The 57671-nt window shown below is 40.7% G+C and carries 49 protein-coding genes (1 of these 49 cut by a window edge); 14 read left to right on the top strand and 35 right to left on the bottom strand.

Annotated features, from left to right (window positions below):
• Window positions 1-97 precede the first annotated feature (97 nt).
• From AC4CU2_RS00755 to AC4CU2_RS00745, 3 genes are all read right to left on the bottom strand, one after another.
• Window positions 98-2041, bottom strand: coding sequence for a 2-oxo acid dehydrogenase subunit E2 (locus AC4CU2_RS00755; protein ID WP_395475005.1), 1944 nt, complete (start codon window positions 2039-2041; stop codon window positions 98-100).
• Between the two features lie 2 nt (window positions 2042-2043).
• Window positions 2044-4746 (bottom strand): pyruvate dehydrogenase (acetyl-transferring), homodimeric type, encoded by a 2703-nt coding sequence (aceE, locus tag AC4CU2_RS00750; RefSeq protein ID WP_176536761.1) that lies wholly within the window; start codon window positions 4744-4746, stop codon window positions 2044-2046.
• A gap of 277 nt (window positions 4747-5023) precedes the next feature.
• Window positions 5024-5707 carry a M23 family metallopeptidase gene (locus AC4CU2_RS00745; RefSeq protein ID WP_201701884.1) on the bottom strand — a complete coding sequence of 228 codons (684 nt, stop codon included), beginning with the start codon at window positions 5705-5707 and terminating at the stop codon, window positions 5024-5026.
• 108 nt (window positions 5708-5815) lie between these two features.
• On the opposite strand from AC4CU2_RS00745, the gene AC4CU2_RS00740 reads away from it, so the two are divergent.
• Window positions 5816-6256 carry a hypothetical protein gene (locus AC4CU2_RS00740; protein WP_058870506.1) on the top strand — a complete coding sequence of 147 codons (441 nt, stop codon included), beginning with the start codon at window positions 5816-5818 and terminating at the stop codon, window positions 6254-6256.
• Between the two features lie 97 nt (window positions 6257-6353).
• Here AC4CU2_RS00740 and lpxC read toward each other — a convergent pair whose 3' ends face one another.
• The 9 genes from lpxC to AC4CU2_RS00695 all read right to left on the bottom strand — a co-directional run bounded on the left by lpxC (window position 6354) and on the right by AC4CU2_RS00695 (window position 16591).
• Complete coding sequence (lpxC, locus tag AC4CU2_RS00735) at window positions 6354-7256, bottom strand: UDP-3-O-acyl-N-acetylglucosamine deacetylase (protein ID WP_317455168.1); 903 nt, start codon at window positions 7254-7256, stop codon at window positions 6354-6356.
• A gap of 123 nt (window positions 7257-7379) precedes the next feature.
• Window positions 7380-8576 carry a cell division protein FtsZ gene (ftsZ, locus tag AC4CU2_RS00730; RefSeq protein WP_062031955.1) on the bottom strand — a complete coding sequence of 399 codons (1197 nt, stop codon included), beginning with the start codon at window positions 8574-8576 and terminating at the stop codon, window positions 7380-7382.
• Window positions 8577-8739: 163 nt separating this feature from the next.
• Complete coding sequence (gene ftsA / locus AC4CU2_RS00725) at window positions 8740-10002, bottom strand: cell division protein FtsA (RefSeq protein WP_004691727.1); 1263 nt, start codon at window positions 10000-10002, stop codon at window positions 8740-8742.
• A gap of 66 nt (window positions 10003-10068) precedes the next feature.
• A complete protein-coding gene (locus AC4CU2_RS00720) occupies window positions 10069-10923 on the bottom strand; it encodes a cell division protein FtsQ/DivIB (RefSeq protein ID WP_333654240.1) in 855 nt (284 codons plus the stop codon).
• On the bottom strand, window positions 10924-11853 hold the full coding sequence (locus AC4CU2_RS00715; protein WP_333654243.1) for a D-alanine--D-alanine ligase: 930 nt from the start codon (window positions 11851-11853) through the stop codon (window positions 10924-10926).
• 56 nt (window positions 11854-11909) lie between these two features.
• Window positions 11910-13358 carry a UDP-N-acetylmuramate--L-alanine ligase gene (murC, locus tag AC4CU2_RS00710; protein ID WP_490768150.1) on the bottom strand — a complete coding sequence of 483 codons (1449 nt, stop codon included), beginning with the start codon at window positions 13356-13358 and terminating at the stop codon, window positions 11910-11912.
• Between the two features lie 12 nt (window positions 13359-13370).
• Complete coding sequence (gene murG / locus AC4CU2_RS00705; protein WP_234954634.1) at window positions 13371-14468, bottom strand: undecaprenyldiphospho-muramoylpentapeptide beta-N-acetylglucosaminyltransferase; 1098 nt, start codon at window positions 14466-14468, stop codon at window positions 13371-13373.
• Window positions 14469-14948: 480 nt separating this feature from the next.
• Entirely contained in the window at window positions 14949-15893 is a 945-nt protein-coding gene (gene gshB, locus AC4CU2_RS00700; RefSeq protein WP_291389356.1) for a glutathione synthase, read from the bottom strand.
• Between the two features lie 215 nt (window positions 15894-16108).
• Window positions 16109-16591 carry a glutathione peroxidase gene (locus tag AC4CU2_RS00695; protein WP_333656816.1) on the bottom strand — a complete coding sequence of 161 codons (483 nt, stop codon included), beginning with the start codon at window positions 16589-16591 and terminating at the stop codon, window positions 16109-16111.
• A gap of 181 nt (window positions 16592-16772) precedes the next feature.
• On the opposite strand from AC4CU2_RS00695, the gene AC4CU2_RS00690 reads away from it, so the two are divergent.
• From AC4CU2_RS00690 to AC4CU2_RS00675, 4 genes are all read left to right on the top strand, one after another.
• On the top strand, window positions 16773-17225 hold the full coding sequence (locus tag AC4CU2_RS00690) for a MarR family winged helix-turn-helix transcriptional regulator (RefSeq protein WP_094148488.1): 453 nt from the start codon (window positions 16773-16775) through the stop codon (window positions 17223-17225).
• On the top strand, window positions 17226-17423 hold the full coding sequence (locus tag AC4CU2_RS00685; protein WP_159152743.1) for a DUF3565 domain-containing protein: 198 nt from the start codon (window positions 17226-17228) through the stop codon (window positions 17421-17423).
• A 199-nt stretch (window positions 17424-17622) separates the two neighbouring features.
• Entirely contained in the window at window positions 17623-19857 is a 2235-nt protein-coding gene (locus tag AC4CU2_RS00680) for a TonB-dependent receptor (RefSeq protein ID WP_395475261.1), read from the top strand.
• A 188-nt stretch (window positions 19858-20045) separates the two neighbouring features.
• The gene (locus AC4CU2_RS00675; RefSeq protein WP_395475003.1) at window positions 20046-20894 is read left to right on the top strand and encodes a methylated-DNA--[protein]-cysteine S-methyltransferase; all 849 of its coding nucleotides are present in this window, start codon (window positions 20046-20048) and stop codon (window positions 20892-20894) included.
• Window positions 20895-20943: 49 nt separating this feature from the next.
• Here AC4CU2_RS00675 and pyrE read toward each other — a convergent pair whose 3' ends face one another.
• Window positions 20944-21594: an orotate phosphoribosyltransferase gene (gene pyrE, locus AC4CU2_RS00670; protein ID WP_183173466.1), complete on the bottom strand. Its 651-nt coding sequence runs from the start codon at window positions 21592-21594 to the stop codon at window positions 20944-20946.
• Between the two features lie 39 nt (window positions 21595-21633).
• On the opposite strand from pyrE, the gene AC4CU2_RS00665 reads away from it, so the two are divergent.
• A complete protein-coding gene (locus AC4CU2_RS00665) occupies window positions 21634-22452 on the top strand; it encodes an exodeoxyribonuclease III (protein ID WP_333654258.1) in 819 nt (272 codons plus the stop codon).
• Between the two features lie 452 nt (window positions 22453-22904).
• Window positions 22905-23276, top strand: coding sequence for a Spx/MgsR family RNA polymerase-binding regulatory protein (locus AC4CU2_RS00660; RefSeq protein WP_395475002.1), 372 nt, complete (start codon window positions 22905-22907; stop codon window positions 23274-23276).
• 22 nt (window positions 23277-23298) lie between these two features.
• On the opposite strand, the gene AC4CU2_RS00655 is transcribed toward AC4CU2_RS00660, so the two are convergent.
• Together AC4CU2_RS00655 and AC4CU2_RS00650 are read right to left on the bottom strand one after the other, a co-directional pair.
• Window positions 23299-24521 (bottom strand): IS3 family transposase gene (locus AC4CU2_RS00655; protein WP_395475001.1). Its coding sequence is split into 2 segments (ribosomal slippage): window positions 23299-24185 and window positions 24185-24521, totalling 1224 coding nucleotides; the frame shifts between segments, so codons are not numbered across the junction.
• A 97-nt stretch (window positions 24522-24618) separates the two neighbouring features.
• Window positions 24619-25056 carry a DUF2147 domain-containing protein gene (locus AC4CU2_RS00650; RefSeq protein WP_004691748.1) on the bottom strand — a complete coding sequence of 146 codons (438 nt, stop codon included), beginning with the start codon at window positions 25054-25056 and terminating at the stop codon, window positions 24619-24621.
• Window positions 25057-25211: 155 nt separating this feature from the next.
• On the opposite strand from AC4CU2_RS00650, the gene AC4CU2_RS00645 reads away from it, so the two are divergent.
• On the top strand, window positions 25212-26123 hold the full coding sequence (locus tag AC4CU2_RS00645; RefSeq protein ID WP_058870520.1) for an alpha/beta hydrolase: 912 nt from the start codon (window positions 25212-25214) through the stop codon (window positions 26121-26123).
• A gap of 70 nt (window positions 26124-26193) precedes the next feature.
• Here AC4CU2_RS00645 and AC4CU2_RS00640 read toward each other — a convergent pair whose 3' ends face one another.
• Window positions 26194-26760: an FMN-dependent NADH-azoreductase gene (locus AC4CU2_RS00640; protein WP_039890677.1), complete on the bottom strand. Its 567-nt coding sequence runs from the start codon at window positions 26758-26760 to the stop codon at window positions 26194-26196.
• Between the two features lie 246 nt (window positions 26761-27006).
• On the opposite strand from AC4CU2_RS00640, the gene AC4CU2_RS00635 reads away from it, so the two are divergent.
• Window positions 27007-28242 (top strand): GGDEF domain-containing protein, encoded by a 1236-nt coding sequence (locus AC4CU2_RS00635; RefSeq protein WP_395475000.1) that lies wholly within the window; start codon window positions 27007-27009, stop codon window positions 28240-28242.
• On the opposite strand, the gene AC4CU2_RS00630 is transcribed toward AC4CU2_RS00635, so the two are convergent.
• From AC4CU2_RS00630 to AC4CU2_RS00610, 5 genes are all read right to left on the bottom strand, one after another.
• A complete protein-coding gene (locus tag AC4CU2_RS00630) occupies window positions 28239-28877 on the bottom strand; it encodes a glutathione S-transferase family protein (protein ID WP_395474999.1) in 639 nt (212 codons plus the stop codon). The genes AC4CU2_RS00635 and AC4CU2_RS00630 overlap by 4 nt on opposite strands.
• Window positions 28878-28895: 18 nt before the next feature.
• Window positions 28896-30722 carry a protein-disulfide reductase DsbD gene (dsbD, locus tag AC4CU2_RS00625; RefSeq protein WP_395474998.1) on the bottom strand — a complete coding sequence of 609 codons (1827 nt, stop codon included), beginning with the start codon at window positions 30720-30722 and terminating at the stop codon, window positions 28896-28898.
• Between the two features lie 19 nt (window positions 30723-30741).
• The gene (locus tag AC4CU2_RS00620) at window positions 30742-31512 is read right to left on the bottom strand and encodes a transporter (protein ID WP_490768149.1); all 771 of its coding nucleotides are present in this window, start codon (window positions 31510-31512) and stop codon (window positions 30742-30744) included.
• Between the two features lie 14 nt (window positions 31513-31526).
• A complete protein-coding gene (locus tag AC4CU2_RS00615; RefSeq protein WP_004978318.1) occupies window positions 31527-32069 on the bottom strand; it encodes a hypothetical protein in 543 nt (180 codons plus the stop codon).
• Window positions 32070-32208: 139 nt separating this feature from the next.
• Entirely contained in the window at window positions 32209-32583 is a 375-nt protein-coding gene (locus AC4CU2_RS00610) for an HPF/RaiA family ribosome-associated protein (protein WP_094148409.1), read from the bottom strand.
• 691 nt (window positions 32584-33274) lie between these two features.
• Between AC4CU2_RS00610 and AC4CU2_RS00605 the strand changes: the two genes are divergently transcribed.
• Both AC4CU2_RS00605 and AC4CU2_RS00600 read left to right on the top strand, forming a co-directional pair.
• On the top strand, window positions 33275-34006 hold the full coding sequence (locus AC4CU2_RS00605) for an outer membrane protein OmpK (protein WP_395474997.1): 732 nt from the start codon (window positions 33275-33277) through the stop codon (window positions 34004-34006).
• Window positions 34007-34102: 96 nt separating this feature from the next.
• On the top strand, window positions 34103-34609 hold the full coding sequence (locus AC4CU2_RS00600; RefSeq protein WP_035326298.1) for a GNAT family N-acetyltransferase: 507 nt from the start codon (window positions 34103-34105) through the stop codon (window positions 34607-34609).
• On the opposite strand, the gene AC4CU2_RS00595 is transcribed toward AC4CU2_RS00600, so the two are convergent.
• On the bottom strand, window positions 34598-35104 hold the full coding sequence (locus AC4CU2_RS00595) for a DUF1877 family protein (RefSeq protein ID WP_395474995.1): 507 nt from the start codon (window positions 35102-35104) through the stop codon (window positions 34598-34600). The genes AC4CU2_RS00600 and AC4CU2_RS00595 overlap by 12 nt on opposite strands.
• Window positions 35105-35300: 196 nt before the next feature.
• On the opposite strand from AC4CU2_RS00595, the gene AC4CU2_RS00590 reads away from it, so the two are divergent.
• A complete protein-coding gene (locus tag AC4CU2_RS00590; protein ID WP_395474994.1) occupies window positions 35301-36023 on the top strand; it encodes a hypothetical protein in 723 nt (240 codons plus the stop codon).
• A gap of 95 nt (window positions 36024-36118) precedes the next feature.
• Here the strand turns inward: AC4CU2_RS00590 and urtE are convergent, their stop codons facing one another.
• The 6 genes from urtE to AC4CU2_RS00560 all read right to left on the bottom strand — a co-directional run bounded on the left by urtE (window position 36119) and on the right by AC4CU2_RS00560 (window position 42715).
• Window positions 36119-36817, bottom strand: a complete 699-nt coding sequence (gene urtE / locus AC4CU2_RS00585) for an urea ABC transporter ATP-binding subunit UrtE (RefSeq protein WP_395474992.1) — start codon at window positions 36815-36817, stop codon at window positions 36119-36121.
• 10 nt (window positions 36818-36827) lie between these two features.
• Complete coding sequence (urtD, locus tag AC4CU2_RS00580; RefSeq protein ID WP_004691767.1) at window positions 36828-37646, bottom strand: urea ABC transporter ATP-binding protein UrtD; 819 nt, start codon at window positions 37644-37646, stop codon at window positions 36828-36830.
• Window positions 37643-38716 (bottom strand): urea ABC transporter permease subunit UrtC, encoded by a 1074-nt coding sequence (urtC, locus tag AC4CU2_RS00575; protein WP_005401483.1) that lies wholly within the window; start codon window positions 38714-38716, stop codon window positions 37643-37645. Before urtC ends, urtD begins: the two co-directional genes overlap by 4 nt.
• 4 nt (window positions 38717-38720) lie before the next feature.
• The gene (gene urtB / locus AC4CU2_RS00570; RefSeq protein ID WP_201701902.1) at window positions 38721-40352 is read right to left on the bottom strand and encodes an urea ABC transporter permease subunit UrtB; all 1632 of its coding nucleotides are present in this window, start codon (window positions 40350-40352) and stop codon (window positions 38721-38723) included.
• A gap of 96 nt (window positions 40353-40448) precedes the next feature.
• On the bottom strand, window positions 40449-41732 hold the full coding sequence (gene urtA / locus AC4CU2_RS00565) for an urea ABC transporter substrate-binding protein (protein WP_395474991.1): 1284 nt from the start codon (window positions 41730-41732) through the stop codon (window positions 40449-40451).
• A gap of 518 nt (window positions 41733-42250) precedes the next feature.
• Window positions 42251-42715, bottom strand: a complete 465-nt coding sequence (locus AC4CU2_RS00560) for a 3'-5' exoribonuclease (RefSeq protein ID WP_255031896.1) — start codon at window positions 42713-42715, stop codon at window positions 42251-42253.
• 193 nt (window positions 42716-42908) lie between these two features.
• On the opposite strand from AC4CU2_RS00560, the gene AC4CU2_RS00555 reads away from it, so the two are divergent.
• Complete coding sequence (locus AC4CU2_RS00555; protein ID WP_255031897.1) at window positions 42909-44105, top strand: Cro/CI family transcriptional regulator; 1197 nt, start codon at window positions 42909-42911, stop codon at window positions 44103-44105.
• A gap of 4 nt (window positions 44106-44109) precedes the next feature.
• The gene (locus tag AC4CU2_RS00550; protein WP_439036099.1) at window positions 44110-46518 is read left to right on the top strand and encodes a S8 family peptidase; all 2409 of its coding nucleotides are present in this window, start codon (window positions 44110-44112) and stop codon (window positions 46516-46518) included.
• 496 nt (window positions 46519-47014) lie between these two features.
• Here the strand turns inward: AC4CU2_RS00550 and AC4CU2_RS00545 are convergent, their stop codons facing one another.
• The 7 genes from AC4CU2_RS00545 to parE all read right to left on the bottom strand — a co-directional run.
• Window positions 47015-49996 (bottom strand): NACHT domain-containing protein, encoded by a 2982-nt coding sequence (locus AC4CU2_RS00545; protein ID WP_419283677.1) that lies wholly within the window; start codon window positions 49994-49996, stop codon window positions 47015-47017.
• Window positions 49997-50474: 478 nt separating this feature from the next.
• Window positions 50475-51932, bottom strand: a complete 1458-nt coding sequence (locus tag AC4CU2_RS00540) for a TniQ family protein (protein WP_419283680.1) — start codon at window positions 51930-51932, stop codon at window positions 50475-50477.
• A 38-nt stretch (window positions 51933-51970) separates the two neighbouring features.
• Window positions 51971-52528 carry a hypothetical protein gene (locus AC4CU2_RS00535; RefSeq protein ID WP_419283683.1) on the bottom strand — a complete coding sequence of 186 codons (558 nt, stop codon included), beginning with the start codon at window positions 52526-52528 and terminating at the stop codon, window positions 51971-51973.
• A 28-nt stretch (window positions 52529-52556) separates the two neighbouring features.
• On the bottom strand, window positions 52557-53552 hold the full coding sequence (locus AC4CU2_RS00530; RefSeq protein ID WP_255031929.1) for a TniB family NTP-binding protein: 996 nt from the start codon (window positions 53550-53552) through the stop codon (window positions 52557-52559).
• The gene (locus AC4CU2_RS00525; protein ID WP_395474988.1) at window positions 53552-55468 is read right to left on the bottom strand and encodes a TnsB C-terminal domain-containing protein; all 1917 of its coding nucleotides are present in this window, start codon (window positions 55466-55468) and stop codon (window positions 53552-53554) included. The genes AC4CU2_RS00530 and AC4CU2_RS00525 overlap by 1 nt, the downstream gene beginning before the upstream one ends.
• Complete coding sequence (locus tag AC4CU2_RS00520) at window positions 55458-56093, bottom strand: TnsA endonuclease N-terminal domain-containing protein (RefSeq protein WP_061524353.1); 636 nt, start codon at window positions 56091-56093, stop codon at window positions 55458-55460. The genes AC4CU2_RS00525 and AC4CU2_RS00520 overlap by 11 nt, the downstream gene beginning before the upstream one ends.
• Window positions 56094-56206: 113 nt before the next feature.
• Window positions 56207-57671: the 3' portion of a DNA topoisomerase IV subunit B gene (gene parE / locus AC4CU2_RS00515; protein ID WP_004978337.1), read on the bottom strand. Its footprint extends 416 nt past the window's final position; 1465 of the gene's 1881 nt are visible here — the last part of the coding sequence; its start codon lies off the right edge, out of view; it ends in the stop codon at window positions 56207-56209.

The following is a 57671-nucleotide window of genomic DNA, read 5'->3' as shown; positions in this document are numbered from 1 at the left end:
GCCGAAGCAGAGTCTTTATTGAGGTATTTTTGCAGTGCTTCCAGCCGCTATTTTTCTCTTTTGAGAAGAGAAACCAACAGGACAAAAAACCAGATCATCAGATCAGCAAAGTACGGATGTCTTTCAGCAACTTGGTCAGCTTATTGGTAAAGCGCGCTGCATCAGCCCCATTGATCACGCGGTGATCATAAGACAGTGACAACGGTAACATCAGTTTCGGATCAAAACCTTGACCATTCCATACTGGTTGCATCGTCGCTGGAGAAATCCCCAAAATTGCGACTTGTGGCCAGTTCACCAATGGTGTAAATGCCGTACCACCAATTGCACCTAAGCTTGAAATCGTGAAGTTTGCACCTTGTAGGTCTTTCGGCGAAAGCTTCTTATCACGTGCTTTCTGACCCAATACACCGAGCTCCACCGCAATGTCTTTAATTGATTTCTGGTCTGGATTACGTAGTACCGGAACGGTTAAACCATCTGGTGTTGCTACAGCAATGCCCATATGAATTTCGTTACGCAAGAGTACAGACTTGCCATCATCAGCCAAGTGACCGGCAAAATCACGCTCTTCTTTCAGCAAATGCGCAACAGCTTTAATAATGAAAGCCATAATGGTCAAGCTAATGCCATCTTTCTTAAAGTTACCTTTAAGGTCATTACGCCAAGCTTCAAGCTCAGTAATATCCGCCAAGTCAAACTGAGTCACTTGTGGAATATAGTTGTTTAAAGACAACTGCGGAATAGAGACTTGTTGCAGACGTGTCAGCACTTTCTCTTCGACACCGCCAAACGCTGTGAAATCAGGAAGCTTTGGCAAGCCAGAAACTTGAGCAGCAGCCTGAGCGGCTGGAGCAGCCTGAGGCGCAGTTAAACGCGCTTTGACAAATGCTTTCAGGTCTTCCTTCATGACACGCGCATGCGGGCCAGATGCGCTTACTTCAGACAATACGACGCCTAATTCACGCGCCAGCTTGCGTACAGCTGGGCCTGCATAGACTTTCGCATTGGCGTCATTCTGCGCTTTCGTCAGCTTGTCTGCACCCTGTTCTGACACAGGAGCCGCAACTGACTGTGCTGCTGGCGCAGGCTGCGCTTTAACTTCAGCTTTAGGCGCTGGAGCAGAAGCCGCCGCAGGTGCAGCAGCGGGTGCTGATGAAGATTCACCTTCAATGGTCACCAAAGCCACACCTTCCGATACATTTTGTCCCAATGCAACATGAATGGCTTTAATCACACCCGCTGTTGTACTTGGTACTTCAACCGTTGCTTTGTCTGATTCAACCACGATGATACTTTGGTCTTTTTCAACCGTATCACCTACTGACACCAAAATTTCAGCAACAGCCGCTTTGTCTACACCCAAGTCAGGCACTGCAATTTCAACCGCACCTGCAGGCGCAGCAGCAACTTGTGGCGCCGCTTCAGCAGGCTGAGTTTCAGTGGCTTGAGGTGCTGCAACTTGCGTAGGCTCAGCAGTCACTGGTGCAACTGAAGCTGCTGTTTTTACAGTCAGAATCACCACACCTTCTTTAACACTGTCACCAACTTGAATACTAATCGATTCCACTGTGCCTGAAATCGTACTCGGGACTTCCACAGTCGCTTTGTCTGACTCAACCACGAGGATGCTTTGATCGACGTCAATTTGATCGCCAACCGACACCAAAATTTCACCAACGGTTGCTTTTTCCACACCAATATCTGGCACTTGCACATCAATCACTTGTGATGCTGTAGTCGCAGCGGGTGCAGTCTTTTCTTCAGCTTGTACAACGTCAGCCTGTGCTTGTACTGCTGGCGCTTCAGTTTGTCCCTCGGCTTCCAGCTCAATCAGCGCTGCACCTTCAGCAACAGAGTCACCTAAGTTTACTAAAATGCTTTTAACAACGCCTGCTGAAGTGCTAGGCACTTCAACAGATGCTTTGTCTGATTCTAATAGAACAACACTGTCATCAACCGCAATGGTATCGCCAACTTTGATCAAAATTTCAGCAACAACGGCTTTATCTACACCAATATCAGGAGTTGTAATTTGCATACTTATTTCTCCTCTTTGTAGTCAGCTACAGCGTGTACAGATGGCGTTGCTTGAGGAGCCCAAGCTACTGGACGATCTGTATCTAATTCAAATGTAGAGATGGCATCTTTCACTAAGCGTGCATCCACTTCACCTTCATCAGCCAATTTCTTCAGTGTGGCAACAACAATGTGCGCTGCATCTACACCAAAGTAGCTACGTAATTTAGCGCGTGAATCTGAACGACCATAACCATCTGTACCCAATGCTACGAATGGACGGTTGTCTGGAAGATATGCACGAATTTGTTCGCTATAAGCACGCATATGATCTGTTGCAGAAACTACGATCCCTTCTGTGCCGCGCAGTTGCTCAGTCACCCAAGCTTCTTTCACATTCTCGCTCATTGGATGCAAGCGGTTGTATTCTTCACATGCCATACCATCACGTGCAAGTTCATTGAAACTTGTTACGCTAAATACATTTGAATGGATTTGGTATTCATCACGTAAGATTTGAGCAGCTTTAATGACTTCACGCAGAATTACACCTGAACCCATCAACTGAACAGTGGCTTTTTCATCTTTTTGAAGTAAGTACATACCACGTTTAATGCCTTCTTCAGCACCTTGTGGCATTTCAGGATGCTCGTAGTTTTCGTTCATTACCGTTAAGTAATAGAAAATACGCTCTTGGTTCACATACATGCGTTGTAAACCATCATGCACAATAACTGCTAATTCATAACCAAAACATGGGTCATACGACACACAGTTCGGAATCGTGTTCGCAAGAATATGTGAGTGACCATCTTGGTGTTGTAAGCCTTCGCCATTGAGCGTTGTACGGCCTGCTGTTGCACCCAATAAGAAACCTTGTGCTTGTGCATCACCTGCAGCCCATGCAATGTCGCCAATACGTTGAAAACCAAACATAGAGTAGTACATGTACATTGGAATCATGGGTAAGTTATTGGTTGAATAACTGGTTGCCAACGCTGCCCAAGCGCTCATTGCACCTGCTTCGTTAATACCTTCTTGAAGCATATGACCATCTTTTGCTTCACGGTAATGCATCAACTGTTCTTGGTCTTCAGGCGTGTAATGCTGACCATTGGCTGCATAAATACCCAATTGACGGAACATACCTTCTAAACCAAAAGTACGTGCTTCATCTGGAACAATAGGAACAACACGGTCTTTAATTGCTTTTTCTTTTAACAATGCAGCGATTAAACGAACCATCACCATGGTGGTTGATTGTTCTTTGCCTTGTGAGCCTTTTAAGACTGCATCAAAGATAGAAAGTTCTGGAATAGCCAACTGTTCACTTTCTTTACGACGTGCAGGTAAGTAACCACCTAGTGCTTCACGACGTGCCTTCATATATTTCAATTCAGGTGAGTTTTCGCTTGGACGATAGAAAGGCACTTCTTCTAATTGCTCATCGTTAAATGGCAAATTGAAGCGATCACGTACATATTTTAAAGATTCGATTTGCATCTTTTTGATTTGATGCGTTTTGTTTACTGCTTCAATTTCATCAGACAAGCCATAACCTTTAACAGTTTTCGCTAAGATTACAGTTGGTTGACCTTTGGCTGTACATGCTTCTGCATAGGCTGCAAAAACTTTGTACGGGTCATGACCACCACGATTTAGATTATCAATATCTTCATCGCTTAAGTCTTTAATCAACTCAGCCGCTTCTGGGTATTTACCAAAGAACTTTTCGCGTGCATATGCACCGCCCTTCACTTGTAAGCGTTGGTATTCGCCATCCAGTGTTTCTTCCATAACCGACTTTAAAGCACCAGTTTTGTCTTTAGCCAGTAGTGGGTCCCAATGACGGCCCCAAACCACTTTAATGACACGCCAGCCCGCACCACGGAATAGAGACTCTAATTCTTGAATAATTTTACCGTTACCACGTACTGGGCCATCTAGACGCTGTAAGTTACAGTTTACAACCCAAATGAGATTGTCTAATTTTTCACGACCCGCAAGTGAAATTGCACCTGTGCTTTCTGGCTCATCCATCTCGCCATCGCCAAGGTATGCCCAAACTTTGCGATTTTCTTCTTTGATTAAACCGCGGTTCATCAAATACTTTTGAATATGTGCTTGGTAAATCGACATGATTGGGCCAAGACCCATCGATACCGTTGGGAACTGCCAATAATCAGGCATTAAGTATGGATGCGGATAAGAAGGTAAGCCAACACCGTCCACTTCGCGACGGAAATTGTTTAGATGCTCTTCAGTCAAACGACCTTCAAGGAACGAACGCGCATAAATACCTGGCGCACAGTGACCTTGATAATAGATCATGTCCCCGCCAAAGTTGTCGTTATTGGCACGGAAAAAGTGGTTAAAACCGACATCATATAAAGTTGCAGAAGAGGCAAAACTTGCCAAGTGACCACCTAAGTCATCACCCGTTTTATTGGCACGGAGTACCATCGCTAGCGCATTCCAACGAATCAACGCACGGATACGACGCTCCATGTCTTGATCGCCTGGCATTGCAGGTTCTTCAGCCACTGAAATTGTATTTAAATAAGGCGTATTTAATCGCTGAATAGGGACATGTTTAGCGATTGCTTGTTGATACAGTTTTTCCAGTAGAAAAGCTGCACGCTCAGTCCCCATGTGTTGTAAAACGGAGTCAAACGCATCTTGCCACTCTTGCGTTTCTTGCGCGTCAGTATCACCATAAAACGCCATAATTCACCTATTTCGATATCCTAATCTTATACGCTAATATGTATCATACTTTCGTCCTATAAGAGTATCGCTACAGCTGAATATGGCTGAGCCATACTATTTAGCAACTAAATAGTCATTTACCATTCGTTACCCAAGATAACAAAAAACCGCCAATTTAGGCGGTTTTTTATACATTTAATGCTGCTTTTTGATGCTAACTTGGATTTCGTCAGAGCTGTATTCCTTTTTCAAGCATCAGACCAACGGTAAGTTCGGATTATCGATCAAATCGGATTTAAGGCAACATTGCTAGATAAGTCGATGGGTTTTTGCGTTGACCATCTTTAACCACTTCATAATGTAAATGTGGGCCAGTACAACGACCTGTACAACCGACATTGGCAATATGTTCACCCGCGTCTACACGGTCGCCAACACGAGCAATTAAACGCGATGCATGAGCATAGCGCGTGATGTAACCATTGCCATGGTTAATTTCAACATATTGACCATAACCTGTACCCCAACCTGACTTGGTCACAATCCCTGGACCTGTCGCATAAATCTGTGTACCGCTTGGCGCAGCAAGATCTAGACCTGAGTGACGCTCAGCACGACCATTCATGGTTCGGCCGCCGTAACTTGAGCTAACACGTGCGCTTGGAAGTGGGTGTGTCACTAACCACGAATATGGATTATTTGAAAAACTTTTTGCAGAGGATTCCGAACCGTATTTTTTCGCCAGTGAAGCGTTGTTGAGTTCAACTGTTTTCTCACGTAGTTTCACGGACATTTTCGTTTCGGCAGGGATATCAATATCATTAGATTCGGTATAAGCACCTTCCGATAAAGTGCGTGTCAATTGCTCAATTCGATCCGAAGATGCATTATTTGTATTGAGTTCTACCAAATCAGCGAAGGCTACTGAAGCAGCCGATGCCGCAAAAGAAAAAGCCAACAAAATACGTCGCATATGCATAAAAAACCTCTTAAAACTGTTCTTACGAATGTTTCTTGCGTGATCTCGTCCTTGATATCTACCGAAAGAAGCGCATAAGATTAAGACATTAACATGAAGGAAATATGTATGTCCGAACCAGTGAATCTCTTTCAACAAACCAGAAAACACATAAAAACAGGAAACTTAACGTTTCTCTCAAAGCAAGTGACTGCATGGCAGAAACTTACAAAACTGATTCAACCTATCCTACCGCAACCAGAGCAGTGGCAGGTTGTTTGTTATCAATATGGTATTTTGACGATTACCGGCGAAAATCAAGCGATGATTAGTCAACTTGGTTACCTTCAAAAACAATATATTGCACAACTGTCGGAACTTGATGAGTTTAAAGACCTACAAAAACTCCAAGTTCGTTTGAGAATCCCCTCTCAAACACCCGCAAAGATACAATCTATTTCAAGATCGCTAAGCACAGAAACTCAAGACTTAATTCGAGGTGCTGCTGACTTTGTGAGCGACCCTAAGCTTAGCCAAGCAATGCGCCGTTTGGCAAGCAAAAAAAAGTAACCTCGTCTCGACCCGCGTCAGAATTGCGTTTTTAAAATGATAAATTCATCACATTTATGCTTGTTACAATATAACATCACACAATAAAGACAATGACTTAAGTCACACTCACATAAGGAATTGGACACTGATCTTCGTCATTAAATGTTACAATTTCATAGCTGCTTGGATCACTTTGGACATTGCGCAATAATTGATTATTCAAAGCATGCCCAGACTTATATCCATCAAATTTGGCAATAATTTGGTGGCCGAGCAAGTAAAGATCACCCACCGCATCTAATATTTTGTGACGAACAAATTCATCTGAGAAGCGTAAACCCTCTTCATTCACCACCCCGGTTTCATCAACGCCAATGGCATTGTCTAAACTTGCTCCCAAAGCGAGATTATTGGCTTTGAGATAGTCCAAATCTTTCATAAAACCAAAAGTACGGGCTTCGCTGACTTCATAAACAAAGGTTTCGGTTGAAAAATCGATCGTGGCAGACTGATATTCTTTCTTAAAAGCGGGATGATCGAAGTCAATGGTGAAATTGAGTTGAAAACCTTCATGCGGGCGGAAAATGGCGCGTTTGTCGTCAATGAGAGCTTCAACAGGTTTGAGTATTTTAATAAATTTTTTAGGTGCATCCAGTTCTTTGAGACCGCCTTGCATGAGCAAGTAAATAAACGGACCTGCACTGCCATCCATAATTGGTACTTCAGAGGCAGACACTTCAATGATTAGGTTATCAATACCTAGACCTGCAATTGCACTCATGACATGTTCAATCGTACCGACTTTGGCATCTTCTTGAACCAAGTTTGAACACATGAAGGCTTCTTGAATCAACATTGCATTTGCACGAATGTCGACTGGTGGACTGAGATCGATACGACGAAACACAATTCCTCCGTCCGCATGATGTGGCACAAAGTTAATTAAGACTTTTTGACCACTATGCAAACCAATGCCGCTTGCTTTAACGACACGTTGTAGAGTTCTTTGTTTCAACATGTTTCATATCATCTCACCACTAAACCGCTATACGTTAGCATATTTAGCCATTGATAAAAAACAAAAAGGTAGTCTCTGACTACCTTTTCTTCATCATATGTGGCTTAACCACATAGACAAATACTACTTACGTTGTTGATTTTTCAAGTAATCTTGAATACTCATTGGTGTTGGGCGTGCAGCACTCACTGTCGATGCAGAATTCGCTGCAGCAGCCACGTCTTGGTTCTGACGCTGGATTGCAGGCACATCATCATCTTCAACAACCGCTTGCGTTGCATGCCCATGTTGTGCTACCTGCACATGTGCATTTGGACGCTTCACTGGCTCAGCAGAATCTGCTGAATTTCGAGTCAAACCAGTTGCAATCACAGTCACACTGATTTCATCACGCGCATCTGGATCAAATACAGTGCCATAGAAGACTTGGCCTTCATCTAGATCGACAATTTGGTTCACAACGTCGGTAATTTCTTCGATTTCGCCAAATGTAACGTCATCACCACCCGTCACATTAATCAGAATTCCTTTGGCATTCATAATGGTGACATTATCTAGCAATGGACTACGGATCGCTTGTTCGGCTGCTTGACGTGCACGGTTTTCACCACGACCTAAACCTGCACCCATCATGGCATAACCACGTGTGCTCATCGCAGTTTTCAAGTCAGCAAAGTCAAGGTTAATATGACCTGGGCGCACTACCAAATCAAAGATACTACGGACCGCATTTAATAAGACATCATCCGCTTTTTTGTAAGCATCTTTCATTGAGATGTCACGGAAAACTTTTAACAAACGTTGGTTTGGAATGATGATTAAAGAATCTACATGCGCTTCTAATGCTTCAATACCTTGCTCAGCAGACTGAAGACGACGTTTACCTTCAAAGTTAAACGGTGTCGTTACCACGCCTACGGTTAAAATGCCCATTTCTTTGGCAATTTCAGCAACCACTGGCGCAGCCCCTGTACCTGTACCACCACCCATGCCGGCAGTGACAAATACCATGTCAGTGCCTTCAAGGTGTTGACGAATCAAGTCACGACTTTCTTCAGCCGCGGCTTGACCTACATTTGGATTGGCGCCTGCACCTAGTCCACGAGTACTTTGCTCACCCAACTGGATTTTGAATTGTGCATTCATACGGTCTAGCGCTTGCTTGTCCGTATTGGCACATACAAATTTTACACCTTGAATATCTGACTCAAGCATGTGTTGTACGGCGTTACCACCTGCACCACCAACACCAAACACAGTAAAACGGGCTTGACCGTTGCTATCGGTTTGATCATCTTCTAAAAATTCAAATGAGGCCATGACCTATAGATTTCCTAATTCGTTATTGGCAGTCACTTAAGCCCGTATACTGCCTTGATCTTAATAAACAAAATTGCTTTTAAGCATGCTGTGCAAGCCATAACTTGTCAAGTTTAAGCGATGCGTTGTACAACTTCTTAACAATATTCCAAAAAAATTCAACTTAAAAAACAGATTTCAGCTTTTCATTGAGTCCCGACCAAGCGCGTCCAACGCGTTTAATCAAAGACAGTTTTTCTGTATCTTCTGGTTCCACTATAGTTTCTTGTGTTTCGCTCTGACTAAACATCAACAAACCTGCGGCAGTGGCATACTGAGAGCGACGCAGTGCGGCAATATTTTGCTCATCTGCTGTCACTTGCACAGGTGGATTCCCCAAATGCGCAGACACACCCAACATACGACGAGTCAACGTCACCATACCTTCGATTTGACTGGCATCACCAGTTAACACCACACCATGATACAAACCATGAATCGCACCATTACGCTCTAGCTCTTGGCGAACTTGGCCTAAGATTTCTTCATAACGTGCAATCACAATTTCAGTCAACTCAATACGACTAATCGTTTGCGGACCATCAATCCCTTGGATCTGAATCATATGGTCCGGTTTAACCGACTTAATGTCGACACACCCATAGAGTAATTTAATTCGCTCAGCTTCTTCAGTGGTGGTTTGTAACACAGCAGCAATATCACGGGTGACATGTTCGCCACCACGCTGCAAAGTATGTGTCAACGCCAAACGACCATCCAAATACACCGCAATGTTGGTGGTACCTGCACCAATATCGACTAAACAGACACCATACTCTTTTTCATCTTTGAGTAGGCTAGCCTCTGCCGTTGCCAGACAAGACACCACCAGTTTTTCCACCCCGATGTTCGCGCCTTTTAATGCCCGATCAAGGTTTTGCATGGTGCTAATCGGTAACATCATCAACTGATAATGACCAATCATGCTGTGTGCAGACATCCGTATTGGGTTTTGTACCCACTCAGTGGAATCATCCAGCTCAAAGCCCAGTGGAACAGCACTAACCAAATAATGATCCGAGGTCATGTGGCTGGCTTTGGCCAACTCTAATGCACGAACCACTTCACTTGTTGTAATTGTATGGTCAGTATTTTCAACTGGCGTTCGTCCAGATGCATAAAAGCTTTTTAACTCGGCACTTGGGATTGAGACCCACGCGGAATGGACACGGCATTCAGCCATATCTTCTGCTTCTTGCACGGCATTTTTTATCGCTGTAATGACTTTATCAAGACTTACAATTTTTCCTTTATTCATGCCTCGGTTACGAGCAGTTGCCATTCCTATCACTTGGATATTGTCTGGCGCATGTACCTTACCAATCAAAACTGAAACTTTGTGCGTCCCAATGTCAATCGCAACAACTGAGGGAACCGCTTCATTCATTATTTACTACTACCATCACATGTTTGTTTAATTTATGGCTTTATGCCTCTGTTTTAAAGCCAAGTATTATGGCTTTGCTGCTGCTCCACCTGCAATGCTTGTGTCATCAATCGTTACAACAAAATGACCATTTGCTATCTTTGGTGCGGCAGCATTCTTCCATTGGATGGCCAAGCCATTCCGATAACGCAAATCAATGGCAGATACTTTGGCCCAAACTGGCTTCAAATCACTTTGAGCCAAATAACTCAAACGTTGCAGCTTACTCATGGTTTGATCCTGATCTACGATAACACGTAAACCTGAATCGAACTGCATAAACCAAGTCATACGCTCTGTTAAATATAGTTCTTTTAAACGAAGGTTGACTGGCTGGAATAATTGATTAATTTCATTATAACGGCGCATCATCATTTTAGACTGACTGATTGGGCCGTGTAATAAAGGCAAATTCTGATTATTTTTCGGCGCCACTTCGCTAAATACGTCACCACTGTCACTTAAGAGACGCCCCGTCCCCCAACGTGCAATTGCATGCCGAGGCATGACGCGAACGCGAATTGCATTCGGCCATGCGCGCGAAACCACCACACGATCGACCCAACCCAGCTCTAAGGTACGATCACGAATTTCTTCTAAATCTGAGGTGAAATAATTATGAGTAATGGCTGGTGAAACATGTCCCATCACCTGATTTTTTTCCGCCTCAGAACGTACGCCTACCACATCAAGTTCGGCCACACGTGCATCTGTCATGACTTGATATAAGCCATAAATACCAACCAACAGCACCGCCACGGCAACGACCAACATCACCCAACCACCGAAGTTGGCAAGCTTCTCCTTACGCGTCGGTGGTTTATCGTGTATTGAAGTAATCGCTGCGCGTTTACGGCGCATAGAAGCGGGTAATTGCGCCATTTAGTGAGCCGCACCTGTCAGTGTTTGCTCTAAAATTTGGACACAAAGTGCATCAAAGCTATAACCCACTGCATTTGCTGCTTTTGGTACCAAAGAGTGACTGGTCATACCAGGTACTGTGTTCACCTCTAGCAACCAGAAATTGCCTTGCTCATCTTGCATCGCATCTATACGGCCCCAACCACTTGCACCCACCGCTTGGAATGCACGGAGGCAAAGCGCTTGCAACTTTTGCTCTTCTTCAGCGCTTAAGCCACACGGAATTCCGTATTCCACATCATTACGTTGATATTTCGCTTCATAATCATAAAAAGCCACATCTGCAGGCGGTTGTAGGCGAATCACAGGTAGCGGTTGACCATTTAAAAATGAAATCGTGAATTCACGTCCCGTAATCCATTTTTCAGCCATCACCACAGCATCGTGTTGGGTCGCTTTGGCAATTGCCGCTGCCAAATCTTCTGCTTTTTCGACTTTACTCATGCCGACACTTGAACCTTCGTGTACCGGCTTGATAATCAGTGGAAGGCCCAAATTCGCCACCACTTCAGCTAAATCTGACTCTTGGCTAATGATGCGATAGGGTGCTGTCGGTAAGTCTGAACCCTGCCAAACTTGCTTGGTTTTAACTTTATCCATACCAATAGCAGAACCCTGTACGCCTGTTCCGGTATACGGGATGTTGAGCCACTCTAAGACCCCTTGGATTTGACCGTCTTCCCCACCGCGACCATGCAACACAATAAACGCACGGTCATAAGCGACCAATTCGGTCACACTACGCTCTTGCGGGTCAAAAGCTTCTGCATTTACACCCGAACGAACCAATGCTTCAAGTACAGCTGCACCACTATCTAGAGAAACCTCACGCTCGGCAGACTTACCACCAAGCAACACCGCTACTTTGCCGAATTTTGAAGCATTTGACACGTTGATATCCTTAAACTTTATGACTGTTTTATTCATTGAGTAATCACACAACGTGATTATTTTAAATATAAATGATTGCTTGCAAGCTCAACCGAGATAGCCCCCACATTACCTGCGCCTTGCGTCAATAACAAGTCATCCGCTTGTAACACTTTTTTCAACGCATGCTGCAAATTACCTTCGACTGGATCGATCAAAATCGGCTCTACATCGCCACGTAAACGAATACTACGCGCCAATGAACGACTGTCTGCACCCACAATCGGTTTTTCGCCCGCAGGATAGACTTCAAGCAGCAACAACTGATCGACATGTGACAGTACATCCACAAAGTCATCGAAACAGTCACGGGTCCGGCTAAAACGGTGTGGCTGAAACATCATCACTAAACGGCGGTCTGGATGGCTTGCTCGTGCAGCTTTAATGGTCGCTTCAACTTCTTTTGGATGGTGACCATAGTCATCCACCAATTTCACATTACCGCCTTCGATGTCAAATTCACCTTGGACTTGGAAACGACGACCTACACCGCTGAAACTTTCCAACGCACGTGCAATCGCAGCATCAGACACACCTTCATCGGTTGCAATACCGATCGCCGCAAGTGCATTTAAAATATTATGCAAACCCGGCAAATTGATGGTTAAACGCAAAGGCTCACGATCTTTACGTAATACGGTAAAGTGCGACTGCATGCCTTCTTGTTCAATATCTACTGCACGAATGTCATTGTCTTCGTTAAAACCATACGTGATCAATGGACGACCAATGCGCGGCATGATTTCACGAATGTTGGCATCATCGCCACACACCACAGCCAAGCCGTAAAACGGCAGTTTTTGTAAGAACTGTACAAAGGTATCTTTTAAGACATCGAAGCTACCACCATAGGTGTCCATATGGTCTGCATCAATATTGGTCACGATGGTGGCCATTGGTTGCAAATGCAAGAATGAAGCATCTGATTCATCTGCCTCTGCCACGATAAAACGACTCGCGCCCAGTGCAGCATTCACACCAGTACGATTCAGCAAACCGCCAATCACATAAGTTGGGTCGAGATTTTCTTCTGCCAACATACACGTGACAAGGCTAGTGGTCGTGGTTTTACCATGCGTTCCCGCAACAGCAATCCCATGACGGTAGCGCATCAGCTCACCCAGCATTTCTGCACGGCGCACCACAGGTGTACGCGTTTCAATGGCTGCTTTAATTTCTGGGTTTTCTGCATCAATTGCAGTCGACACCACAATCACGTTTGCCCCTTGAATATTTTCAGCCGTATGCCCGATATAGACTTTGATGCCGTTTTCTTCAAGCTGAGCCGTGGTTTTTGACGCTTTGATATCTGAACCTGAGACTTTGTAGCCTTGGTTCTTGAGCACTTCGGCAATACCACACATACCCGCACCACCAATCCCAATAAAATGGATGTGCTTAATACGGCGCATTTCTGGCACTTTAATTAACTTTTTTGCTCGATCAGCAGGCGTAGATGGCGACATAAAATACTCGGTTTACAATGCTTGAATTAAACGAACCACATGTTGGGTTGCATCGGGTTGTGCTTGCTGACGTGCTTTCACTGCCATTTCAGACAATAACTGACGGTTCATCAAGGGTAATAATAATTCTTTTAAACTCTCGGGCGTCATGCTTGCTTGTGGGCAAATTTTGGCTGCACCGATATTGGCTAAAAACTTTGCATTGGCCGTTTGGTGATCATCCACTGCACTCGGCAGCGGAACAAACACCGCAGCCACGCCAGCAGTCGCGATTTCGGTCACGGTTAACGCCCCAGCACGGCAAATAATTAAATCGGCATCGCTATAAGCTTTGGCCATATCTTCAATAAAAGGGTGGACTTCAACCTGAAGCTGCTCAGGGGCATCGGCATAACGCGCTTGGGTCGTATCTGCATGGTTTTGACCACACTGATGATAAACGCTTAACGGCACATTCAATTGCTTCAATGCTTCAGGAACACGCTCATTTAACGCTTGTGCACCCAACGAGCCACCCACAATTAAAACTCGCAGTGGCAGACCTGCTTTTTCACGTTCTTGATAACGCCAAGACGGATTTAAAATTTCCGTAATCTCTTTGCGGACGGGATTACCCGTGGTCACAATTTTATCTTGTGCAGCAAAGGTATTTGGAAATGCCTGACACACTGTTTTGGCAATACGTGATAACTGCGTATTGGTAAAACCCGCAATCGCATTCTGCTCATGAATAATCACAGGAATACCCAGTGCACGCGCAGCCAATCCACCTGGCCCAGCGACATACCCCCCAAAGCCCGCGACGGCATCGACTTTGAGCTGCTTCATGTAACGCATTGCACTTAAAGTGGCTTTTAAAATTTTAAAGGGTGCCAATACTTTGCGGACTAAGCCATTGCCGCGCACACCTTGAATATCAATTTGATAAATTGGGATATCATGATTTTTAAGCAGGCGATTTTCCATACCTGTAGGCGTAGCAAGCCACGAGACTTGGCAGCCTTGTTGCTGTAATTCCTTAGCCACAGCAAGTGCTGGAAAAACATGCCCGCCCGTTCCGGCAGCCATCATCATTACATGTTTCGGCTTTGTTTGTGTTGCTTCGGTCACAGTCTAATTCTTCAATTCTAAAAATATGGAAACAAAATTCAATTTTAAGCGATCAATTGTAATCACAAACGCATAACCGCGAAAGATTATTTACTTTTTTTCAACAGGCATTTGATTGTTTTTTTCTACTGATTTTCAAGTTTAAACTAGATTTGTTATCAGATGTGCATTTTTACTCAAACTACAGCACACAATCAGGCTCGACAGCGCAATTGGCGATATTTAAAAATAAAACTATGAAGCTGATTTGAATCAAATATTTAACATCATTCTAAAGCCCAATTCACTTCATTTTAGCGCTTAGAAATACAATCTGAGCGCATACATTTGAGTAGGATGAAAATTTGTAGTGTCTGGCAACATAATCCGCTTTATTTTCAACCAAATTGATACACTTTGCAGCAAAGTACAGCTCTATTTCAAAACCGACCACAACCATGAAAGAAAAAAGGAACCATTTCAGGTTCCTTTTCTGTCGTTTTAGCTGGCTTTGCCTGCTTCTAAGATATCAAATAAAGTATCGGCAATCGAGGTACCAAATTGCGCATCAATCTCACGAATACAGGTTGGACTGGTGACATTAATCTCGGTCACATAGTTGCCAATTACATCAAGTCCAACAAAAACCAAACCTTTTTCACGTAAGAAGGGTCCCACTTTTGCAGCAATCGCCTTGTCGTTTTCAGTCAAAGGACGTGCTTGACCCAAACCACCTGCGGCCAAATTCCCACGGACTTCGCCGTTTTGTGGAATACGCGCCAAACAGTACGGAATAGGTTCACCATTGACCAGCAAGATACGTTTATCCCCTTCCACAATTTCAGGAATATAACGCTGCGCCATAATCGGACGTGTGCCCATTTCCGTCAACATTTCCAAAGTTGAGCCAATGTTCACACCATCTTGATATAAACGGAAAATTCCCATGCCACCCATCCCATCGAGAGGCTTCACAATCACATCACCATGTTCTTTGATAAATTCACGGATCAGGCTTTGTTGTGAAGTCACTAATGTAGGGACTTGCAGTTCGGGGAACTGCGTGGCAAACAGTTTTTCATTACAGTCACGTAAGGACTGTGGTTTATTGATAATCCACGCGCCTTCACGTTCCGCTTGTTCCAAGATATAGGTGGTGTAGACAAAGTTCATGTCGAATGGTGGATCTTTACGCATCAAAATCACATCGTAATCGGCCAAGGACTCTTTTTGCTGTTCACCCAAATCATAATAATGATCGTAATCTTCAAACACTTTTAAGGGAGAAATCAGACCAAAGGCTTTGCCTTGATCGATATATAAATCGTGTTGTAATGCATAACCCAGCTCATGTCCGCGACGGTTTGCTGCCCATAACATGGCCATGGTGGAATCTTTTTTCAGATTCACCGTTTCAATCGGGTCCATCACTACCAGTACACGCATAATTCTCACGCTCAAATTTTTTAAACTTGGCAAAAAGTATAGCGAAGTTTTCAAGTTTGGGTGCAACAAGTTGTGTAATAATTAAAGATTAAAAAATCTATTTTATTCAAATAACTACAACTTCTTGCGGCAACTAATCAGATGCTAACTGCGCGATGCAACAAAGGAAAGTTACATCCATTACCAAGCGACAGCTCCTTTCCACACCTTCTCCATTAAGCCAAAAGGCGTTGAATATCCTTGGCAATTTTTTCAGGTTTAACAATCGGCGCATAGCGTTTCACCACCTGTCCTTTTTGGTTAATGAGAAACTTGGTGAAATTCCACTTGATACTCTGGCTACCTAAAATGCCTTTAGCTTCAGCGGTTAAATACTGATACAGCGGATGCGCTGTAGGCCCATTCACGTCAACTTTGGCAAACATTGGGAAAGAGACTCCATAGTTACGCTGGCAAAAGCTGCCGATCTCTTCATTACTCGCAGGGTCTTGCTGCGCAAATTGGTTGCAAGGAAAGCCTAGAACCAGCAGACCTTGCTGTTGATAGTCCTGATATAACTGCTCCAAACCTTCAAATTGTGGGGTTAAACCACATTGGCTGGCGGTATTCACCACCAATAAAACCTTGCCCTGATAATCGGCCAGATTCTTTTGCTCGCCTTCCAACAGTTCGGCCTGAAAATCATAAATTGTGGTCATTACATCTCTTCCATTCATCAAAATGTCATTACTTAAAGTCGCTTCAAACACTGAATCGACCTCACTCTCAGAATAATATTGCACACAATTAACTTGCGCACAAGATTATTATGTGCAATACACTTTCATCCCTATTTCATTTATACTGCTTTACAGACATTAACACCCAAGGACATGCAACATGGCGGACACCCCACTTTTAGAAAACCGCGTGTGTTTTGCCATGTATTCCGCAACCAATGCCATGGTTCGTCAATACCGTCCACGCTTACAAGTTTACGATCTGACCTATCCGCAATTTATTGTTTTGTTGGCTTTATATGAGCAGGACAATGTGACACTGACCGAGATTGGACAAAAAACCTTTTTTGACTCAGGCACCTTAACCCCGATTATTAAAAAACTAGAAGAAAAACAGTTTTTAAAGCGTGTTGCCGTCAAAGAAGATGAACGTATGAAAAAAGTCGTTCTACTGGAAAAAGCACTGTTAGCCAAAGATAAAATTATGGCCATTCCATTTGAGCTGGCGTGTTCTTTAGGCCTAGATCCCGATGATTTGGCGGCTATCCATCAACTGTGTCAGCGTTTTTTAAATGGCTTAGAACAGCCCCAACACGGCAGTCGAGATACTTAAGTGCAACAAGCGATTGTTGGCTTTCATCTCGATGAAGAACATCATTGGGTGGCGGAGCTTTCCTGTGGCCACACACAACATGTCCGCCATACTCCACCATGGCAAAACCGCCCTTGGGTACAAACTGAGCAAGGACGTCAAGAAAAAATAGGCGTTCTTTTAAGCTGTAAAAAATGCATGGAAAATGCACAAAAATAATTCTTTTACATTTTCTTCAAATTTTAATGCTTATTTATCAATTTTTTAGAAAAATTAAAAAGCCTGTACAGCTGTACTTTTCAACCCAGTAAAACTATGTAGAAAAAATGAATATTACCGTAAGTCTTGTTCATTTTTAGTAAATGATTATACTTCTCATTTTTATTGGCAATTCACTCTCTCCGAGCCTTAAATCATGATGAAATCTTCACCACAGCCGCTTTGTGGTTCTAACCTATTCAAATATAGCCTTCTCAGCTTTATGATTTTAAATGCGCATGCAGCCTATGCGGATGAAGCGACGCTACAAAATAATGAGAACCCCTCCTCGCAAGCGATGACAAACAAATCGGGCACAGCAGCAGTTTTGCCCACCTTAAAAATTGAGGCAATGAGTGAACTTGATCCAATCAAAAGCTATGTCGATTATGATCAGGCCAATGTCACACGGAATGGTTTAAAGAAAAAAGACATTCCTCAAACCATCGACACCATTGATGTACAGAAATATAAAATCTATGGCTCTAACGACCTCAGTGTAATGCTACAAGGCACACCAGGGGTATCCACCAGCTACGATACGCGTGGTGATGGCATTACCCTCCGTGGTTTCTCTGCCGACTCGGGTGATATTTACCGTGATGGTATTCGTGAAAGTGGCCAAGTACGTCGCAACACATCCAACATTGAACGCATCGAAATTTTAAAAGGCCCTGCCTCGGTACTTTACGGTCGTAGTGCTGGCGGTGGTGTGATCAATATGGTGAGTAAATACGCCAACTTTGACTCGAAAAGTTCCGTCGGTACTTACGTAGGCTCATATGATAACTACGGTGCTACCGCAGATATTAACCAAGTGTTGAATGACAATTGGGCTGTCCGTTTAACAGGTGAATACGGTGAAGCGGATAGTTTCCGTTCAGGCATCGACAGTAAAATTGAGATGATCTCGCCAAGTTTCACTTATAAAAATGATGATGAAACCCTCACGTGGACCACACAATATACTTATGACAAATTAAATCGAACCCCTGACCGCGGGCCTTCTTATAGTAACTTACCCGCGGGTGTTTCAATCAAGACTGGCTTTGCTCAAGAAGGCGATTTTATTGAAGACGAATTACAAGTCATTCGTACTGATGTGAAATATCAATATGCGCCAAATTGGAATTTCCACTGGGCGCTCAGCTATCGCCAAGCTTATCAGAACTTTGACAACTTCTTTGGTGGCACCTATTGCAACAATAATCTCACTTTAGAAGCCACACCAAAAGCATGTACTTGGAATGGTTACATACGTCAAAGCTATGCATGGCAAGAAACCATGAATAAGACCATTACCAATACTTTTGATATTTCTGGCTCATTCAAAACTGGAGCTATAGAACATCAGCTCCTCGTCGGTGCAGATGTCAGCCGTGAAGACCGTTCACCAAAACTAGGAAATTACTCAAGTGGTACAGGTGTTCCTCGCTACTATGGTTTTATTAACCCCTACAATCCAGCAGACCAATATAATACGTTACCAAGCTCTGAACGCCTCCCTGTAACCTCGGAAAATCATCACGTAGGTGAGTCAATGGGGTTCTTCGCTCAAGATTTAATTAGCCTGACACCTGAACTCAAAATGATGTTAGGTATGCGCTATGATCAGTACAATTTCAAATCGACCAATCATATCCAGAACCTTTCAAAACAATATGATGATACGACCTTCAGCCCTAATATTGGCTTTGTATGGCAACCATCAGAACAACACAGTTTTTATACTTCATACAATAAAAGCTTCGCCCCTTATGGAGGTCGTGGCAATATTTCTGTTGATGTTAATACTGATCCTAAATACTATGATGCTGAACCTCAATACAATGAACAATATGAAATTGGGGTTAAGAGTGATTGGTTAGACCAACGCTTAAACACACAACTTTCTGTTTATGACATTCGTAAAAAGAATATTCGTTATCAACCTGATTCAAAAGAACAACCTTTCCTTTGGTCCGTAGGTGGTGAACATCAAGCCAAAGGTTTAGAGTTCAGCTTCATCGGTCGTGTACTGGACAACGTATTTGTCCGTGGTGGTTATGGTTATACCGATACTGAAGTGAAAAAGGATAAGGAAAAACCAGAGAATGTAGGGAATGCATTAGCAAATGCCTCTAAAAACACAGGCAACCTGTTTGTGCGCTACTTACCTACAGAAAAACTCTACGGTGAAGTTGGTGTGACTTATGTGGGCTCTTATTACACAAACATCAATAACTTGACCAAGATGGATGGTTTCAATCGTGTCGATGCAGCCATTGGTTATAATGCTGATCCATGGAACTTGACCTTAGCTGTCAGCAACTTGACCAATAAAGAATATTGGCGTTCGAACTCTATGCCTGGTACACCACGTAGCTTCCTCATGCGTTTGAACTACCAGTTCTAAACCCCTTTAGTTAAAACGCCATCTCAAGCGGAACAGGTCACTGTTCCGCTTTTTTATGCTTATCAAGGGACGATTATGCCAATCAATAAATGCTTTGAATCTTTTGTTATAAAACGCAAGAAACGGATTTTCAGGCCTGACTGGATTTGTTAGTGTTTTCTTAAGTTAAATGATTTCCACGAGTAATCATGACAGAACATAGCAATTACGCACGTGTGGCAAAGGCAATTGAATACATTGAACAAAACTTCAAACAGCAACCCAGTTTGGCTGAGATTGCTGAACACGTGCATTTAAGTCCTACACATTTTCAGCGTATGTTTAGCGAATGGGCTGGTATTAGTCCGAAGAAATTTCTGCAATACATTAGTGTGGAATATGCAAAGTTAGTTTTGAAAAATCACACAGAAAATAATATTTTTGCAGCAACTTTTGACACTGGCCTTTCTAGTACCAGCCGATTGCATGATTTATTTGTCCAAATCGAAGGTATGACGCCCGCAGAATATAAACATGGCGGTGAAGCACTCCACATTCACTATAGCTTTGCCGAGACCATTTTTGGCTCCGTCATTATTGCCTCGACCCCTAAAGGGATTTGTCATATAGCCTTTACCGAAGCAGATCGGGATGCATTGGCCTATCTGAAAAAACAGTTCCCACGTGCGACATTTATTGAAGATCAGGATGAATTACAACGCAAAGCACTCGCGATTTTTCAGCAAGATCAACACAGCCTATCAGAGATTAAACTGCATCTGAAAGGCACCGACTTTCAGCTCAAGGTGTGGCAAAGTCTGCTCAAAATTCCCATGGGGCAGCTCAGCAGTTATGCACATATTGCCCAAGAGATTGGGCAAGAGCGTGCTTCACGAGCGGTCGGAACAGCCATTGGCAGCAACCCCGTTGCCTTTTTAATTCCATGCCATCGGGTCATTCAGTCTTCAGGGCAACGTGGCGGCTATATGTGGGGGACAACACGTAAAACTGCGATAATTGGTTGGGAAGGTGCGCATAGCCAAACGCCAACCGAATGAGAGAGCCAATAAAAAAGGAAGCCGAAGCTTCCCTTTTTTGTTTCAACGCTTAAACGCCATATTTCACGCGATAGGCTTCCATTTTTGCTAAAGCTTCTGTCTCACCTTTAGCCTCTAAATAATTCATCAAATCTTTCATGGTCACCAATGCATGTACTGGAATTTCAAGTTCTTTTTGCACTTCTTGAATCGCAGACAGCTCACCTTGACCTTTTTCTTGACGATCTAATGCCACCAACACACCTGCAATCTGCGCACCTGCATTTTTCAAAATGGTGACTACTTCACGGATCGCTGTGCCAGCAGTAATCACATCATCAATAATCCAGACTTTTTTGCCTGCAACGGATGCACCAACCAAGACCCCGCCTTCACCATGATCTTTGGCTTCTTTACGGTTAAACCCCCAAGGCACACTCACCCCATGATTTTGTGACAAGGCCACCGCTGTTGCAGCAACAAAAGGAATCCCTTTGTACGCAGGACCAAAGACCACCTCAACATTGTTGCATTCTGTCAGTTTAGTTGCATAGCCAGACGCCAGTAGTGACAAGGCTTCGCCGTCATTGAGTAGGCCTGCATTAAAAAAATAAGGACTCACACGACCCGATTTTAAAGTAAACTCACCAAATTTAAGCACGCCACGTGATAATGCGAGTTCGATAAAAGCTTGAGGGTTAAATGTCGCTTGCGTTGTCATGCGGTGCTCCGTATTTTCAAATTGAGGTAAGACTTGCGCATGATACCAAAGAGTAGCTATCCAAGTGATCAAAAAATTTTACGTGTGGTTTCAATTAACGTAAATGGTCTACGTTCTGCAGAAAAAAAAGGGATTTTTGATTGGATTGCCACATCAGATGCCGATGTGATTTGCATGCAAGAATCTCGCATCACCCACGAACAATGGACCGATAAATTTAAACCTGAAGGCTGGCATACCCACCTGTTCCCTGCTGAACGTCCAGGGTATGCTGGTACTGCTATTTATAGCCGTTTACCGTTTGTTTCAGTTACTGATGGGCTTGGTTTTGAATTGGCTGATTCTCAAGGCCGCTTTATTTCGGCTGAGTTTGACTTAGGCTTAGACCAAAACGTGCATATTTGCTCACTCTATTTACCATCGGGTTCTTCTGGTGAAGAAGCACAAGTCCGTAAAGATCACTTCTTAGACGAATACAAACAAATTTTGCAACAATGGCGCGATGAAAATAAATCCGTGATTGTCTGCGGTGACTACAACATCGTACATAAACGCATCGATATTAAAAACTGGTCAGGCAATCAAAAGGCCTCAGGCTGCTTACCGCACGAACGCGCTTGGCTCGATCATATTTATGATGAACTTGGCTATGTCGATACTTTCCGTGAAGTACGTCCAGAGGCTGAGCTTTATTCGTGGTGGTCAAACCGTGGACAAGCTCGTGCCAAGAACGTGGGCTGGCGCATTGACTATCAGGCTTGCTCACCTGACTGGAAAGCCCGCACAGTCAATGCTTGGGTCTATAAAGAAACATGGTTTAGCGACCATGCACCTGTCATTATTGACTACAAAATCTAGAAAAATTTAAGTATTTAGTTCATACTCAGTGAACAACCGTTTACTGAGTATGAGTTTTTAACCTACATTATCTGCCGTTTTTTGAGTCTTTTTCTGATCAATCAATCAGTGCATTATGTTTCCACGGCAAAGGGACGATGTCAGAATGACAGCACAAGGACAGGACGCCGTAGGATGAAATTAAAACGAACTATGGATATAGTTGGTTTTCAAGGATGTGACAATGGACGTTGTAATGAGACCCGCATGATCAGGATGATTAAATGCGGGTTTTCTCTTTTTTAGTCTCTGCTTTTTTAATGCTTCTTCTTTTTATATTCTATTTTTCTTTGATTTAATTCTAAAACGCTTTTATGACAAGACGATGACGCTGTTGGCTTAAATCGCGACACTAGAGCTGCTCTGCTTTTTCCGTTACTCTAAACCCAGCTTAAAATTTAGAAGGGTTTTCCATGTTAAACGTGTATGGCATTAAAAATTGTAATTCAATGAAAAAAGCATTCGACCTACTGAATGAGTTAGGTTTAGCGTATGAGTTTCATGATTATAAAAAACAAGGCATTGATGCTGCGACTGTCAAAACATGGCTCGATCAGATTGGGGCAGATCTGGTCCTGAATAAAAAAGGCACCACTTGGCGTAAGTTGACTGAAGCAGAACAAGACACTGCTTTAGCTTCAGAGCAAGGACTGATTGAAGCTCTCACGACCCATCACAGTCTCATCAAGCGCCCCGTGATTGCAACCCCGAATGGTTTTATTGTGGGGTTCAATGAAGATGCAATTCGCGCCCTAAAGGCATTGTCTTGTCCTGAAATAGATTGACAGTATTCCACTTCAAACCGAGTTAAGCAATTAGCTCGGTTTTAGTTTGTTCATACATCTGATTCGGGGTGTTCATATTTAAACTTAAATGTGGTCTATAGTAATTATAAATCATGATAGATTCCGTAATTAAGTGATCTAACTCCTTCATGGTTTGACATCGTGTAGTTAAAAACTCCTGCTTTAATATTCCATTAATCCGCTCTGCTAATGCATTTTGATAACAGTCTCCTCCATCTGTCATGGAAGGACATATCCCATAATGGCGCAATGCCGATTGATATAGCTCAGAGCAATACTGAGAGCCTCTGTCTGAATGATGAATCATCCTAGTCGCTCGATCCGTCACATGCTGCATCGCCATATGTAGAGCCTGCATAACATTCTCCGCACGCATATCATTCGATAACTTATAACCTTTAATCTGACGGGTATAAGCATCTGTCACCAATGATAAATAATGTACGCCTTCAGCACTCTCAACATAAGTAATATCACTAACAAAGACTTCGTTGGCTTGCACTGCTGAATAATCCTTTAATAAATTTGGATGCTTCTTCATCCAATGCTTGCTATCCGTAGTTTTTGTATAGCGACGCTTGGGGTGAATCAATAAATTATTTTCTTTCAATATTTTAAATAACTGATCCCGTCCACACTTTAAACCACGCTGCAACAATTTGCCTTTAATAAGCCAATACAGCTTACGTGTTCCGATACTTGGCATGAGACAGCGATACTCCATAATCAACTCGAGTATTTGTTCGGTTATTTGTGCAGTCATTTGAGCACGTTTTTCTGCTTGATAATAAGCTTGTCGAGTGATTCCTAACCACTGACAATAACGTGAAACGCTTAGTCTTCTTTGGCTTTGCCAATCTTTGAAACGTGCTCGGTATACTTTTTTCCAAGATCAGTCCCACACTCTTTATCAATGTGATAAATCACATCCTGTATAAATTCAGTTTTGAGCTTTTCTGCGGCTAACTGTTTTTCTAATTGGCGGATTCGTTGTTGGGGTGTCAATTGACGTTTAGAAGAAGTCGGCATATTCGAAGTCCAATCTTGTTGTCCGTGCTTGCGTAACCATACCAGCACAGTTGATCTTCCTTGAATACCATATTTTGCCTGAGCTTGTTTATAAGTAATTTGCCCTTTTTCTACTTCATGTACCACCATCATTTTAAAGGCCAAGCTATAATCACGTTGTGTACGTTTAACTCGTTGTTCTCGTGCATGTTCCATAAAATAAGTCTCTTAAGGTGTAAACTTATTTCAGGACGGGACACATAACAAAAACAAAAAAGCCGAGCAATTGCTCGGCTTTTTTTGTTGGATGAGATTAGTTCGCGCGAATCCAAGTTTGGTTACGGCCAAGTGCAGCCACACCAATATAGCCACGAAGCTCTAGTTTTTTACCACCAGCAGCAATGTTGCCTTTTAATTTATAAGTTTTACCCGTTTGCGGATCTAAAATTGATCCACCTTCATAGCTTGTACCACCCGCGTTTTTCAGACCATGTACAATCGTTAAACCTTTCAACGATTTGTTTTTGTATGGGCCTTCACACTTGGTACATGCATTTTCTTCACCTGGTGTCAAAATACCTTGAATACTCGCAGTTAAAGTTCCATTTTTTTGCTCAGTGAATTTAACCAAGGCTTTCGCTTGTTTAGTTTTGTCATCAATCGTTTTCCAAACAGTGCCATTCAGCGGATCTGCTGCATGAGCTAGAGCGGTTAATCCTAGTACGCTTAACGCAAGTGCAATTTTTTTCATTTTTGTCATTTCCCTAGTCTAGTATAGACGACTATCATTATTAAAAAGTCACAACAATTTTTCAATTTTTCAATGTGACCAATTAGTGTAACCTTGTAAATTATGTTGGTAAATACACAAACTCAAGGTAAAACAAATAACAAAATGGAATAACTATGAAGATTGCCGATCCATGGAAACAAATCATTACAGAGCAGTTTTTAAAAACCACGATTCGAACCCCAAGTCGCTTTAGTCTCCCACCCAGTAGTCAGCGTTTTCTTCTTGAACAAATGTGTCGTGCCTTTCCACTCAATAAGTCGATCCAGATTCGTCCTCTACGTCTTGCAGGCCTGCGTGCGGAAGAGTTAAAACCTGAAACTGAAGCCACTCAGCTCATTTTGCATATTCATGGTGGAGCTTTCTTTTTAGGTTCAATGAATACCCACCGTGCGTTTGTCTCAGACCTTGCAGCCAGTACACAAATGCAAGTCATTCACCTTGACTATCCTTTGTCACCCGAACACCCCTATCCTGAAGCCATTGATGCGCTGTTTGATGTTTATCTGCTGTTATTGGAGCAAGGGATACAAGCCAAAGATATTATTTTATCAGGGGATTCATGTGGTGCAAATTTAGCGCTAGCCTTGGCGCTGCGCATTCGTGATGAGCAACGCCCTCAAGTCAGTGGGCTGATTCTGCTTTCGCCATTTTTGGATTTAAGCTTAACCAGTGAATCTATTCGCTATAACAGCAAGCTCGATGCACTGTTATCCATCGAAGCCCTTGAAACAGGCATCGACTATTATGTTCCAGAGCAAATCGACCCCGCCGACCCACTCGTTTCACCCTTATTTGATGATTTAGCAGACCTCCCGCCTACCCTTGTACAAGTCGGTTCGAAAGAAATTCTCTTGGACGATGCCCAGCGGTTTAGAGATAAAGCGACCAAGGCAGGTGTAGATGTGACATTTAAACTATACACAGGCATGTGGCATAACTTTCAAATGTTTAATGCATGGTTTCCAGAAGCTAAAATGGCGTTGCATGACATAGCAACGTTTGCTCAAGCGCTCGACCAAGACTAGACACATCCTGCATAAAAAAAGGTCAGCTTAACGCTGACCAAATGAGGAATCATGGAACTACAGTTATTGTTTAAATCGCTTGCACCTGTGCTAAAGCTGCTGCAATGGCTTTATCTTTCAGCTCTGGCCCCATATTCACGCCTTCAGCACGAATGATTTCAACATCGGTCACACCGGTAAAATTAAAGACGGTTTTTAAGAAGCCTTCTTGGAAGTCAACAGGACTATTTTCACCATAGACACCACCGCGACTACTGGCAATATAGGCTTTCTTGTCACCAGCCAAACCGACCGGGCCATTTTCAGTATATTTGAAAGTACGACCTGCAACACTAATGCGGTCAATCCATGCTTTTAAAGTCGAAGTAATCCCGAAGTTATACATCGCTGCACCAATCACCACAACGTCCGCATCTAAGTACTGTTGAATAATACGTTCGCCCAGAGCCGATTGTTCTGCATTTTGACCCATTAAAATTTCTGCGTCTAAATGTGGAATCGGTTGCGTTGCCAAATCCAAATATTCAACCTCAACTTGCGCATGCTTTTCGCTGAGTTGCGAAACAATCGCTTGGCTCAACTGACGAGACACAGAAGCATCCGCCATAATACTTGAATCAATATGTAAAACTTTCATGGGATGTTCCAACATAATCTTTATTGAATAGTTGCATTTTAAAATAAGATTATCCTTAGAATAATAGGCCTATTCAAAACACTATGTTCTAAAAATAGAATGGTCTTTCCCTTCTGAGCTACATGCTCAGTTCGTCACCTTTGATACCGTCTTTTTATAAGATTGTGATATGTTGAAAGCAATGTATAAGAAATCAATCACATTATTTAAAAAATAAAGCGGATATATCAAGGATGAAACGATTGAATGAGTTCATGGTTCTCAATATCTAAACAGCTAAGCAACAGCAAACTTTCTCATTATCTACTTGAAGAGGAAGTGATTATGAACTGGGATACCTTGAAAAAGTGTATTTTAATCCTTGTTCTCGGCTGTTGTGTCAATTTGATCTGGTTAGTTTGGGAGACTTTTGTACTGTTCAACTCAGAATATTGGCATGTCGTTAATGTTCAGCTTTTGCGCCATAAATTGGTTATTAATTCCATTTTTTTCATCACGTTATTGGGTTTGATTTACCCTTGCTATGCCCTACAAAAACAAGCTTGGGTACAACGATTCCTCCCTTATATTGCGATTGGAATTTTAATCATCTCACTTTGCTATAACGGTTATATGATTGGGGTGTTTAGCCCTGTCACTATGGTGGTCTATATTTGTCTGATCGCTGTCGGTTTGGTGTTGTTTGAGCGAAAGATCGTGTATGCGATGCTAATTCCTGCGACAGGCTTCTTAACCTTCTCAGGCTACCTCAGTTTTATTGATGTGATTCCTTATGCTCCTATTTTTCAGATTGATGGCCAACTCTTTCTCAATGGGTTTTGGCTCCTATCGATGCTGTATTTCGTTATTCCCATCCTAATCACTTGTCTGATTTTATTTGAAATTTTACTTAGCCAATGGCGACATCGTGAACGACTCATTCAACATTTAAGTCAGATCGACCCACTAACCAATACATTTAACCGTCGCCATATTAGCCAAAGTTTGGAGTATTTGCATCAGCAAGATCCGCAGAATCCCTATGCGGTTATCCTCTTAGATCTCGATCATTTTAAAAGCATCAATGACCAATTTGGACATCATATGGGAGATAACGTGCTCATCGCTGTGAGCCAACAATTAAATAACCAGATACAAGACCATGACCTAGTGGGGCGCTTTGGCGGAGAGGAGTTTATCCTTATTTTAAAACATGCTTCACTCTCTAAAGCCCATCAAATTGCGGAACGTTGTCGTTCAGCCATCGAGGCTTTAGTCATTAACAATGATGAAGGCCAATCTATCCATGTCACAGCTAGTTTTGGTATTGCACAATCTCACCATGGACTCAGACCTCAGCAAGTTTTGAGTCAAGCAGACAAAGCACTCTATGCCGCTAAAGCCAGTGGACGTAATCAAATCAAATGCTATTTAGAAATCAATCCCGGTGAGCTCAAAGATAGCGCTGCATGTGGTGACACACAGCACATTTCACCTAACTAAACGGCTTCTGCCCGTGCCGCGTCGACCCATTGTATGACCGCAGGATGCTGCATAATGTGTTGCATATACTGCTGGCTGCGTTCAGATACAGGTAGTGCATAACTCTTGAAACGCATCACTACAGGGGCATAGAAGGCATCGGCTATAGAAAAATCACCAAATAAAAAGGTATGCTCATCCGAACGCTGTGCCCAAATTTGTTCAATTCGTTCGACATCTGCTCTTAATTCAGCATGCTGCGCACACAAAGCTAGCCCCTCAGCTATGCTGTACTGCGCCTGAATATTCATGGGGCATAATTGGCGTAGTGCCATAAAACTACTGTGCATCTCACCACTGATACTCCGTGCTTCTGCTCTCAAATAGTCAAGCTTGGGCCACAGGGCTAAATCTGGATTTTGCTCGGCCAAATATTCACAGATGACTAAAGAATCCCAAATTTTAAATTCACCCACATCCAATACGGGCACTTTAGCATTAGCATGAATGTGAGACAGTTGCTCTTTAAAACTGGGGTTTGTCGCATCAAAGCGAACCACTACCTCTTCAAAATCCAGATCAAATGCAGTCAAGACCAACCACGCTCGCATCGACCAACTGGAGTAATTTTTATTGGCAATATATAAACGTTGCATCACCCTTCTCCCTCAGGTTTAAAAACGTTGTAATTGAGCTAAAAGTTCAGCCTCAGTAAATGCACCGGTTAAACGTAAACCACGAATTTCTTGTTGTGAGGCATCTAAGAATAAATAGGTCGGTGGTCCTAAAATATCCCACTGGTTTAAGAGCAGTTGATGGGTTGCATCGTAATGACTCAAATCTAATTTGATCAAATAATACGGCGCAAGCGCTTGCTGTACCGTTGCAGACTTTAATATACGGTGTTCAATCGGCTGACAAGCAACACACCAATCAGCATAGACATCGATAATGATCTTTTGACCTTTTGGTGCTTGTGCCAAGAGCTGCTTAAACTCCGCTGCTGTCGCTGCCACATGCCAACGCGCAGATGCAGCCATTGGTGCTTCAAAGAAACGCTGACTCTGCTGATATTGGCTATAAGCAATGTACGTCCCGCCAATGACTAGAGCCACAATGTACAGCATACGCAATTGTGTTTTATGCCACATCAAACGATACAACACATAAATAATAAAGCTCAAGCCTAGCAGCAGACTCAGTGCTTGCATCCATGTTTCAGAAAGCAAAGGACGCACAAAATACAGCGCTAAAGCCAACATGATGAAAGCAAAGAATACCCGAACCTGATTCATCCACAGCCCAGCACGAGGCAATACCTTAGCACCCAGTACGCTTGCCAATAACAATGGTGTCCCCATACCAAAGCCTAAGGTGAACAGCAAAATGGCCCCTTGCCACTGGCTTTGTGTCTGCGAAATAAACAGTAAAGCGCCTGCCAAAGGTGCCGTCATACACGGTCCAACCAACAGCGCAGAAATCATGCCCATAATCGCAGCACTGATCAGACTTCCACCCTTTTGCATAGACTGGATATGATCAAGTTTATTCACCACGGCTTGCGGCAGTTTAAGTTCAAACAAACCAAATAGATTGAGTGCGAACAAAACAAAAAGAATGCTAAAAGCAATCAGGGTGGATGGCTGTTGTAACCAACGCTGAAAGTTCAAACCTGCAGATGAGGCCACCAAGCCCAAAATGGCATAGACCATGGCCATACTGCACACAAAGACCAAGGCAATCATCCATGCTTTGAGGCCTTTGCTATCGCGAATAATTAAAGAGGTTAAAATCGGCAACATCGGTAAAGAACACGGCGTAAACGCCAGTAATATCCCGAGGCCAAAGAACAGTAATAAACCATAGGCCAACGAGCTTTTGGCTAACTCTTCAGACCAAATTTGATCTTGCGCAGCCATCGTATCAGAAGCTGTTGCGGCGGGTTCAGCAGTGACTGTGGGGTTGATCGGCTCAAATTGCGGATTCGATTGCGCGGCTAAATCTAACAGTCGTTTTGATCCACCTGCTTGGTCTTGTAGGCTGACCAAACCATTTACATCCGTTTTAAACTCAATGCTTTGCGGCGGATAGCAAATACGATCTTTGGCACAGCCTTGCCAAGTCACCTTATAGGTCTGCGAGGCCTGTGTATCTAAGTCAAATTGCACTTGTTGATAATAAACTTGGGTGTGTCCATAGTTTTCATCATACAGATCATGCGCAGGCGGTAGCTCAAGCTTAAGGGGCTGACCCGCCTGTTGCACTTCAAATTTGTGCTGATACAGATAATACTGTTCAGGAATATTCCAGTGCAGTTGAGCCTTATGCTCAGTCGTGGATTCCACTGTAAATGGAAAAGCATCTTCAGCTGAAAGAAGTGGAGTTTCCGCATGAACGTTTAGGATACTGGCCCAGATACACAGATTGATGATCAATACTGACAGCGCCAGATACCACGTTTTGCCGCTCATCCCCTGTTTCAGATGAAGATGCTTTTTCATAATATGTTCTTTTTTCTAATTAAAATAAGTATGAAACGCCAAGGCCTGAATAATAACTTTTATCTGCACCATTTAAGTCGACACCAACACTTGCGTCCAACTGCATCCGATTATTCACCGCATACATGACACCTGTACCGAGCGCATATTCATTGTCTTGACTTTCTGCTTTACGATAAACCAATTCAGAAAAACCGCTGAGTTTATCGGTAAATTGATATTCTAAAGTCGGAATTGCAGAAATGGCCCAATCACTATTTTGCACTTCATAACGCATAGTGATGGATGTCGACACGAGGTCGCTATAATCGTATGCCACCACAGATGACAGACTATAAATATCATTTTCATTGGTGAAACCATCATTACCTGTGGCAATAATCGCTTCAGCCAGTACCGCCATAGTCAAGCGTTCATCATCCAAAGGAATCGCCGCTTTCACACCCACACTGACATCACCCAAACCATCTGTTTCAGACTTATTGCCTGCCACTTTCATTTGTTGCCAAGAGGGCCCAGCCCAACCCAATTGCAATTCGATGTTTTCAGCTAAACCTGTGCGCAATAACATATCTGCATTTAAGCTGGTGGTTTTGACTTTTTCACCATCAGCCGTGGTCGATTCAGCATAGTGCGCATTGGCCAAGCCCTGCTCCCAAGCCAACTGCCCCACAGGCGTAATCCCTGTCCCTATGCCCGAACCTGGGCGGTCAAAGGAAAAATCTGCAGCCATCGCATTCATACTGAACCCAGCGGCTACACATAAACCTAAATGTTTTAATTGCATCATGATGATCTCGCTGTTTAAGCTAATTCTTTTGTCATTTTTGCACCATGCTGACGAAGCAACTCTAAAGTTTGCTTTTCTTCAGCCAATGCTTCGGCCCAATTAATTTCGTCAAACTCACAATCAAAGAATAAATCGCTAATTGAAGATAAAATAGTTAAGCCATCTTCATCTTTGGTGTTTGGATCGACTTTTTCGTCCAACAAACGCTTGACCGCTGGCGCACATGCAGCACTTGCAGCATCCCAAAGTGGGCCATAAATTTCTTCTGTATCCCACAAATGCAAGTTTGCTTTGCCATGAATCAGTTGTTCTAAAATATCTAAATGTACCGCTAGAGTCTGTTGTTTTTCTTGTTCTGACAGTGGTGCACCTGCTTCATACGCTTCGCAAATCGCTTCCCACCATTTGAATAAGCCGTCTGACCAAACAGAAATCACAGGTCCTTTTTCAGGATCGATAAAATTGAGACTTAACCCATCGGTCAATAGACGTTGAACTTGTTGAAGATCTAATTCTTCAAGTGCTTGCACGAAAGCTTGTTGTTGCGCGGTTAACATGGAGATGACGCTCTTCAATTCAGTTTATTCTATTATGCCGAATAAACGGGATATTTGTTATCCGTAATGTTGGATAAAAGTGAGTGCCCAGCATTAAAAAAGCCCCTGATTGAGGGGCTTTTTTTAAATTCGGTGAGGTTTAATCTTCCTCATCATCAACTAGGCCATCATCCTGATCTGCATATACAGGTTGGCCAGTACGCGGTTTATCATTTTTTTCAAAGGTATGTTCTAAACTACGTTTCAGGCGATCGATCGCGCCATGAATCGCAGTATCGACATTATGACCTTTATGATTTACAACCACGGGTTTTAAACCTGCTGGACGCGCTTCAATCATACATTGAATGTCGTCATCTCCGCCTTTATGGCTATTGGCATCACTTAGATGCACTGAAAAGTGGGTAATTCGCTCACTGTGACGTTGAAATTCTTGATTCAGCTCTTCGCGTATATAACTAATTAAACGGTCACTATTTTGAATGTTTTTATCTGTACGGATTTCTATGTTCATAAAATAACATCCTCTCTCTTTCTTTATTCGACTCTTTTTTTGTACGAAGATTTTTATCTCTTAGCACACTTGTAACTTACTGTTTTAACAGTATTCGACCATCTTCAATTGCTTTGGAATGTAACCTCCATCGATTGAATGATGAACACTTTTGAGTCTGCAGATCTGTGTCCTTCTCCTTTGAATATCGGGCCTAACTGAAAATTATGCAAGTGATATTTTTAAAAAAATATGAAAAGGATACTTATTGTGACAAGCCCTTACTTGCATGGCCAGAAACAGATGGATTTGATTCCATCTTCTCGCTATTCAGGTGACTTCATTGGCTAGAATGAACAAGAAAAATCTAATGATTATGACAACTTCAATTACGGCAGGAATGACTCCACTCATCGATCATTCACTCTTTGCAAACATCCCCAAATAAGTGCAAACGCTGTTCCATTCTAGGATTTTCCCGAGCTGTATCATGTCGATATTGCTAAATTTATTATTCAATCACCTAACATTTTTTCCATGAAGGTCCATATCAAATTAAGTGTCATGCCTGAAAGGCAACATTAAACCATTTGGTAAAAAAAGTATAAAAAATGGCTCATTTTGATATCTATTTTCCATGACGTTCGTCAAATTTGGCTTTATTTTTGCTTAATAATCGGTATCCTGTATCCGATTTTTTGGGGAAATATTCATGAAACTGACTCAACTTGCTGCTTTCTTAGCATTATCTTCTGCTGCGGCAATCTCTCAAGCTGCGCCAATTTGGCAAGACTTTAGCATCACTGGTTTATATGGTGAAAACTACAAATCACCGTTCGAAACTGAAGACGAAAAGCTTGAGCAAACAACCATTACTGCAGAATACGCAGCGGGCTTCAAATATGGCGATTTCTTCGCTTTCGCTGACCGTACCAACAACGATGCTGATGGCAATGGAACTTACTTTGAAGTTGCACCACGTTTCAGCTTAGGTACAATGACAGGAACTAAACTTGAGCTTGGCCCAGTTAAAGATGTGCTAGTTGCAACGACATGGGAAGGCGGTGAAGGTTTCAATAACTACCTCTATGGTATTGGTTTTGCCTTAAATGTGCCATATACACAGTATGCAAACATCAACTTCTACAAAGCAGATAACGACCTGACTGATGATGATTATCAAATGACTATCACCTATGCAGTACCGTTCAAACTTGGTTCTGAAGACTTTTTAGTTGATGCCTTCCTTGACTGGTCAACTGCTGAAGATGACCATGCAAGCGAGTTAAACTGGACTAGTCAGTACAAATGGAATGTAGGTAAACACATTTCTCCAGATACACGCCTATACGTGGGTATCGAGCACTCAGTTTGGAATAACAAATACGGCTATAAAGGCGTTGACCAAAATGACGTAAGTGCGTTAATCAAATACCACTTCTAATTCACTTTTGTGAATATCCAAAAGCAAGACTTCTGTCTTGCTTTTTTTTATGCAAAAGCAGCATGATAAAGCCCCAACGCATACAACCTTGCCTTCATGTCTTTTCTCATTCGTCCAGCTACTGAACACGATCTGCCCGCGATCCAAAATATTTATAATGCAGAAGTCTTACATGGCATGGCCACTTGGAATGAACATGCCTATGATTTAGCGCATTTCCAAAAACAATTACTACACTTTCAACAAAACCAATTTCCATTTTGCGTGGTGGAAGACCAAGAAACGCAGGCCATTGCAGGCTTTGCAGACTATGCCACCTTCCGTAATTTTTCAGGCTATCGTTATACCGTTGAGCACTCAATTTATATTTCACCCAACTATGCCCGTCAGGGCTTAGGTCAACAGCTTTTAGCGTATTTGATTGAACAAGCAAAAATGCAGCACATGCATGTCATGGTTGCAGGGATTGACCACGCCAATCTGGCTTCAATTGCTTTGCATGAAAAGTTTGGCTTTGTACAAACTGGCTATATGCCCCAAGTCGGACAAAAGTTTGGGCAATGGCGTGATCTGGTGTTGATGCAACTGCTGTTAAATCAGTGAGGTCGGGACTAACTTGTCACTGGTTACGCTAATTACGGCATATGTATGCTTGGCCGCATGTTCATAAAAGTTTCTGAGCTGAGCAAAGACTAAACTCAACTCGGCAAATTGCAATTCAATCGATTCGGTCTGGATGCCATGTTCCTGTCCTAAGCGTTTCAAACAATTGGTTTGCATATGCTTTTTAAAGTCTTCGATATCCAGTTTTTCTAAAGCTTCCTGGACTTCAACCACACGCACCGCGGTGTTATAACGTACCTCTGTAAGTTGTTTTTGGCGCTCTGCCAAGTGATGCTCGGCTTGCACACTCAAAGCCAGTAAAGAAGTGCCAGACTTAAAACTGCCTTGCAATAAGGTCTGTAAGATTTTCCAGTTTTTACCTAAAAGCAGATGTGACTCGATGTGCTCCGAATTCAGCACATCGTCGACAGAAATAGATTCTAAAATCAACGTTTCCAAAGCATTGGGCGGAATACTTAATAATAATGTGTCCATATGGCTGCTCTTATTGTTGTTGCTTTGCACTAGCTTAACGCGTCTAAAAGCACACTGCTCAAACAATTTGTATGAGTAATTTTTCAGTTTCCATCATTACTCTATCTTAAATAATTGCGAGCTCCTAAAGATTGTCCCTTTACTTCGAATAGCTCCCTATGTTTTATTCAAAGCATAACGAAAATGGAATCAAATCATGCCTAAGTATCCATTCTTGATTGGACTTTTAACTGTAAGCACACTCGCTTCAGCAGACGACACCTTTGAACAAGAACTTCGCCAAGGTTGTGCCAAAATCAAAAGCTCTGCCAGCACTGGTAAGAAATTTTATGATCAAAAACAATATCAAAAAGCGTTAGAGCAATTTCAGTATCAGGCGACGTGGTCTTCTTTTTGTTTAATGAATCAACCTGAAAGTGGTGTATCCCTCACTGAACGTGATGTCGAAATTGCCAACAACAATGTCGGTTTAAGTTATAGCAAGTTGGGAAAACCGCTTTGGGCTAGAGCATGGTTTTTGCGTAATGCTGAGTCGAAATCCAGTCAATTTAATTTAAAGCAACTGCCACTCCCTAAACAGTCAGCAACACTGGCAGGTAAATATGTGCAGTATGCAGGCTTTGGGCAGTGGAATCAGATTGAGGTAAAACCGCTTAAGAATGTATATCAAATTGAATTTAATGGTCTTTATATGGGACTACGCAGTCTCATCTATGGACCCAATATTGGCGAATTTGAAACCACCATGCCGCTAAATCGAACTCAAGCGCAATATCAGGTCGATGACTGTAAAATAAATTTAAAGTTCGCCTTCGATCCCAAAATGGGACACACCATCCGTGTCAGCGAAACCAATACAATGAGCTGTGGTTTTGGGCACAATGTTTCGGCAGACGGTATATTTCTAAAAGTAGACTAAGATCGCGATTCAAGATTCAAGATTCAAGATTCAAGATTCAAGATTTTCATTATTCTCCCCCCTCTCTCTTTGGAAGAGGGGGAGAATAAAAAAGCTTAAATCGCTACCAATTCTCGAATACCTTTTGCAGGCATTTCACAGCCTGCCCCTTGCGCAATCACTTGTCCACGGGCCATGACGGTATATGCATCGGCCAGCTCCTCGGCAAAATCATAAAACTGCTCGACCAAAACCACCGCCATGTCGCCGCCATCCGCCAGTTTACGAATCACTCGGCCAATGTCTTTGATAATAGAAGGTTGAATGCCTTCTGTAGGCTCATCCAAAATTAACACCCGAGGCTCTGATGCTAAAGCACGCGCAATCGCCAGTTGCTGCTGCTGCCCCCCTGATAAATCCCCACCTCGGCGGTGCTTCATTTCATCTAAAATTGGGAAAATTTCATACAAATGCTCAGGCACTCTTCGAGTTTTCGCTCCCTTAAACTTGGCCATGCCAATCAGGATATTTTCTTCAACCGTTAAGGTTGAAAAAATATCACGCCCTTGCGGCACATAAGCCAAACCTTCACGCACGCGTTGCTCGGGACTCATTTTCGAGATGTCCTGACCATCAAGTAAAATCTGTCCGGACTTAATCGGTAAAATCCCCATTAAACATTTAAGTAAAGTCGTTTTCCCAACGCCATTACGCCCCAGCACCACGGAGCACTCTCCTACAGGTGCTTGAAAGGAGACATCTCTTAAAATATGGCTGCCACCGTAAAACTGATTGACGTCTTTGACTTCTAACATGGTCGGCTCCTTAACGTCCTAAATATTTCTCAATCACATCTTCATTGGCCTGTACCTCAGCCAATGTACCTTCGGCTAAGATCGCCCCTTGAGCCAGTACCGTCACCTTCTCACTGATGGTGTCGATAAAGCTCATGTCATGTTCAACCACCACCAAGGTGTGATTTTTCTTCAGTTCTAAACATAGCTCAGCTGTTCGTTCCGTTTCGGCATCGGTCATACCGGCCACAGGTTCATCAAGTAGAATCAACTTAGGACGTTGCATAAGCAACATACCGATTTCCAACCATTGCTTTTGCCCATGTGACAACAGCCCCGCAGGTTTGTGTACCCATTCTTCGAGTCGTATTTGAGCCAAAGACTCATCCAAAGCCAGCTGTGCATCGGGGTCAAGTTTGCTAAAAAAGCTTTTCTTCACCCGCTTATCTTTTGGTGCAGCAAGCAGTAAGTTTTCCATCACGCTAAAGTTTTCAAATACCGTTGGTTTTTGAAATTTACGTCCAATGCCTGCTTCCGCAATTTGCTCGGTACTCATCTTGGCCAAATCATAGTTTTGCCCAAAAAAAGCAGAGCCTTCTGTCGGTCGGGTTTTTCCCGTAATCACATCCATTAGTGTGGTTTTACCTGCCCCATTGGGCCCAATGATGCAGCGTAGCTCCCCTTCTTGGATGTATAGCGATAAATCATTTAAGGCACGAAAAGCATCAAACCAAACACTAACTTTTTCCAAGTACAGTGCAATCCCATGACTGAAGTCGGCACCTTGTTCTTTGGGACGTCCATAGCCGTCTGAAGCATGGCCACCATGAGGTTGTATTAGCTCACTCATTCGCTACGCTCCTTTTTAAAACGGTCAAATAGACCAATGACACCTTTGGGTAAGAAAATGGTGACCACAATAAATAGAGCACCCAAGATCAATAACCATGCTTCTGGATAAGCCACGGTGAAATAGGTTTTCACGCCATTAATTAACCCTGCACCCAAAATTGGACCAATCAAAGTCCCACGCCCACCCGCAGCCACCCACACCGCCATTTCAATCGAATTAACGGGGTTCATTTCACTCGGGTTAATAATGCCAGCCTGAGGCACATACAATGCTCCTGCAATACCTGCAATCACTGCGGACAGCACCCATGCAGAAAGCTTGTACCACAGCGTACGATAGCCCAAATACTGCAAGCGGTTTTCACTGTCCCGAATTGCCCCCAGCACACGACCGTAGGGTTTATTCATGAGATGACGCAACCCCACGAAGCACAGCATCAACACCAAAGCCGTTAAGGAACATAAGGTGGCACGCATGGGTGCAGAAGTGATGTCCATGCCTAAAATAGTCTTAAAGCCTGTAAACCCATTGTTTCCGCCAAAGCCTGTTTCATTGCGGAAAAATAACAGTGCCGCAGCAAATGTCATCGCCTGCGTAATAATCGAAAAATACACGCCTTTAATTTTGGAGCGAAAGGCAAAGAAACCAAAGATGAAGGCCACCACACCGGGAACCAACACCACCAAGGCCAAAGCCCATAAGAAATGATTGCTACCCACCCAATACCACGGCAGTTCAGTCCAGCTTAAAAAACGCATAAAGTCAGGCAGGCTGTCACCTGCCGTCTGGCGCATCAGATACATGCCGAAGGCATAACCACCAAGGGCAAAGTACAAGCCATGGCCTAGGCTTAAAATGCCTGCATAACCCCAAACCAAGTCCAACGCCAAAGCCACCAGAGCCAAGCACATGATTTTGCCAATCAAGGTGACCCAATACGCAGAGAGATGAAAGGCTGAATCGACTGGTAGTAAATGTAACCAAGGCAGGATCAGCATCACCGCAAAGCAGACCGCAATAGCGAGCGCACTATAAGGTTTATCGGAAAATAAAGAAGTGATTTTCATGCGCTTACTCCACAAAACGGCCTTTGATGGCAAACAAACCTTGTGGACGTTTTTGAATAAACAAAATCACAAGAACCAGTAGAATAATTTTTGCAAGAACAGCCCCCATCCCAATTTCAAGGACCGTACCGCTGATCCCTAAACCAAGCGCCGCCAGCACAGCTCCCCAAACTTGTCCTACACCACCCACCACAACGACCAAGAAAGCATCGATAATATAGTTCTGACCCAAATCAGGCCCAACATTGCCCACTTGTGCTAAGGCACAGCCCGCTAGACCAGCTAAGCCTGAACCCAGCCCAAAGGCCAACATATCGATACGGCTAGAGCGAATACCAACAGCACGTGCCATTTGACGGTTTTGTGTCACTGCACGAACAAACAGACCAAAGCGAGTTTTATTAAGCAGGTAAACCAACAGCAGTAGCACCGCAATCGTAAACACAATAATGGCAATCCGGTTATACGGCAGCATTAAACTTGGACTCAGCGCAATACCGCCCGATAACCAAGAAATATTCGAGACTTCAACATTTTGTGCGCCAAAAATCATCCGCACCAATTGCATCAAAATCAGACTGACCCCAAAAGTGGCCAACAAGGTTTCAAGCTGACGACCGTACAGTGGACGAATCACCGTCCGTTCAATCAACATGCCAATCAACGCGCTCACCAAAAAGGCCGCAGGAATGGCAGCAATCAAATACCAATCGACATAGCTACCCAAGTAGGCCTTAAACAGGCTTTGCACCACATAGGTGGTATAAGCCCCAATCATAATCAACTCACCATGCGCCATATTAATCACACCAAGCAGACCATAAGTGATGGCCAACCCGAGTGCTGCTAGCAGTAAAATGCTGGCTGTACTGAAACCAGAAAACACATGCCCTGCCCATTCACTGGCCTGAATCCGTGTTTTAATCTGACTTTTGGCATCTACCAACACAGCTTTGAGTTCGGGGTTCAAGTTTGATTGAGTTAAAGCTTGCTCAACCAGTGCCAGCACCTCGGGACGGTTGGAATCGGTAAGGACTTTAGCAGCATGAATTTGGACTAAAACATCTGGACTTTCAAAGTCGAGGCGCGCTTTAAGCTGCGCCAAGCGCTGTTTAACTTTATTATTTTGTTCATGCAGGTAGAGCTGATTAATCTGCGCAACATTCAGTTCAGACAGATTATTTTCTAAAATATCAATGGCTGCTAAACGTTGGGCAGATTCTTCAGATTTTAATTTGGCCTGTGCTTGTCCAAAGTTTAAGGCTTTACGTAAAGTGTTTACCAAAGTCACCTGAGACAAATCCGCTGGCCAAGTTTCAATCACTTGCTCATCGGGATAACGCAATAATTTTTCATTATTTTTTAAAATATACGTCGTGCCTACACTGTCCCGATACAGCTCATCACTGTCGATCAGTGCCACCAGTCGATCAAATTCTTCAATCGTCCCCGGCCATTGGTTGAGCATGGCACGGCGCTCAGCAAACTCAGCTTTGACAAAACGTTGAATCGTATCATTCGATGCTGATACGCTTTGGGTCTGAGCAGCAAGTTGAGCCTCTTCAGCCCAAATACTGCTACTCACGAGCTGTGCCATTGCGCACAACAGTGCAGCACAAAAAAAATTAAGATTCATAATATGACTTCCTTAAGCTTGCTTAAAACATCTCAAATCGAGATGTGCTTACTGAAAAGCCCACAGCGATCGCAGCAGGCTCAACGCTTAAGAAAATTATTTAGGAATGTACGGACTCCAAGGTTCCGCCTTAATCACATTTGGTGTTTTATAGACCACGTCAAACTGACCATCACCACGAATTTCCCCAATCATCACTGGTTTTTGTAGGTGATGATTTTCAGCATCCATTTTTAAGGTATAGCCTGATGGTGCTTTGAACTCTTGACCAGCCATCGCAACACGAACTTTATCAACATCGGTGCTGCCTGCTTTTTCAACCGCTTGCTTCCACATATTGATGCCCACATAGGTGGCTTCCATCGGGTCATTGGTCACGATTTTGTCAGCATTCGGCAGCTTATACTGCACCGCATACTGCTTCATTTTATTCACAAATTCAGTATTGGTCGGGTTTTTCACCGACATGAAATAGTTCCAAGCAGCCAAATGTCCAACCAATGGTTTGGTATCAATACCACGGAGTTCTTCTTCACCCACAGAGAAAGCCATGACAGGAATATCTGAAGCTTTAATGCCTTGGTTACCCAGCTCACGATAGAACGGTACGTTAGAATCACCATTGATGGTTGAAATGACCGCAGTTTTCTTACCTGCAGCAAATTTCTTCACATTACCAACTATGGTTTGATAGTTACTATGACCGAAGGGGGTGTACTCTTCCATGATGTCCGCATCGGCCACACCTTTGGACTTCAAGAACGCACGTAAAATTTTATTGGTGGTGCGTGGGTAGACATAGTCCGTACCGAGTAGCACAAAACGCTCAGCTTTGCCACCTTCCTCACTCATCAAGTATTCCACCGCAGGAATCGCTTGTTGGTTTGGCGCAGCACCCGTATAAAAAATGTTTTTAGACTGTTCTTGCCCCTCATACTGCACGGGATAGAACAATAAACCATTCAATTCTTCTACCACTGGTAACACAGACTTACGCGATACCGATGTCCATGAACCAAAAATCACCGCGACTTTATCTTGGGTAATGAGTTGACGTGCTTTTTCAGCAAATAAAGGCCAATCAGATGCAGGATCAACCACCACAGGTTCTAATTTTTTACCCAGTACCCCACCATTGGCATTAATTTCATTGATGGTCATCAAGGCCGTATCTTTGAGTGAGGTTTCAGAAATTGCCATGGTGCCTGAGAGCGAGTGCAAAATTCCGACTTTGATGGTGTCACCACTGCTCACTGCCGCTGCTGGCTCAGACGTTGCTGTTTCCGCTTTCTCCGCAGGTTTTGAACAACCTGTCAAAGCAATAGTCCCCATCATTGCAGTTGCAAGGAATGCTTTCGTGAGTAATTTTTGTTGGAACATCTTGATTTTCTCCAAACTTGAAACTTAGGGTGCATTTTGCAATGCATGATTGTTATTCGTGCTATGAATGCCAATTCAATTTCTATGCCAAGCGGGATTTAATGATATACAAATCATTATCAAATTTTTAATTATTTTAATATTTATCAATAATTTATTAATTTTTAAATGCACTGCATTTTAGGTGGATTTGCGCCCAAATGGCTACTTTTCTGCATACAAACTTGTATACATCATGTGTTCCAAATCAATTCATTTCGCCTAATTCAGTCGATTGATCTGGAAAATTGTGCACAGATTAGGCGCAATTTTATTGCTCATCTGCGCAGCAAAAAGCCCGCCATATGCGGGCTTTTTGATTTTATCCTTAGCCGTACTTAATGTCAGTTGTAGGATAACTTTATAAAAAAATAGCCTAGCCCCCGCTCAACTAAGCCTTTTGAAGCATAAATCTATAAATTAAATTGTAGGATAATATTATAAAAAGCCACTTTTTTGTGGCTAATTTCAATGCCAACTCACTTTACAATCTTATGGGCGTACTTCAATGCATAATCTATGCTCAAAGCTCTAGCATCAGCTAAAGCATTGTGGGGAATCATAGAGTTCTTCGTAGTGAGTGACAAATCGAGTAAGAAACCTAATACTGGAACATTGATACATTGCCCTTGTCCTAAGAGCAAAATACGGTTAAATAGCTCTATATCTGAAGGATAGTCAGCTACGATAGTAATGTGCTCCTCTTGTTGAGAGTCTACCTCCCATAAGAAACTGCACAACTTGTTCACTAACTCCCATATAGGAATAGCTGATTGTCCTAAAATTGGCAGGACATGTTGTTCAACAAAAGGACCAGGATCCTTACAGCTCACCACCTCATAAAACTCATATTTGCCGTCGGCAGACACTAAGCCTAATGAAATCAATTCACCTGTACCTTGATCATGCCAACCATTAAATTCACAATCCAAGAATAAATACATTTTTTGTCATCGGAACACAAGATATATTTAAAATATGCTTTTAGTTATAAAAAGTATAGTTTTCTTTATATAAAAACCAATTTTTGGCATAAGTTCACGCAAAAACACAATATTTATCTGATTTTTTGCTATATAATACTAGAAATTAGTTATAGTTTTTTATTTTTTGGAATAGAAAGCAATTAGGTGGAACATGCAACATTATTCAATTGTTGTCGCTATATGCAGAGCAGCACTACAAGTCGAAAATCCAGCCATATCAGGTCATGTTGAAAGGTTGATAAAAGCTTTGGAGAAAGATGAAGAGGTAGATCAAGTTGCTGGATTAAAAAAGCTTTTACAAGCTAAAAAAAAGAATATAGAAATCTTGCCGAGCAGAGTTATTCTTTCATCAAATGCTTTAAGTGGTGAACAATTGATTCCAACAGTAAAGGCTCCTGTTGATAGAGAAACAAGTGCACCATTAGCCGAAATTATTTTCCCTAAAGCTAAGCCTATAACTTTGCCAATTTTCGAAAGCGGATTGGCTTCAAGTATCAATAATATTTTGGATGAGTGGAAACATGTTGATAAATTAAAAATGAAGGGAATTGAGCCTGCATTATCTTTGATGCTTTTTGGAGCGCCTGGTACGGGTAAAACACTATTAGCACACCATATTGGTGAAACATTAGGATTACCTATTATTGTGGCACGCCTTGATGGATTGCTTTCATCATTTTTAGGTACAACAGCACGAAATATTGCAAATCTTTTTGCTTTTGCAAATAGATATAAATGCATCTTATTGTTAGACGAATTTGATGCAATTGCTAAGTTACGTGATGATCCGAATGAACTTGGTGAGTTAAAAAGAGTCGTAAATACATTACTCCAATGTTTAGATGAAAGAAGTAAGATAGGATTTACTATGGCTATTACCAATCATGAATTACTTCTAGATTCAGCTATTTGGCGTAGGTTTGATTTAAGAATCGAAATTCCAAAACCTGTTGCTTTAGCACGACGTACCATGTTACAGAACCACTTTAACGATTTAATTAAAATAACAGATGTTCAACTGGACTTTTTAGTATGGTTATCAAAAGGTTATAGCGGATCAGATATTGAGAAATTGGCATTCTTTATTCAAAGGAAAATTGCTATTCTAGACAAAGAATTTCATTTTTTAGAAACAATTAAAGAATATTTGCGTTTGAATGCAAACACAAATAGTAATGATCGAAAACAAAAGGTATTAAGCTCACCTGAAGAGTTGGCTCAAGTGTTAAGCCATGATACTGAGTTAGGGTTTTCACAGATGAAAATAGCTCAACTATTTGGCGTAACACAGCCTAAAATTAGCAAAATGTTAAATTCAAATAAAGATATCGTAGCTTTAGAAGGATAAAAATATGAGTAATAACCCAGTACAAATTGTCCTAAATACACAAAACTATGTAGTGGCCAATAATAAGCCACCAGGTGGAGGCCATAAGGATTTTTATGCTGGGCGTGATGAAGATTTCAAAGATCATAAGCAAAATTTGATTGATGAAATTCAATATCTTAAAAGTAGTAAAATGCTCAAAGATAATGAAGTTATATATGCTACTGTTGAATTGCAATCAGCTGCATGGGCTAAAAGTCATAAACCAACAGATAAACTTTTTCCTTTAAAAAAAGTACGATCTATTGGTGGCAATGAGCTCGGACGCTTAATTGTTGAATTATCTGAAGAAGATCTCCAAACAGCTGAATTAGCTGTAATCTCTGCTGAAGAAAAAACAAATTGGGTAAAAGATAAAAAAGGTAAACTAGTTGCTAAACCAAGTGCTCAAAGGAGTGAGGTTGGTGCAATTAGTACAATTAGAGCTTATTCAACCCAAGAGCGAAGAAATTTTACGATAGAACAAGCTTGGAATTGGTTAAGTGATGCTAGAACAGGTGGAGCTTATTATATAGAAACGTTCTACTCAGCTGATTTTGTTTCACAAACTGTTAATGACAAGCAGAAGAGCCAGTCTTTAAAGTTATTGAGAAAATTTAAAGCTAGCTTAACTGGATTAGATATCCCAATTTCTGTAACAGAAGTGAATAAGGATTGGCTTTCTAACACTTTTTTTGTAATTAAAATGAATCGCCCAAATGGAGCAACACTTGAAGATCATGAGTCATTACTTGCCTTTTTAGATAATTCACAAATTGTCAGATCTATCTTTCTTCCACCAATTTTACAAGCATCCAATGAGTCCACAGTTAGTGAATCTGTTTATACTTTGAATTTACCGCAAGCAGGTAAAAATTATCCTGTGGTTGGAATTATTGATTCTGGTGTTGCTGACATTGATGCCTTAAATTCATGGAGTATTGGGAGTTCTGATTTTGTATTTCCAAATATGAAGAAAACTGATCATGGTACATTCATTGCTGGACTTGTAAGTGCAGGTAAAGAGTTAAATCCTCTACCTGAGTTAGAAGAAAGTGAATGTAAGTTTTATGATTTGGGGATATATCCAGATGAAAAGAAATTTTCATATTACTATCCAAATGGGTTTATAGATTTTCTTGAGCAGCTTGAAATTGAAATAGCAGATGCAGTTTCAAAAGGGGTTCGTATTTTTAATATGAGTTTGTCTGTTGAAACTTTAGTTGAGGATACCCGCTATAGTTTCTTTGCAAATACAATAGACCAGATATGCGACAAATATGATGTAATTTTTGTATTGCCAGCAGGTAATTTAGATCAAAATACTGTAAGAAAACCTTGGCCATCAGATGATAAAGATGCTTTGCAAATGCTTGCAGAGTATAGACATTCAGGAAAAGATAGACTTTACCAACCAGCAGATAGTCTACGTTCTATTACAGTAGGCGCTTTAGATCCAAGCTCAATGACAGGTCATGTAAAACCAGCCCAGTATACTAGAAAAGGACCTGGTCCATCATATGGAGCAAAGCCCGATATTGCACATGTGGGTGGAGGGTTAACAAAATCACATGGCCTTTATTCGATAAGCCCTGATGGCAATTTATGTCAAGGTTGTGGTACTAGTTATGCTGCTCCTTTAGTAGCAAAAACGCTTGCAGCACTAGATTTTGCAATTGAAGGAAAAGTACTAAGAGAAGCTTTATGTGGATTGTTATTGCATAATTCTGAAATACCAGAAATATTACAATCGAAAAATTTAAAAAGAATTGCAAAAGATTACGTTGGGGTTGGATTACCTCAAAATGCTAGTTCATCACTATTATTAAATAATCATGAAATTACAATGGTTTTTAATGGTGAAGTTGGGCATAGACAGCAAATGGTTTTTGATTTTGCATGGCCATCTTGCCTAGTTACTTCAGAAGGGAAATGTCTTGGTAGTGTGAAAATTACGACAGTATATCGTCCTCCTATTGAACGAGAAAATGGGGCTGAATTCGTTCTAGTAAATATAAACACATGGCTAAGACAAGCTAAAATTGATAAAAATACTGGAAATATCTCTTATCGTGGAATGATTCGAAATGAAAAAGCAGATAGTGGTTTAGAAAAAGAAAGAATTGCACAAGGAGCTAAATGGTGGCCAATCAAACAATCAAGTGATGTATTTATTGAAGGCGTGGGACAATCCTCACAATGTCGTTTAGTGGTAGAGCCATTAACTAGAGCGGATTATGTAATTAAAGAACCGATACCATTTAGTGTCATAGTAACAATTAGTGATCCTAATCAAGTAGAAGATGTATTTAATGCTGTCCGAAGCCAGTTACAGTCCGAGGGTGTCCAGCTTTCTGATATTAGAACAGCATTGCGACCACGTTTACAGTCTTAGAAAGATTTAATTTTTAGTAATTAGAATGATTATCAAACTGACGTAGTTTTAAAACAAGCAACCTTAATATCTATGATGGATTTAAATTTTTTAGCGTGGTTGAATATTCCAATAATATTAATATATTGATACTTCTATTCTTCTTTAGAAAATCATTGATTTTTAAAGAAGAATTTAATAGAAAATAGTCAGCGGATATAGTTTTTTCTTTTCCCTAATTTTTTTATACAGGCTAAAGAACAAGGATATAGCAATATTTTAGTGAAATGAAATTAATTTTTTCTAATTCTTTGTCATGATAAAATAGTTAATGCTTCTTTTACAAATAGGAAAATAGCGAATATTTCTATTAATTCAACACATTAATTGATAGTATTTTTTATTTTTTTAATAGCATGTATGAAAATTTGAATTATTTGTATTGCAGACTTATTCACTAATAAATAAGTCTGCAATAATAAATTTATCTATATAAAATTATTATTAGAAATTTTATCTACTCTCTCATCATTTTTTTAACTCGTTCAAATTCTACACAGGTCTGATTCTCTTCCATAATTTTTCTAACACCATCAAATTCCTCTGAAATATAATAGTGTGGCTCTTTCCGTTCACGTGTTGTTGTAATCTTTTTCTCTTTTAAGAAAGAGATAGATAATAATTTATCTAATAGGGCATAATTATTTTTAAATCTATTATTTACATTTTGCTTAGGTATAATTTTAAAACCAATTCCTTTCCAAAAAAAGCGTATAACATCTCTCAAAAATTTATCATTTAAGTCTCTCTCCTTTACTCCTTTTTCTTTTATTTCATCAAAATATCCTTGTAAGCCATCATACCTACAAGTTGAATTATCAATATTATTTTGTGTAAGACTAGATGAAATTTGAGAATTTTTGCGCAATTTTGGCAAGAAAGTACTATTTCTAAAATAAGTATCTTCATCAAAATCACATTCAAAGAAATTTTCAAAATTTTCAAAATGACAATTGTTAAATTTCAAACCTTTAAAGTCAAAATTTATTTTTTTATTGATAGTATGTAAATTAATTAAAGAAAAATTTTCAATACATTTTCCTGTCATGAATATATCCTTTAATAATGCAGTTCGTGCTTCTTTACTGTACTCATTATTTAATAGCAATAGTATAAAGAAAGAAGATGTGATGTGTTTTTTATTAATATTAATAATATCTGAATATTTATTCGGGTCTAATTCAGTTAAGTCGGCTAATAGAAGATATAGATCAGATTTAAGTTTCTCTGTATCATTAATTCGAATCTTTAAATCCTCAACAAAATCATTATCATAATTGACATAGTCTTTTAAAATATCAATTAAATACGAGTTAAGGTTCGATAACTTAACATCATCTTGCTCAAAAAACACACATAAAGATAATTCTTTAAAGTATTCTTCAAAAAAGTCATATCTAAAGCTCAAGATGCCATCTAACTCCTTTAATAAAGGATGAGCATTAAACTTGGTTAAATTCTTTTGAGAGAATTTTTTAGATAGTAATTCTTTTAATTGTAATTGATTTAAAGTTCCTGAATAACGAAGTGCCATATCCATGAATAATTCTAATTGTTCATCAATATTAGTATTATCTAGTTTTTTAATTTCTCGTTCACAAACTTTACCTATTAGAAAGTCATGTGTATTCTTGAATGATTTTAATAGTTTGCTATCAAAACTAGCTTTACCTAAGCCTTCCTCATCAGAAATAATAATTTCTCTTATCATATCAAGTATATATGGAACATAACTACCACTGATTTCATAATCACGAGCCATATTTATAGCTTTTTTTTGCTTACTACCATCATCAAATATCTTTCTAAAATATTGTTCAGCTAGATCTTTATCAAAAGGTAATATTTCAATTTCACTTATATTATTTAATTCAACTAAATCATTACTCCAAAAACTGTCACGGCAGGTAATAATAATCTTTGTTTTTCCTAAACTTCCTAAATACTCTGTAGTGATTGAATTCATGAGTTTCACTACATCAAAGTCACTACCTTTTTTAGCAATAACTTCATCAATACCATCCAAGACAATTACTAAATTACCATTATCAGCAGAAAGACTAAATGTATGTCTATTAAATCTTTTTTTAGTATTATGTACTTCTGCTAATACTTGATAGAAGTCATATAAATCAGTTATTTTTCCTGAGGACATTAATTCATTAATAATTCCATGTGAATTAATAAACAAATATTTTGTATCATTTACATCAGGAGTTAAGACTCTATTTTTCTTATGAATCTTGTATATAAACTGCCTAGCAACTGTTGTTTTTCCAACACCACCAGGACCTTTTATAACTAAAATTGGACTTTCATCATTTTTAATCCATTCGTCAAAAAATAAATCTGATTTTATTTTCTCTCCATTAGTTTGTTTAATATCAGGTGAAATATATACATTATGAGATGAAGGTTTTTCAATAGAGAAAATCTCTTCTAACAGTTCTTCCTTATAAATTTTACTTATAGAAAAGTTTTCTAGGTATTCAACTTTTACAGCTTTTTTGTTTTTTTCAAGCTTTTCTTTAAATAATTTCTCAATTCTATCCAGATCAATAGTACCTCCTACTCTATTTTCTTTATCTACTAAAATAAAAATATTTGAAGCTTCTCGTAGATTTTGTAAATAAAATGAAAAAATATTATTAATAGTTTTTTCTTGGCGCGTGAAAGAAGTTATATAAATAAAAATTTGAGCAGGATTTAATTCTGAAAGTACTTCAAATATTTCAAAATAAATTCCAGATTTATTTCTAGCTTCTTCTCTTAAATGAACGGTAGCAGAAGGAAAGTGTTTAGTTTGAAATGCTTCAACAATCCTTCTAATACTTCTTTTATCTCGCTTTTGAATATTTCTACTATTTTTTTCGACAATATTTATTAAAGTACTAGTCTGATTATTAGGTAATATAGAGTTTCTTGGTGAATTTTGTTTAATTGATCGTACAGGAATAACATTTTCTTTCATACCATCTGATAAATCTCTTTTTAGAGTAATATAGAATGGTGCATGATGTAATGTTAATAATAGCAATACTTTTCCTTCTACATTAATAGTTTCAAATTCAAAAAAATCATCTATATTAATTATATTATCAGTCGAACTTATTGAATAATTACATGTGGTTTCTAATCGTGTAATTAGATCTGATTTTAAATTTTCTAAATCTAGCAATTCTTTTAAATCATCACCATCTGAATTCGTAAAAAAATTGTTTTTTTCTGCTGTTTTTTCATTAAACCCAAAAATAAAATACCTAGGAGAATCATTATTATCATATGTATTAAACATCGAAATAAAATCTTTTAAAAACTCATCCCAACCTTTCTGTTTTAAATTTTCTCTTTCTAATTTCCAGTACCAAAATGATTTAAATTCCAAGCATAAACTTTCATCTTGTTGCAATAGCTTTTCTAATAAAATTTGGTGTTCCATTAATAAAATCCATTATAAAAATTACAGTTGACCTTCCAACAAATAACCAGAGTTAAAATAGAGGATGAAAAATCTTTAGAGAAAGGTTACTTCATTATTTTGATGTAATACTCTGTATGTAATTGTAACCCTGAAAAAAATATTTTGCATCATCTTGAATTCCTACCAACACCACAACGATCACTATTTAATCAAAAATAGTGATGAGCTAATTTTAAAATTCAATATGAAATGATGTACTTAAATAAACTTTTCTGTGTTTTTTCAAGTACAAAAATTATTTCGCTATTACTTGTTGATACGATCACTATTTTTCTTTTAAATTTTTTATAGTCTCTTTTTTCAATTAAAGAAGTAGTATTAATTTCAAAATTTACACAATCAAGAACCCTCAGATGATTTTGTATTAAATCATCTGAGAACATTTATAATTTTTTTATCATACTAAATTATTTTTTTCGAAAAAATTAATAACTATTTAGATTAAAGCAAAATCTGTAAATTGCTTAAAACTTAAAGGACGATCAGCAACGTAGAGTTGCCCAAACTCAATCTGCCCAGCTTGCATAGCTAGAACTAATCGAACTATTGAGTAGCCTCTACGCTGCATGCTTATCATTGAGAGTGATCCCGAAAGTGTGGGGCTCTTCCGTGCTTTCTGGCTCAAGCTTACTATCAGCTCTTGGCATTGTGCTTTATCAATGATCCAATCCCGGTTGAACGTATCTGGGCGCTGAAACGTATGTAATATACCGGCATCTAACAACTGCTTTAGCTGGTATCTTGTGAGCTGTAATGCCTCACAAGCCTCATCCATCGACCAATTTGAGGATATCTGTATTGCAAGGCCCTCAACCTGTTCACGGGAATAGTGCTTTTTCCCTTCAAAAACACGAGGTGTAAGCTTTTGTTGTTGTACTAATTTATCTACTCTATCTGGATGGCAATTAAGAATTTTGGCAGCTTCCTTTCTGGAAACAACATTTCGTTCTCGGGTAGTTAACTGGATGCGTGTTATACGCTTCGATTCTAAGACACTAGGCCAATAATTCTCTATGTAATGGTCAAATTCAACTTTGATCCGAGCAATTCCCTTGTTTTCACTCTGACGATGTAGAGACTCATATAAATCCCTAAAATGTTTATGTAAGCCACCGACTCCTTTATTACTCATCGGATGCTCAAGATACTGGTTGAGGAACTTGTAGTAAGCATCTGGCCAATTCTCAAGCATTGCCCATACGTACTGATAATGTTGAGCAAGCTCACTATTCGTCATTGAAAGAGGTTGAAACGAACCACCCAATAACCTTGATCTATAATGAGCAATAAAATGCATTACGCTAAGAGACTCTCGAAGCTCCAAACCTTGCAGAATTTCAGGGTAAGTAACACCATTTCTACCATTCAATAATGCTTCAATATATTGGCTGAGTTTGATTGCCTCAGACGGAGCAACATTACTTAATGAGTTGATAACATCAGTATCATCAAACTTATTTAAATACCTACGATACCAATTCAACCGTTTGCTAGTACCAGAATGCATATCTATCAATAATTTTCCATGTCGCACACATGCAAGGTATGGCAATAAGCTCCATTCAAATCTACAGAATCCAAATTCTTCAATACAATCTGGACATACTTTTGGATATTTAACGATTAGATAGGGCGTATCAATAACATTTTGAAAAGAGTGAGATATTGGCTCAATTTTAGAGGAGCAAGTTGCTAACCCAAGCTGCAATAAATACACATTGAGATCAAACTCACCAGTTAAAATCTGATGAACTGGTACACGATTATTTTTCCAAGCCAAACCAGCGTGACGCAGCAAATGACCTATGTGCTTAAAGCCATTTTTCTCTGATATTCGAATCAAATAACTAACTAAGCATTCATTTGGTTCGATGCTAGGTCTGGCGAGAAGCATCTCAATGATCTCACAATCGATAATAAAATATCTAATAGTTACTGAGATCTTAATGCTATCAGCCTATCTATGGAAAGCTCTTTCATCCCACTATAGTTCCGGAAACGTTTCATTAGTTTTTCTTTTGAAGCCAGATCCGCAAAATAGAACCCATCTGGTAGTGGTGAAGTACTTAGTCCGAGCTTACTCATAGAACACTTTATTAAACCGCAATATTCTTCTTTATTTTTAGTTTTAAATGCTTGCTGTAATGGCTCACATGTTTTACTGGTATAAGCTTCTGGCCCTACGCATTCGTACTCAGCTATCTTATTCCATGACCATATCTCTGGGTATCGATCAAGACACTTAAAACATTGTATCTGCATAATATCTGATACTTCTTTTTGATCAATACCAAGCTCAAGAAATAGCCCAGAAATGGCCCTATATCTATCCAAATTATTAACAGAATAGGTGCGATACCACTTTTTAGAAGAATTTACTAGAAATTTTTTAAAAGCTTTAATATCCGAAAAACCATTTTTCTTTCCTAAATCATTCAAGTAATCATCAAATGTTTGCTGATCATTTGGTCGTGATCGATCAAATAACACAATGCTTTACCTTGAAATAAATTATCATTTACCCTGCCAAACAAAACACTTTATTGCCTTTTGATACGCCGAACTCAACATATTCAGCATCGATGATCGCATTTTTATTTGCCCTATACCCAAAATGCCAGTCTGAATGAACGATGAGTTCTCTCAACACTAACTTGTCAATCGGCAGTAAAAAAGCATTATTTCGCTCATCAATACCATAGCTGCTAAGAACCTCGGCAAACAAATCCGTATCTACTTTCATGTCTTCCATTTCAGACATCATCTTAGCATCTCGAACAAGATTAGCCGTAGCTGCTAGATTTCCACTCGTTGCACTAAAACACCTTAGCGACATTGTAATTTCTTCTAGTTTAATCTTTTTAGAAAGCCCATATGCCTCAGATAGGCACATCAAGAGTCTTCTGTAATCATCACGCTCTTCGTTACTGCTAATCCTAAAGGGTGGAATGGTGTAGCGGTATGATATTCGACGTGCTAATTGCTGATTTGATTCAACGAGATATCTACTCCAAGGCATTCCCATAAAAATAATCGGTATCTCTGTATCATTGATTAGGTCTTTAAATAAATCTGCAATTCCTGTAACAACCTTTGCACTACGACGTTCAATGATCACCTGAATTTCATCAAGGATCAGCAACTCTATGCCAACCACCTTAAGCAACGTAATCAATCGCTCATAAAGTTCACCTTTGTTTCTCGCACCTCGTCCGCACTGTGGGTCGCCAATAGTGACCAACAACGATCTTAGGAATTCTTCTGGTGTAGAAACAGATCTTAATTCGTAGTGTAAAACAGGGATATGTGTCCGCTCCACTTGCTCTATTTTCGGATTATTCTTTGCATAATATTTTGCTAACTCAGATTTCCCACTTCCAGATTCTCCAGTTACCAACATGCAAGAAGCAACACCATATTTTTTCTTTTTATTGCGCAAAGAATCAAATAAGTTCACCATCTTTGTAAGAAATGGACTTTTAATGAATGGACGATCCTCGAAAGTAGTTTTCATTAGCCCATACTCCATCCATTTAAGCTGAGATTATCCCCATCATCTTCAAAATCAACTTTCATCGTACGATGTGAATTGTCCACCACAAGGCTGATATTAGGGACACCTGTTTTATCCGATCTTGCGGCTTTAGATGTTGTTACTTGCTTACTTCTTCGAACATTTCTTGCATGATATTCTTCACGCTCTTTAGCAAGTTGAATTTTAGCCTTTTGGAGATTCAGATTATCAAATTTTGATTGTCGAGCAGCTCTTGCAGCAGCTCGAATCTTATTATGTTCAAACTCAGAAAGATTGGAAGCATAAGAATATTTCAGGCAATCTACTTTTAAATAGACCTTATTAATCTTATCTAGCACCAAGATATAACCAATATCAAAAGGATTGTATTTTACAATTACTTCCCCAGGCCCATCTCTTCTATATAAATCTTTAAGAAGACTTGAGTCATAGTTCATCGAAAAAATTTCGATACCACTTTTATTCAGCGTACGTGTGGCAGTAGCCAGTAAAATAGTAGTCAACTCCATTTTATCTTCTACTGGCACCGGAAAGCACTCCTCCGAGCTAGCCCAAATTTCATAAGGTGTTAAATCTGAGTCTTCTAGAGGTGTATGGTGATACTCTTCTGTCACCCACTTCAAGAAATAGCGTTTAAACTCTGAAAATGTGAGCGCAGCTTCTTGCCTTGCGTCATAGCCATCACCAGATTTACCAATTTTTCTAACCACACCAGGCAAATCGTCAAGCACTAGTGCATTGACTATACCGAAAAAACGTTCAATACGACTTTTATAGTTACCTTTACGAATCGGACAATACTGAAAAACTGTCCCTATTTCATCCGCAACTGCAATAAATTTCTTACCCCAAAACTCATTCCCATTGTCTGTTACAAGCGTCGAAGGAATTCCATGAGCAGGCCAAGAACCGTCCAATTTCAACTCGTTCATAAAGTCATTTTTCGGTAAGAATGCATTCAAACAAGCCAAACAAACTGAGGCATATGAAGGTGCTTCAAAAGAAATTTGGAATCCAAGTAACATTCCAGAATAATGATCTATCAAAGCAGTGATATTAGGTCGGCCAAGTAAAGTCTTATAGTCATCATGTAGAACATGAATATCCAACTCTGTATGATCAAGCTCAACACGCTCTAAGACTCTAGTAGTAGTTATCCCACTTAATGCTTTAGCTAGCTCCGCCTGCAAAACTCGAGCACCGTATCGCCCTTTTCTCTTAGTTTGGTAAAGCCCACTTAATACACGGTTCTGAACAGTATGATATGTTGGTTTCTGAAGTGGTTCATCAGGATGATCTAAATTGTGTGACATAATTTTAGCTTCAACATTACGAACCACTGAAGCCATTGATGACTGGCTGAGTGTATAATATCGCTTTGCACAATATTCAATAATTTCAACAACCTTAGCATCAATCTTAGGATTTCTATGCCCTTTAAATCGATGCTTAGGATAAAGACCTTGTATCTTTAGACCTGCCTCGACAAAACTAGCATACCAACTTCTTACTGATTGCCAATGTGGTGCTTTCTCACCTAATTCTAAAGCGACTTCCTCTATCGTATTTCTGGCACTTTTCTCAGTGATTTTACTAATACCATTTTCTTTAAGCCTTTTGATATATTTATATTTTCTATTGGTTTCACGCTGTTCAGCTTCTGAAAGATCAATAAACTTAAGATCCCCAAAATCTCGCGATTCCGCAAGAAATTTGATACCTCCTGAAGCGTAAACTGTACCTAGTTCTTCTCGACTCAATCTAGATACGGCACCATTCTCAATATCTACTAAAACGACTTCTGCTTTTCCTACAGACCGAACCATAGCACGATGACAAGGAATACCCTTGTTAAACTCAATGATTACACCTTGTTCCCATAACTCAACAGACATCGAATTTCACCTCTGTTGTCATACTCAATGGCTCAGAGCGCATATCAAATCGCAAATACCCTAGCGCAATCCATGAATATATTTCTCTCAAGTGCGCTCGATCACCAAGTCTATGCACTAACTGTGCTAATGGCATCGAATCATTAATATCTTCGGCGCACTGCTGAAGATTCTTCATTTTTAATAAAGGGCGCTTTTTATATTGGTAAAGCTTTTCATAGTTTGATAGTAATGGCTGCTGATAGATTTCAATTTCACTCACTATCAAGAAGTCTGTATTAGTACCTTGCAAGAAATTGGAAAATCGAGAAAAGAGAAATTGATAGTGTTCAGTTTGAGCATTTTCAGAGGGTTTGACCTCTACATATTTCCTAACACCAGAAGTATAAATAACTTCAAAATCAGGTGTATAGATATTACATTCTCCATCATTATCAGAAACTTCAAATTTTCGAGGTTGCGGAAAATATGTCTCTACCTCAGTGTCAAATTCTAAATGAAGACAATATTTCGACTCTAAGATGGATTCAACAAGAATTGTCTTTCCATCATTCGCTTTTATTGAAGGAAAACGAACAATATTCTTAACAGCAGATTTCTGAATTTTGCGCGCAGGGCTATTCATTTTCTAGCTCATCCTGAACTTCCTTGTTCAAATTATAAGCTTTTTTATAAGTTTATCCTACATAATTTATAGACTATTCCTACAATTTTATAAACTTATCCTACAATCTACACTTAAACCACTAACTCGGCCAAGTTACCTTTCTGCTCTAACCATTCTTTACGGTCACTGGAGCGTTTTTTTGCCAGTAATTTGTCCAATAAACCTGCGGTAAAATGACTGTCATCCAAGTCTAACTGCACCAAACGGCGTGTATTTGGATCCAGCGTGGTTTCACGCAGTTGGCTGGCATTCATTTCACCCAAACCTTTAAATCGAGTAATTTGCGGGTTCTTGGTTTTGCATTTTTTCAACATGCTTTCAAGCTCGTCATCGTCCAAGGCATAGTGCACATCTTTTGCATCATCAATTCGATACAGCGGTGGCATCGCCACATACAGATGTCCCTCTTCAACCAAGATCGGAAAATGTTTCACAAACAAAGCACACAGCAGCGTCGCAATGTGTAGACCATCCGAGTCAGCATCGGCCAAGATACAGATCTTGCCATAACGTAATTCGGATAAATCATCCGACCCCGGATCGACCCCGATCGCAATGGCAATGTTATGCACTTCTTGCGAAGCCAAGACTTCATCAGAAGAGACTTCCCACGTATTTAAGATTTTTCCACGGATAGGCATGATCGCTTGGAAGTTTTTATCACGCGCCTGCTTGGCTGAACCACCCGCAGAATCCCCTTCCACAATGAACAGTTCAGACTCTTCTAAGGTATGCCCAACGCAGTCTGACAGTTTTCCGGGCAAAGTTGGCCCTGCCACAATTTTCTTACGTTCGACCTTTTTCGCAGCTTTCAGACGACGACCTGCTTTTGAGATCGCCATTTCCGCCAACTGCATAGCAATATCGGAATTTTGGTTCAACCACAGTGCAAAAGCATCTTTGGCAATGTTTTGAACAATGCCCGATGCTTCACGGCTGGATAAACGCTCTTTGGTTTGGCCTGAAAACTGTGGCTCTTGGAACTTCAACGATAAAATATAGTTCACGCCATCCCAAACGTCTTCAGCCGACAGCTTCATATTGCGTGGCAGCAAGTTACGCAGTTCACAAAACTCACGCATCGCATCGGTCACACCTGAGCGTAGACCATTCACATGGGTGCCGCCCTGTGCCGTTGGAATCAAGTTCACATAACTTTCTTGAACCAATTCGCCGCCATCGACATTCCAACAAATGGCAAATTCAGCACTGGCACGCTCAGCATCTCCTGTTGCCACAAAGGCTGGATGAGGCAGAATCTCACGATCCTCAATTTCATCCATCAAATAATCGACGAGGCCATTTTCAAACTGCCAAACGATTTTTTCGTCATTGATTTGGTCGACATAATTGATTTGCAAACCGGCAGCCAAAACAGCTTTGGCTTTTAAGTTGTGCTTCAGCGCTTTCAGGGCAAATTTCGGTGAATCAAAATATTTAGCTTCAGGCCAAAAGTGAACGGTGGTTCCTGTCGCACGCTTCGGAGCTTTACCTTCTAATACCACCAAGGGCGCAGTCGGTTCACCGTGCTCAAAG

Source organism: Acinetobacter sp. 797_lipA, from assembly GCF_058243025.1.
Note: the sequence above shows the minus strand (reverse complement) of the source record. Positions and strands in the feature narration are given on the sequence as shown.

What these genes read in the sequence shown, in the direction of transcription:
- AC4CU2_RS00605 (WP_395474997.1), top strand. Translation starts at nt 33,275, where the DNA reads ATGAAACTGACTCAACTTGCTGCTTTCTTAGCATTATCTTCTGCTGCG.
- AC4CU2_RS00665 (WP_333654258.1), top strand. Translation starts at nt 21,634, where the DNA reads ATGATACCAAAGAGTAGCTATCCAAGTGATCAAAAAATTTTACGTGTG.
- AC4CU2_RS00595 (WP_395474995.1), bottom strand. Translation starts at nt 35,104, where the DNA reads ATGGACACATTATTATTAAGTATTCCGCCCAATGCTTTGGAAACGTTG.
- AC4CU2_RS00550 (WP_439036099.1), top strand. Translation starts at nt 44,110, where the DNA reads ATGAGTAATAACCCAGTACAAATTGTCCTAAATACACAAAACTATGTA.
- dsbD (WP_395474998.1), bottom strand. Translation starts at nt 30,722, where the DNA reads ATGAAAAAGCATCTTCATCTGAAACAGGGGATGAGCGGCAAAACGTGG.
- gshB (WP_291389356.1), bottom strand. Translation starts at nt 15,893, where the DNA reads ATGCGTGTACTGGTAGTGATGGACCCGATTGAAACGGTGAATCTGAAA.
- urtE (WP_395474992.1), bottom strand. Translation starts at nt 36,817, where the DNA reads ATGTTAGAAGTCAAAGACGTCAATCAGTTTTACGGTGGCAGCCATATT.
- AC4CU2_RS00645 (WP_058870520.1), top strand. Translation starts at nt 25,212, where the DNA reads ATGAAGATTGCCGATCCATGGAAACAAATCATTACAGAGCAGTTTTTA.
- AC4CU2_RS00530 (WP_255031929.1), bottom strand. Translation starts at nt 53,552, where the DNA reads ATGAAAACTACTTTCGAGGATCGTCCATTCATTAAAAGTCCATTTCTT.
- AC4CU2_RS00520 (WP_061524353.1), bottom strand. Translation starts at nt 56,093, where the DNA reads ATGAATAGCCCTGCGCGCAAAATTCAGAAATCTGCTGTTAAGAATATT.
- AC4CU2_RS00660 (WP_395475002.1), top strand. Translation starts at nt 22,905, where the DNA reads ATGTTAAACGTGTATGGCATTAAAAATTGTAATTCAATGAAAAAAGCA.
- AC4CU2_RS00560 (WP_255031896.1), bottom strand. Translation starts at nt 42,715, where the DNA reads ATGTATTTATTCTTGGATTGTGAATTTAATGGTTGGCATGATCAAGGT.
- ftsA (WP_004691727.1), bottom strand. Translation starts at nt 10,002, where the DNA reads ATGAATGAAGCGGTTCCCTCAGTTGTTGCGATTGACATTGGGACGCAC.
- AC4CU2_RS00695 (WP_333656816.1), bottom strand. Translation starts at nt 16,591, where the DNA reads ATGACCACAATTTATGATTTTCAGGCCGAACTGTTGGAAGGCGAGCAA.
- urtB (WP_201701902.1), bottom strand. Translation starts at nt 40,352, where the DNA reads ATGAATCTTAATTTTTTTTGTGCTGCACTGTTGTGCGCAATGGCACAG.
- AC4CU2_RS00740 (WP_058870506.1), top strand. Translation starts at nt 5,816, where the DNA reads ATGTCCGAACCAGTGAATCTCTTTCAACAAACCAGAAAACACATAAAA.
- urtA (WP_395474991.1), bottom strand. Translation starts at nt 41,732, where the DNA reads ATGTTCCAACAAAAATTACTCACGAAAGCATTCCTTGCAACTGCAATG.
- AC4CU2_RS00675 (WP_395475003.1), top strand. Translation starts at nt 20,046, where the DNA reads ATGACAGAACATAGCAATTACGCACGTGTGGCAAAGGCAATTGAATAC.
- AC4CU2_RS00755 (WP_395475005.1), bottom strand. Translation starts at nt 2,041, where the DNA reads ATGCAAATTACAACTCCTGATATTGGTGTAGATAAAGCCGTTGTTGCT.
- urtC (WP_005401483.1), bottom strand. Translation starts at nt 38,716, where the DNA reads ATGAAAATCACTTCTTTATTTTCCGATAAACCTTATAGTGCGCTCGCT.
- AC4CU2_RS00720 (WP_333654240.1), bottom strand. Translation starts at nt 10,923, where the DNA reads ATGGCGCAATTACCCGCTTCTATGCGCCGTAAACGCGCAGCGATTACT.
- AC4CU2_RS00590 (WP_395474994.1), top strand. Translation starts at nt 35,301, where the DNA reads ATGCCTAAGTATCCATTCTTGATTGGACTTTTAACTGTAAGCACACTC.
- AC4CU2_RS00545 (WP_419283677.1), bottom strand. Translation starts at nt 49,996, where the DNA reads ATGGAACACCAAATTTTATTAGAAAAGCTATTGCAACAAGATGAAAGT.
- AC4CU2_RS00600 (WP_035326298.1), top strand. Translation starts at nt 34,103, where the DNA reads ATGTCTTTTCTCATTCGTCCAGCTACTGAACACGATCTGCCCGCGATC.
- ftsZ (WP_062031955.1), bottom strand. Translation starts at nt 8,576, where the DNA reads ATGGCCTCATTTGAATTTTTAGAAGATGATCAAACCGATAGCAACGGT.
- AC4CU2_RS00690 (WP_094148488.1), top strand. Translation starts at nt 16,773, where the DNA reads ATGGCGGACACCCCACTTTTAGAAAACCGCGTGTGTTTTGCCATGTAT.
- AC4CU2_RS00525 (WP_395474988.1), bottom strand. Translation starts at nt 55,468, where the DNA reads ATGTCTGTTGAGTTATGGGAACAAGGTGTAATCATTGAGTTTAACAAG.
- urtD (WP_004691767.1), bottom strand. Translation starts at nt 37,646, where the DNA reads ATGAGTGAGCTAATACAACCTCATGGTGGCCATGCTTCAGACGGCTAT.
- AC4CU2_RS00630 (WP_395474999.1), bottom strand. Translation starts at nt 28,877, where the DNA reads ATGCAACGTTTATATATTGCCAATAAAAATTACTCCAGTTGGTCGATG.
- AC4CU2_RS00635 (WP_395475000.1), top strand. Translation starts at nt 27,007, where the DNA reads ATGAGTTCATGGTTCTCAATATCTAAACAGCTAAGCAACAGCAAACTT.
- AC4CU2_RS00555 (WP_255031897.1), top strand. Translation starts at nt 42,909, where the DNA reads ATGCAACATTATTCAATTGTTGTCGCTATATGCAGAGCAGCACTACAA.
- AC4CU2_RS00650 (WP_004691748.1), bottom strand. Translation starts at nt 25,056, where the DNA reads ATGAAAAAAATTGCACTTGCGTTAAGCGTACTAGGATTAACCGCTCTA.
- AC4CU2_RS00540 (WP_419283680.1), bottom strand. Translation starts at nt 51,932, where the DNA reads ATGCTTCTCGCCAGACCTAGCATCGAACCAAATGAATGCTTAGTTAGT.
- AC4CU2_RS00640 (WP_039890677.1), bottom strand. Translation starts at nt 26,760, where the DNA reads ATGAAAGTTTTACATATTGATTCAAGTATTATGGCGGATGCTTCTGTG.
- AC4CU2_RS00620 (WP_490768149.1), bottom strand. Translation starts at nt 31,512, where the DNA reads ATGATGCAATTAAAACATTTAGGTTTATGTGTAGCCGCTGGGTTCAGT.
- pyrE (WP_183173466.1), bottom strand. Translation starts at nt 21,594, where the DNA reads ATGACAACGCAAGCGACATTTAACCCTCAAGCTTTTATCGAACTCGCA.
- AC4CU2_RS00615 (WP_004978318.1), bottom strand. Translation starts at nt 32,069, where the DNA reads ATGTTAACCGCGCAACAACAAGCTTTCGTGCAAGCACTTGAAGAATTA.
- AC4CU2_RS00610 (WP_094148409.1), bottom strand. Translation starts at nt 32,583, where the DNA reads ATGAACATAGAAATCCGTACAGATAAAAACATTCAAAATAGTGACCGT.
- lpxC (WP_317455168.1), bottom strand. Translation starts at nt 7,256, where the DNA reads ATGTTGAAACAAAGAACTCTACAACGTGTCGTTAAAGCAAGCGGCATT.
- aceE (WP_176536761.1), bottom strand. Translation starts at nt 4,746, where the DNA reads ATGGCGTTTTATGGTGATACTGACGCGCAAGAAACGCAAGAGTGGCAA.
- murC (WP_490768150.1), bottom strand. Translation starts at nt 13,358, where the DNA reads ATGTCGCCATCTACGCCTGCTGATCGAGCAAAAAAGTTAATTAAAGTG.
- AC4CU2_RS00680 (WP_395475261.1), top strand. Translation starts at nt 17,623, where the DNA reads ATGAAATCTTCACCACAGCCGCTTTGTGGTTCTAACCTATTCAAATAT.
- AC4CU2_RS00745 (WP_201701884.1), bottom strand. Translation starts at nt 5,707, where the DNA reads ATGCATATGCGACGTATTTTGTTGGCTTTTTCTTTTGCGGCATCGGCT.